General features: G+C 61.1%; 58 protein-coding genes (2 of these 58 only partly in view). 31 read left to right on the forward strand and 27 right to left on the reverse strand.

Annotated elements, in window-relative coordinates:
• Positions 1 to 309, reverse strand: the beginning of a protein-coding gene (locus THALAR_RS07960) for an alpha/beta fold hydrolase (protein ID WP_021101010.1). It extends 507 nt beyond the left edge of the window; 309 of the gene's 816 nt are visible here — the first part of the coding sequence; the start codon lies at positions 307 to 309; its stop codon lies off the left edge, out of view.
• Between the two features lie 208 nt (positions 310 to 517).
• Between THALAR_RS07960 and topA the strand changes: the two genes are divergently transcribed.
• The 4 genes from topA to THALAR_RS07975 are packed head-to-tail and all read left to right on the forward strand — an operon-like array spanning position 518 to position 4,520.
• Entirely contained in the window at positions 518 to 3,097 is a 2,580-nt protein-coding gene (gene topA, locus THALAR_RS07965; RefSeq protein ID WP_021101011.1) for a type I DNA topoisomerase, read from the forward strand.
• Positions 3,094 to 3,231: a hypothetical protein gene (locus THALAR_RS18400; protein ID WP_021101012.1), complete on the forward strand. Its 138-nt coding sequence runs from the start codon at positions 3,094 to 3,096 to the stop codon at positions 3,229 to 3,231. Before topA ends, THALAR_RS18400 begins: the two co-directional genes overlap by 4 nt.
• 27 nt (positions 3,232 to 3,258) lie before the next feature.
• A complete protein-coding gene (locus tag THALAR_RS07970; RefSeq protein ID WP_021101013.1) occupies positions 3,259 to 3,837 on the forward strand; it encodes a nitroreductase family protein in 579 nt (192 codons plus the stop codon).
• Positions 3,834 to 4,520: an EI24 domain-containing protein gene (locus THALAR_RS07975; protein ID WP_021101014.1), complete on the forward strand. Its 687-nt coding sequence runs from the start codon at positions 3,834 to 3,836 to the stop codon at positions 4,518 to 4,520. Before THALAR_RS07970 ends, THALAR_RS07975 begins: the two co-directional genes overlap by 4 nt.
• A gap of 5 nt (positions 4,521 to 4,525) precedes the next feature.
• Here the strand turns inward: THALAR_RS07975 and THALAR_RS07980 are convergent, their stop codons facing one another.
• On the reverse strand, positions 4,526 to 4,801 hold the full coding sequence (locus THALAR_RS07980; protein WP_021101015.1) for a DUF1467 family protein: 276 nt from the start codon (positions 4,799 to 4,801) through the stop codon (positions 4,526 to 4,528).
• Entirely contained in the window at positions 4,801 to 5,205 is a 405-nt protein-coding gene (mce, locus tag THALAR_RS07985; protein ID WP_021101016.1) for a methylmalonyl-CoA epimerase, read from the reverse strand. The genes THALAR_RS07980 and mce overlap by 1 nt, the downstream gene beginning before the upstream one ends.
• A 170-nt stretch (positions 5,206 to 5,375) precedes the next feature.
• On the opposite strand from mce, the gene THALAR_RS07990 reads away from it, so the two are divergent.
• Positions 5,376 to 6,098: a response regulator gene (locus THALAR_RS07990; RefSeq protein WP_021101017.1), complete on the forward strand. Its 723-nt coding sequence runs from the start codon at positions 5,376 to 5,378 to the stop codon at positions 6,096 to 6,098.
• On the opposite strand, the gene THALAR_RS07995 is transcribed toward THALAR_RS07990, so the two are convergent.
• The 3 genes from THALAR_RS07995 to THALAR_RS08005 are packed head-to-tail and all read right to left on the reverse strand — an operon-like array spanning position 6,095 to position 9,448.
• A complete protein-coding gene (locus THALAR_RS07995) occupies positions 6,095 to 6,802 on the reverse strand; it encodes a GNAT family N-acetyltransferase (protein WP_021101018.1) in 708 nt (235 codons plus the stop codon). The genes THALAR_RS07990 and THALAR_RS07995 overlap by 4 nt on opposite strands.
• A gap of 37 nt (positions 6,803 to 6,839) precedes the next feature.
• Positions 6,840 to 8,069 carry a DUF1501 domain-containing protein gene (locus THALAR_RS08000; protein WP_021101019.1) on the reverse strand — a complete coding sequence of 410 codons (1,230 nt, stop codon included), beginning with the start codon at positions 8,067 to 8,069 and terminating at the stop codon, positions 6,840 to 6,842.
• 2 nt (positions 8,070 to 8,071) lie between these two features.
• A complete protein-coding gene (locus tag THALAR_RS08005) occupies positions 8,072 to 9,448 on the reverse strand; it encodes a DUF1800 domain-containing protein (protein WP_021101020.1) in 1,377 nt (458 codons plus the stop codon).
• 164 nt (positions 9,449 to 9,612) lie between these two features.
• Here THALAR_RS08005 and THALAR_RS08010 point away from each other — a divergent pair, with 164 nt between their 5' ends.
• Together THALAR_RS08010 and THALAR_RS18100 are read left to right on the forward strand one after the other, a co-directional pair.
• Complete coding sequence (locus THALAR_RS08010) at positions 9,613 to 10,089, forward strand: hemerythrin domain-containing protein (protein WP_021101021.1); 477 nt, start codon at positions 9,613 to 9,615, stop codon at positions 10,087 to 10,089.
• 111 nt (positions 10,090 to 10,200) lie between these two features.
• Positions 10,201 to 10,833: an MT-A70 family methyltransferase gene (locus tag THALAR_RS18100; protein ID WP_083483429.1), complete on the forward strand. Its 633-nt coding sequence runs from the start codon at positions 10,201 to 10,203 to the stop codon at positions 10,831 to 10,833.
• Here the strand turns inward: THALAR_RS18100 and THALAR_RS08015 are convergent.
• Positions 10,806 to 11,561 (reverse strand): BglII/BstYI family type II restriction endonuclease, encoded by a 756-nt coding sequence (locus tag THALAR_RS08015; RefSeq protein WP_021101023.1) that lies wholly within the window; start codon positions 11,559 to 11,561, stop codon positions 10,806 to 10,808. The two genes, THALAR_RS18100 and THALAR_RS08015, sit on opposite strands and share 28 nt — an antisense overlap.
• Positions 11,561 to 13,342, reverse strand: a complete 1,782-nt coding sequence (gene aspS, locus THALAR_RS08020) for an aspartate--tRNA ligase (protein ID WP_021101024.1) — start codon at positions 13,340 to 13,342, stop codon at positions 11,561 to 11,563. Before aspS ends, THALAR_RS08015 begins: the two co-directional genes overlap by 1 nt.
• 189 nt (positions 13,343 to 13,531) lie before the next feature.
• Between aspS and THALAR_RS08025 the strand changes: the two genes are divergently transcribed.
• From THALAR_RS08025 to THALAR_RS08040, 4 genes are all read left to right on the forward strand, one after another.
• Positions 13,532 to 14,785: an SAM-dependent methyltransferase gene (locus THALAR_RS08025; RefSeq protein ID WP_021101025.1), complete on the forward strand. Its 1,254-nt coding sequence runs from the start codon at positions 13,532 to 13,534 to the stop codon at positions 14,783 to 14,785.
• A gap of 196 nt (positions 14,786 to 14,981) precedes the next feature.
• Positions 14,982 to 18,281 (forward strand): carbamoyl-phosphate synthase large subunit, encoded by a 3,300-nt coding sequence (carB, locus tag THALAR_RS08030; protein ID WP_040818100.1) that lies wholly within the window; start codon positions 14,982 to 14,984, stop codon positions 18,279 to 18,281.
• Positions 18,282 to 18,322: 41 nt separating this feature from the next.
• On the forward strand, positions 18,323 to 19,177 hold the full coding sequence (locus THALAR_RS08035) for a hypothetical protein (RefSeq protein ID WP_040818102.1): 855 nt from the start codon (positions 18,323 to 18,325) through the stop codon (positions 19,175 to 19,177).
• Between the two features lie 117 nt (positions 19,178 to 19,294).
• Entirely contained in the window at positions 19,295 to 19,582 is a 288-nt protein-coding gene (locus THALAR_RS08040) for a hypothetical protein (RefSeq protein WP_021101027.1), read from the forward strand.
• Between the two features lie 66 nt (positions 19,583 to 19,648).
• Here THALAR_RS08040 and THALAR_RS08045 read toward each other — a convergent pair whose 3' ends face one another.
• Positions 19,649 to 20,101 carry a hypothetical protein gene (locus THALAR_RS08045; protein WP_021101028.1) on the reverse strand — a complete coding sequence of 151 codons (453 nt, stop codon included), beginning with the start codon at positions 20,099 to 20,101 and terminating at the stop codon, positions 19,649 to 19,651.
• A 262-nt stretch (positions 20,102 to 20,363) separates the two neighbouring features.
• Here THALAR_RS08045 and THALAR_RS08050 point away from each other — a divergent pair, with 262 nt between their 5' ends.
• Complete coding sequence (locus THALAR_RS08050) at positions 20,364 to 20,945, forward strand: thymidine kinase (RefSeq protein WP_021101029.1); 582 nt, start codon at positions 20,364 to 20,366, stop codon at positions 20,943 to 20,945.
• On the opposite strand, the gene THALAR_RS08055 is transcribed toward THALAR_RS08050, so the two are convergent.
• The 8 genes from THALAR_RS08055 to THALAR_RS08090 all read right to left on the reverse strand — a co-directional run bounded on the left by THALAR_RS08055 (position 20,942) and on the right by THALAR_RS08090 (position 27,420).
• On the reverse strand, positions 20,942 to 21,886 hold the full coding sequence (locus tag THALAR_RS08055) for a 2-hydroxyacid dehydrogenase (RefSeq protein WP_021101030.1): 945 nt from the start codon (positions 21,884 to 21,886) through the stop codon (positions 20,942 to 20,944). The genes THALAR_RS08050 and THALAR_RS08055 overlap by 4 nt on opposite strands.
• Positions 21,886 to 22,224, reverse strand: coding sequence for a tRNA-binding protein (locus THALAR_RS08060; RefSeq protein WP_021101031.1), 339 nt, complete (start codon positions 22,222 to 22,224; stop codon positions 21,886 to 21,888). Before THALAR_RS08060 ends, THALAR_RS08055 begins: the two co-directional genes overlap by 1 nt.
• Positions 22,225 to 22,227: 3 nt before the next feature.
• Complete coding sequence (gene proC, locus THALAR_RS08065; protein WP_021101032.1) at positions 22,228 to 23,040, reverse strand: pyrroline-5-carboxylate reductase; 813 nt, start codon at positions 23,038 to 23,040, stop codon at positions 22,228 to 22,230.
• A 30-nt stretch (positions 23,041 to 23,070) separates the two neighbouring features.
• A complete protein-coding gene (locus THALAR_RS08070) occupies positions 23,071 to 23,574 on the reverse strand; it encodes a type III secretion system chaperone family protein (RefSeq protein ID WP_021101033.1) in 504 nt (167 codons plus the stop codon).
• A gap of 181 nt (positions 23,575 to 23,755) precedes the next feature.
• Entirely contained in the window at positions 23,756 to 24,793 is a 1,038-nt protein-coding gene (locus THALAR_RS08075; protein WP_021101034.1) for a HesA/MoeB/ThiF family protein, read from the reverse strand.
• Position 24,794: 1 nt separating this feature from the next.
• Positions 24,795 to 25,262 carry a dUTP diphosphatase gene (gene dut, locus THALAR_RS08080; protein ID WP_021101035.1) on the reverse strand — a complete coding sequence of 156 codons (468 nt, stop codon included), beginning with the start codon at positions 25,260 to 25,262 and terminating at the stop codon, positions 24,795 to 24,797.
• Positions 25,259 to 26,455 carry a bifunctional phosphopantothenoylcysteine decarboxylase/phosphopantothenate--cysteine ligase CoaBC gene (coaBC, locus tag THALAR_RS08085; RefSeq protein ID WP_021101036.1) on the reverse strand — a complete coding sequence of 399 codons (1,197 nt, stop codon included), beginning with the start codon at positions 26,453 to 26,455 and terminating at the stop codon, positions 25,259 to 25,261. The genes dut and coaBC overlap by 4 nt, the downstream gene beginning before the upstream one ends.
• A gap of 80 nt (positions 26,456 to 26,535) precedes the next feature.
• Positions 26,536 to 27,420 (reverse strand): RNA polymerase factor sigma-32, encoded by an 885-nt coding sequence (locus THALAR_RS08090; protein ID WP_021101037.1) that lies wholly within the window; start codon positions 27,418 to 27,420, stop codon positions 26,536 to 26,538.
• 106 nt (positions 27,421 to 27,526) lie between these two features.
• Between THALAR_RS08090 and cobU the strand changes: the two genes are divergently transcribed.
• The 4 genes from cobU to THALAR_RS08110 all read left to right on the forward strand — a co-directional run bounded on the left by cobU (position 27,527) and on the right by THALAR_RS08110 (position 30,958).
• Positions 27,527 to 28,072 carry a bifunctional adenosylcobinamide kinase/adenosylcobinamide-phosphate guanylyltransferase gene (cobU, locus tag THALAR_RS08095; RefSeq protein WP_021101038.1) on the forward strand — a complete coding sequence of 182 codons (546 nt, stop codon included), beginning with the start codon at positions 27,527 to 27,529 and terminating at the stop codon, positions 28,070 to 28,072.
• A 2-nt stretch (positions 28,073 to 28,074) separates the two neighbouring features.
• Positions 28,075 to 28,650 (forward strand): histidine phosphatase family protein, encoded by a 576-nt coding sequence (locus THALAR_RS08100; protein WP_040818200.1) that lies wholly within the window; start codon positions 28,075 to 28,077, stop codon positions 28,648 to 28,650.
• A 61-nt stretch (positions 28,651 to 28,711) separates the two neighbouring features.
• A complete protein-coding gene (locus tag THALAR_RS08105) occupies positions 28,712 to 29,392 on the forward strand; it encodes a glutathione S-transferase (RefSeq protein ID WP_021101040.1) in 681 nt (226 codons plus the stop codon).
• Positions 29,393 to 29,455: 63 nt separating this feature from the next.
• Complete coding sequence (locus THALAR_RS08110) at positions 29,456 to 30,958, forward strand: YifB family Mg chelatase-like AAA ATPase (RefSeq protein ID WP_021101041.1); 1,503 nt, start codon at positions 29,456 to 29,458, stop codon at positions 30,956 to 30,958.
• Here THALAR_RS08110 and gshB read toward each other — a convergent pair whose 3' ends face one another.
• The 3 genes from gshB to rsmI all read right to left on the reverse strand — a co-directional run bounded on the left by gshB (position 30,959) and on the right by rsmI (position 33,238).
• Positions 30,959 to 31,900: a glutathione synthase gene (gene gshB / locus THALAR_RS08115; protein WP_021101042.1), complete on the reverse strand. Its 942-nt coding sequence runs from the start codon at positions 31,898 to 31,900 to the stop codon at positions 30,959 to 30,961.
• Between the two features lie 103 nt (positions 31,901 to 32,003).
• Entirely contained in the window at positions 32,004 to 32,369 is a 366-nt protein-coding gene (locus THALAR_RS08120; protein ID WP_040818106.1) for a YraN family protein, read from the reverse strand.
• 2 nt (positions 32,370 to 32,371) lie between these two features.
• On the reverse strand, positions 32,372 to 33,238 hold the full coding sequence (gene rsmI / locus THALAR_RS08125; protein WP_021101044.1) for a 16S rRNA (cytidine(1402)-2'-O)-methyltransferase: 867 nt from the start codon (positions 33,236 to 33,238) through the stop codon (positions 32,372 to 32,374).
• A 112-nt stretch (positions 33,239 to 33,350) separates the two neighbouring features.
• On the opposite strand from rsmI, the gene THALAR_RS08130 reads away from it, so the two are divergent.
• From THALAR_RS08130 to murJ, 3 genes are read left to right on the forward strand one after another with little or no spacing between them, the layout of a single operon-like run.
• Entirely contained in the window at positions 33,351 to 34,532 is a 1,182-nt protein-coding gene (locus tag THALAR_RS08130; RefSeq protein ID WP_021101045.1) for a penicillin-binding protein activator, read from the forward strand.
• Positions 34,492 to 37,311, forward strand: coding sequence for a [protein-PII] uridylyltransferase (locus THALAR_RS08135; RefSeq protein WP_021101046.1), 2,820 nt, complete (start codon positions 34,492 to 34,494; stop codon positions 37,309 to 37,311). The genes THALAR_RS08130 and THALAR_RS08135 overlap by 41 nt, the downstream gene beginning before the upstream one ends.
• Positions 37,308 to 38,849 carry a murein biosynthesis integral membrane protein MurJ gene (murJ, locus tag THALAR_RS08140; RefSeq protein WP_021101047.1) on the forward strand — a complete coding sequence of 514 codons (1,542 nt, stop codon included), beginning with the start codon at positions 37,308 to 37,310 and terminating at the stop codon, positions 38,847 to 38,849. The genes THALAR_RS08135 and murJ overlap by 4 nt, the downstream gene beginning before the upstream one ends.
• Here murJ and THALAR_RS08145 read toward each other — a convergent pair.
• Entirely contained in the window at positions 38,846 to 39,535 is a 690-nt protein-coding gene (locus THALAR_RS08145; RefSeq protein ID WP_021101048.1) for a rhomboid family intramembrane serine protease, read from the reverse strand. The two genes, murJ and THALAR_RS08145, sit on opposite strands and share 4 nt — an antisense overlap.
• Positions 39,536 to 39,613: 78 nt before the next feature.
• Here THALAR_RS08145 and trpS point away from each other — a divergent pair, with 78 nt between their 5' ends.
• The 12 genes from trpS to THALAR_RS08205 all read left to right on the forward strand — a co-directional run bounded on the left by trpS (position 39,614) and on the right by THALAR_RS08205 (position 50,488).
• Positions 39,614 to 40,633: a tryptophan--tRNA ligase gene (gene trpS, locus THALAR_RS08150; RefSeq protein ID WP_021101049.1), complete on the forward strand. Its 1,020-nt coding sequence runs from the start codon at positions 39,614 to 39,616 to the stop codon at positions 40,631 to 40,633.
• Between the two features lie 72 nt (positions 40,634 to 40,705).
• Positions 40,706 to 41,566, forward strand: a complete 861-nt coding sequence (locus THALAR_RS08155) for a branched-chain amino acid aminotransferase (protein WP_021101050.1) — start codon at positions 40,706 to 40,708, stop codon at positions 41,564 to 41,566.
• A gap of 66 nt (positions 41,567 to 41,632) precedes the next feature.
• A complete protein-coding gene (locus tag THALAR_RS08160) occupies positions 41,633 to 42,088 on the forward strand; it encodes a universal stress protein (protein ID WP_021101051.1) in 456 nt (151 codons plus the stop codon).
• 91 nt (positions 42,089 to 42,179) lie between these two features.
• Complete coding sequence (locus tag THALAR_RS08165; RefSeq protein WP_021101052.1) at positions 42,180 to 42,743, forward strand: NifU family protein; 564 nt, start codon at positions 42,180 to 42,182, stop codon at positions 42,741 to 42,743.
• An 8-nt stretch (positions 42,744 to 42,751) separates the two neighbouring features.
• Positions 42,752 to 43,414, forward strand: coding sequence for a tRNA (adenosine(37)-N6)-threonylcarbamoyltransferase complex dimerization subunit type 1 TsaB (gene tsaB, locus THALAR_RS08170; RefSeq protein ID WP_021101053.1), 663 nt, complete (start codon positions 42,752 to 42,754; stop codon positions 43,412 to 43,414).
• Positions 43,411 to 43,824: a GNAT family N-acetyltransferase gene (locus tag THALAR_RS08175; RefSeq protein WP_021101054.1), complete on the forward strand. Its 414-nt coding sequence runs from the start codon at positions 43,411 to 43,413 to the stop codon at positions 43,822 to 43,824. The genes tsaB and THALAR_RS08175 overlap by 4 nt, the downstream gene beginning before the upstream one ends.
• A 177-nt stretch (positions 43,825 to 44,001) precedes the next feature.
• Complete coding sequence (locus THALAR_RS08180; protein ID WP_021101055.1) at positions 44,002 to 44,997, forward strand: BMP family lipoprotein; 996 nt, start codon at positions 44,002 to 44,004, stop codon at positions 44,995 to 44,997.
• Positions 44,998 to 45,058: 61 nt separating this feature from the next.
• Positions 45,059 to 46,645, forward strand: a complete 1,587-nt coding sequence (locus THALAR_RS08185; protein WP_040818109.1) for an ABC transporter ATP-binding protein — start codon at positions 45,059 to 45,061, stop codon at positions 46,643 to 46,645.
• Positions 46,645 to 47,739, forward strand: coding sequence for an ABC transporter permease (locus THALAR_RS08190; RefSeq protein WP_021101057.1), 1,095 nt, complete (start codon positions 46,645 to 46,647; stop codon positions 47,737 to 47,739). Before THALAR_RS08185 ends, THALAR_RS08190 begins: the two co-directional genes overlap by 1 nt.
• Positions 47,740 to 47,741: 2 nt before the next feature.
• Positions 47,742 to 48,707, forward strand: a complete 966-nt coding sequence (locus THALAR_RS08195) for an ABC transporter permease (RefSeq protein WP_021101058.1) — start codon at positions 47,742 to 47,744, stop codon at positions 48,705 to 48,707.
• A 111-nt stretch (positions 48,708 to 48,818) separates the two neighbouring features.
• Entirely contained in the window at positions 48,819 to 49,733 is a 915-nt protein-coding gene (locus tag THALAR_RS08200) for a sulfite exporter TauE/SafE family protein (protein WP_021101059.1), read from the forward strand.
• Positions 49,733 to 50,488, forward strand: coding sequence for a TIGR02186 family protein (locus THALAR_RS08205; protein ID WP_021101060.1), 756 nt, complete (start codon positions 49,733 to 49,735; stop codon positions 50,486 to 50,488). Before THALAR_RS08200 ends, THALAR_RS08205 begins: the two co-directional genes overlap by 1 nt.
• Here the strand turns inward: THALAR_RS08205 and THALAR_RS08210 are convergent.
• The 6 genes from THALAR_RS08210 to THALAR_RS08235 all read right to left on the reverse strand — a co-directional run.
• Complete coding sequence (locus THALAR_RS08210) at positions 50,485 to 52,023, reverse strand: ATP-dependent DNA helicase (protein WP_021101061.1); 1,539 nt, start codon at positions 52,021 to 52,023, stop codon at positions 50,485 to 50,487. The genes THALAR_RS08205 and THALAR_RS08210 overlap by 4 nt on opposite strands.
• A gap of 42 nt (positions 52,024 to 52,065) precedes the next feature.
• Positions 52,066 to 52,698, reverse strand: coding sequence for an acyl-homoserine-lactone synthase (locus tag THALAR_RS08215; protein ID WP_021101062.1), 633 nt, complete (start codon positions 52,696 to 52,698; stop codon positions 52,066 to 52,068).
• A gap of 94 nt (positions 52,699 to 52,792) precedes the next feature.
• The gene (locus THALAR_RS08220; protein ID WP_021101063.1) at positions 52,793 to 53,485 is read right to left on the reverse strand and encodes a helix-turn-helix transcriptional regulator; all 693 of its coding nucleotides are present in this window, start codon (positions 53,483 to 53,485) and stop codon (positions 52,793 to 52,795) included.
• Complete coding sequence (locus tag THALAR_RS08225; RefSeq protein WP_021101064.1) at positions 53,451 to 53,666, reverse strand: hypothetical protein; 216 nt, start codon at positions 53,664 to 53,666, stop codon at positions 53,451 to 53,453. The genes THALAR_RS08220 and THALAR_RS08225 overlap by 35 nt, the downstream gene beginning before the upstream one ends.
• 207 nt (positions 53,667 to 53,873) lie before the next feature.
• Positions 53,874 to 55,166: a crotonyl-CoA carboxylase/reductase gene (gene ccrA, locus THALAR_RS08230; RefSeq protein ID WP_040818112.1), complete on the reverse strand. Its 1,293-nt coding sequence runs from the start codon at positions 55,164 to 55,166 to the stop codon at positions 53,874 to 53,876.
• Between the two features lie 120 nt (positions 55,167 to 55,286).
• Positions 55,287 to 56,138, reverse strand: the 3' portion of a protein-coding gene (locus THALAR_RS08235) for a 1-acyl-sn-glycerol-3-phosphate acyltransferase (RefSeq protein WP_021101066.1). 531 nt of this gene lie beyond the right edge of the window; only the last 852 of its 1,383 coding nucleotides appear in the window; its start codon lies beyond the right edge, outside the window — the gene reads right to left on this strand; it ends in the stop codon at positions 55,287 to 55,289.

Raw genomic sequence — 56,138 nt, forward strand, 5'->3', positions numbered from 1 at the left:
TTCAGGCAGATCATTGTCCTTCAGCCACGCCCGAACCAAGATGCCGCCCATCGAATGCGTGACAAAATGGATCGGGGTGTTGGTGTCACATTCGGCAATTGCCGCCGGAATCGTGGCATTGGCCAGATCGCGGATGGTATCGCTCGTGGACGGGTAAGACGGGTTCACGGTCTGGAAGCCGTTAGCTTGCAAACTCTGCTCCATCACCGACAGCGAAAAATTGCTGCGGGCCAGACCGTGCAGCAACACCACGCAATCGGCAAATGCCATTGAGGGCAAAAACAGCAAAATCAGAGCAAGACGTTTCATGGCACTCACTTAAACCCTAACCCTTGATGTTTCACTACCAGTTGTCGTCAACCCTGCGTCATTTGCGCCCCAAGCTGCCTTTTTCCCCGCTTCTTTGGCGTGAAACCCGCCGATGCGGCCCCCAATCGGACATACCCCCTGTTGACAAGCCTTACCCTGCGACCACATGTAACCGCTCATTGAAGCAGTGGTCTAAGGAGAGGCAGATATGCCCGTAGTTGTCGTCGAGTCGCCCGCCAAGGCCAAGACAATCAACAAATATCTCGGCCCCGACTACACGGTGCTTGCCTCCTACGGCCACGTCCGCGACCTGCCGCCAAAAGACGGCTCGGTCGATCCGGACAACGACTTCGACATGCTTTGGGAGGTCGCCAGCGACTCCAAGAAACACGTCAAAGCCATCGCGGACGCCCTGAAAGAAGACAACAACCTGATCCTCGCGACCGACCCCGACCGCGAGGGCGAAGCCATCTCGTGGCATCTTGAGGAAGCCCTGCGCCTGCGCAAGGCGATCAAGAAGGACACGCCAGTCAGCCGCGTCGTGTTTAACGCCATCACCAAATCCGCCGTGACCGAGGCGATGAAAAACCCGCGCAAGGTAGACCAGCCTTTGGTGGACGCCTATCTGGCCCGCCGCGCGCTGGACTATCTGGTGGGGTTCAAACTGTCGCCCGTGCTGTGGCGCCGCCTGCCCGGTGCGAAATCCGCTGGCCGTGTGCAATCGGTCTGCCTGCGTTTGATCGTCGACCGCGAGATGGAGATCGAGAAATTCAAGGCGCAGGAATACTGGACCGTGAAGGCGATGCTCGCCAATTCGCGCGGTCAGGAATATGAGGCGCGTCTGACCACTTTGGCGGGCAAGAAGCTCGACAAGTTCGACATCGCCAATGACACCGCTGCCGAGCTTGCCGTGTCTGCGGTCAATTCGCGCGATCTGAAGGTCACCAGCGTCGAGGCGAAGCCCGGCTCCCGCAACCCGTCCGCTCCGTTCATGACCTCCACCTTGCAGCAGGAAGCCAGCCGCAAGTTCGGCATGGGCGCACGTCAAACGATGAGCGCCGCGCAACGCCTCTATGAGGCAGGCTACATCACTTATATGCGGACCGACGGGATCGACATGGCCCCCGAGGCGGTCCATGCCGCGCGTGACGCGATCAAGGACAAGTTCGGCGACAAATACGTCCCTGCCGAGCCGCGCATGTATAAAAACAAGGCCAAGAACGCCCAAGAGGCCCACGAATGTATCCGCCCGACTGACTTGGCGGCGGACACTGAAAGCCTCAAGATCATGGATGGCGACCAGCGCAAGCTCTATGACCTGATCTACAAGCGCACCATCGCGTCGCAAATGGCGGCAGCGAAGCTGGAGCGGACAACCGTTATCATCGGCTCCGCCGACGGTCAGGTAGAGTTGCGCGCATCCGGTCAGGTGATGATGTTCGACGGCTTCCTGAAGGTCTACGAGGAAGGCCGCGACGACGCCGTGATCGACGATGACGACAAGTCCCTGCCCCAGATCAATCAGGGCGAGGCAGCCCCTAAGAAGTCCGTTACGCCGGAACAGCACTTCACCCAGCCGCCCCCCCGCTACACCGAGGCGACCTTGGTCAAGCGCATGGAAGAGTTGGGCATCGGTCGACCCTCCACCTACGCATCCATCGTTACGACGATTCAGGACCGCGACTATGTCCGCAAGGAAAAGAACCGCCTGATCCCCGAAGACAAGGGACGGTTGGTGACGGTGTTCCTGTCCAACTTCTTCTCGCGCTATGTGGAATACGATTTCACCGCAGCACTTGAGGAGGAACTCGACGACGTCTCCGCAGGCGAACGGGATTACAAGAACGTGCTGTCGCGCTTCTGGCGCGACTTCTCGGTCGCGATTTCCGAGGCGCTGGACCTGTCGATCACCGAAGTGCTGGAAAAGCTCAACGAGGTGTTGGCACCGCATATCTTCCCCCCCACCGAAGATGGCACCGACCCGCGCCTTTGCCCCAATTGCGGCGAGGGTCGCCTGTCCATGCGCACCGCCCGCTCCGGCGGGGCGTTTATCGGCTGCTCCAACTATCCCGAATGCAAGTACACCCGCCCCTTCGGCCCGCCCGATCCGGAAGCGGAGGCCAGCGCTATCCCGCCCGAAGGCAAACTGCTGGGTGAGGACGAGGGCGACAAAATCTGGGTCCACAAAGGCCGTTTCGGCCCGTACGTGCAGCGGGGCGAAGTCACCGATGACAACAAGAAGCCGCCGCGCCAGTCGATCCCCAAGGAATGGCCCGCAGAGGACATCGACCTGCCGCAAGCCTTGCGCCTGCTGTCGCTGCCCCGCCTGATCGGCCCCCACCCCGAGGATGGCGTCAACGTCTGGGCCAACATCGGCCGCTATGGGCCCTACATCAAACACGCGGACACGACCTCGAACCGGGGCGGCACGAATGCCAATCTGGAAAGCCTTGAAGAGGTGTTCGACGTGGGCATGAACCGCGCCGTGCAGTTGCTGGCCGAAAAGGTCGCCTCTCGCGGCGGTCGCGGTGCGGCGGCGAAAACCTTGCGCGATCTGGGCGAGCATCCCGACGAGGGCGGCGCGATCTCCATCATGGAAGGCAAATACGGCCCCTACGTGAAATGGGAAAAGGTCAACGCCACCATCCCGAAAGACGTCTCGCCGGATGATCTGACCGTGGATCAGGCGGTTCAGTTGATCGTCGAGAAACAGTCCAAAGGTGGCAAGAAACGCAAGGCGCCAGCCAAGAAGAAAGCGCCCGCGAAGAAGAAGGCCGCCAAGAAGTGATCAAGGGGCTGCTGGTCTTGCTGGCGGTGTTCTGCCTGCTGATCGCGTTGCTGGTCTGGGCGAAGTCACGCCCGGCCCCGCAGGCCTCCGCCGCGCTGCCTGTCTTGAATTTCCCGCTGTCCTGCCCGACATAAGGTCCAACTCGGAAAGGGCCACGTTTCATGCCAAAACCAAATCAAGCCGCACTCGACTTTCTTCTGACCCGTCGGTCCCGCCCGCATAAAACGCTCACATACCCCGCCCCCGACCGCGACACGCTCGTGACCCTGCTGACCGCTGCCGCACGCACGCCGGATCATGGCAAGCTGGAGCCTTGGCGCTTCATCGTGCTGCAAGACAGCGCCCTGCCCCGCCTCGCGGCCTTGTCCCGCACCCGCGGCGCGGAGTTGGGATACGACGCGGACAGCATCGAGAAAATCGCCGCCATGTTCGAAAACGCGCCACTTTCCGTGGCTGTGGTCGCGTCACCTCAACCCTCCGAGAAAATTCCCGAAATCGAGCAGACGCTCAGCGCCGGTGCAGTCTGCCTTGCCCTGCTCAACGCGGCACTTGCCGCCGGATGGGGCGCGAACTGGCTCACCGGTTGGACTGCGTTCGACCGCACATTCCTGAGCGAAGGTTTGGGAATAGAGCCTCCGGAATATGTCGCGGGCTTCATTCACCTCGGAACCGAGACCTCCACGCCGCCAGACCGACCGCGCCCCGACCTCGACGCGAAAACAACGTGGCTCACCGCATGATCTTTACCGACTTTTTCAAAGCCCTCGGCCAAATTGGCGATGGCCGCTTTCTGAAGGTCTTGCTGGGCGGCGTTGGCCTGACCATCGCGCTGCTATTCGCCTTCACGGTCGCCTTTGCGTGGACCGTCGGCTTCGTCGTGCCCGACACGTTCACCTTGCCGTGGATCGGCGAGATCACATGGATCGACAACGTCCTGTCATGGGCGGTGGTGCCGGTCATGATTGTAGCGTCCGTGTTCCTAATGGTTCCCGTCGCCTCGGCCTTCACAGGGCTGTTCCTCGATCAGGTGGTCGACGCCGTGGAGGCAGAGCACTACCCTCAAGAGCCCGCCGTCTCGCCCCTGCCCCTTAGCGAATCCATCGCCGAGAGCGCCAAGTTTCTGGGCGTGATCGTGGCCGTCAACGCAGTCGCGCTGGTTCTGTACATGATCTTCCCGCCCTTCGCCCCGCTCATCTTCTGGGGCGTGAACGGCCTGCTGCTGGGTCGGGAATACGCGATGCTCGTGGCGCAACGCAGGCTGGGCGTGGTTGGGGCGCGCGAGTTCCTGAAACGCAATCGTGCGCAAATCTGGATGGCGGGGACGCTCATGGCAATCCCGCTGACCATCCCCTTCGTCAACCTGCTGATCCCGATCCTGGGCGTCGCCAGCTTCACGCATCTGTATCACCGGCTGGCCCGCTAGATTGCCTAGCTGTCTGGCCCGAACCGTTTGTAGAGGTTCATTGTGTCGGCGTTGATGTAGCCATAGATAATGCCAAGGCAAAGCGGCACCCAGATCACGAAGGCGATCAGGGTGGTGATTAGAAACTTGCGCTTCATCCGCGCGTTGGCCGGGGCTGAACTCGGTGTGCCGGGGGAAACCTCCCCCATTTCACCTTGGCTCGGCGTGCCGAAAGGTAGCACGCAAAACAGCACCAGAAACCACGTCACAGCAAACACCACGATGGCAGAGGTCAGGGCCATCAGGCTTGCTCCAGCTCAACCAGCGTGCCGGTGAAGTCTTTTGGATGCAGGAACAGCACAGGTTTGCCATGCGCGCCGATCTTCGGCTCGCCGGTGCCCAAAACGCGGGCACCGCTGTCTTTCAGCCGGTCGCGGGCTTCGATGATGTCATCCACCTCGTAGCAAATATGATGGATGCCACCCGACGGGTTCTTGTCCAGAAACCCCTGAATGGGGCTGTTTTCACCCAGCGGGTGCAAAAGCTCGATCTTGGTGTTCGGCAGCTCGATAAAGACCACTGTCACGCCGTGATCCGGCTCGTCCTGCGGCGCACCTACATTTGCGCCCAAAGTATCGCGATACTGCGCGCAGGCGGCGTCAAGATCAGGCACCGCAATCGCTACGTGGTTCAATCTGCCGATCATTGGTCTCTCCATTGGGTCAGGCGTCTGGTGACGCGGTTATGGCTGGGTGATTGGGCCACCGCAAGCGCCCAAACTGCGTAAAAACAGCGCTGTTCACCTTCTGTTAGGCATCGGTAGGCAAGCATGACCATGTACAACGACTCACCCCTCTAGCTGCCGGAGGCCCCCAAATGCCTGAAGACCTAGGATATCTGACACTTACGACTCATGCGACTGCGCTGCGCCCGCTGCTGGGGCTGACGGTGCTTGTGGTGGAAGACAGCCGATTTGCATCCGAGGCCATCCGGCTCTTGTGTATCAGGTCGGGGGCGCGCATTCGCCGGGCAGACAGCCTGACCGCCGCGCACAGGCACCTGCAAGTTTACCGCCCGTCCGTTGTGGTCGTGGACCTAGGGCTGCCCGACGGCTCCGGCGTGGACCTGATCGCGGAACTGGCGAGCGAGACAGGCCCCGCGCGGCCCGTCCTGATCGCCACCAGCGGCGCGGATGGCGATGGCCTTGCGCAAGCCGCGCTGGCTGCGGGGGCTGACGAATTTCTGGCAAAGCCGATCTGCTCGGTCTGCGCCTTCCAGCAGACCATTCTCAAGTTCCTGCCCGAAGACATGCGCCCCATGGGACCACGTCGCCTCAATGAGGAAACCGTGTCGCCGGACCGCATCGCCCTGACCGAGGATTTGTCACATATCGACGAGCTGTTGCGCAGCGGACTCGACGCTTTGCCGTATGTCGCGCCGTTTCTTCAAGGGCTGGCACGGCTTGCCGGTGATCCCGAACTTGAAACGGTCTCACGCAAGCTGACGAAGGCGCACATGTCTGGCGAGGGTCGACGCGACGCAATCCTAGCCACGCGGGCCGTCATTCAAACACGGCTGGATGTGCGCGAGCTGGTCTAAAGCGCCGGATCTCTGGACACACGAACGGGTGCGGTCAGATCGCCCAGCCGCGACAACTGCTTGCCCTCGGCGTCAAAATTCGACGGCGATAGCCACGTCCCGAACGCCTCTTTCAAGGCAGGCCATTCCGCGTCGATGCAGGCAAACCAGGCAGTGTCGCGGTTGCGCTCTTTTACGACCGCCGCCTGCCGGAATACGCCCTCAAAGCTGAAGCCATAGCGTTCGGCGGCACGGCGCGAGGCGATGTTCGCAGCATTGCACTTCCACTCAAAGCGCCGGTAACCGGCCTCGAACGCCCACTTCATCATCAGAAATATTGCCTCTGTCGCAGCGGCACTGCGCTGAAGCTCTGGCGAAAAGCAGATGTGTCCGAGCTCGATCGACCCCGCCTCCGGCGAGATTCTCAAGTAACTTGCGACCCCGCTGGCCCGCCCCGTCGACACAGCCCTGACGGCGTAGAAGAACGGGTCGTCGCCCTCTGCGACATCACGCACCCAAGCTTCGTAGTCTCCGGCGGATGCAAAAGGCCCGTAGGGCATGTAATCCCAGACGCCATCATCCGCCGAATTTGCGCGATGCAAGTCCACGGCATGGCGGTCAGGTGTCAATCGCTCAAGCCTGACATATTGCCCTTCCAGCACGGCGGCGTCTGGCCGCGAAGGTGGCTTCCAGTCCTGAACAATATCTTGGTTCGCGTCTTTCATGACGGCAGGCCCTTCCCGGCTAGCATCGCAAACGATTTCAGGCCAGAAGGCCCGGATCACCTGCCATCTGTAGCCCCGGAAACACTATTGTTTGAAGAGTGCCAGCGTCCAGCCCATACATCCCGTGCATGAGCCACGCGATGTAGGATCGAACATCCGATGTGGGCATCAGGTCGCGCCGCGCGTAGAGCGCCGCCTCGTCCAGCCCGGGCCAATCGCCATAGATGCGGCCGCCGCGGATGGCGCCGCCTGCCAGTATCATCGCCCCTCCGGTCCCGTGATCCGTGCCGCGCGTCCCGTTTTCCCGCGCCGTCCTGCCGAACTCCGTGACCGCCACCACCGCCGTCTTGTCCCAGCGGGCACCAAGCCTGTCCTTCAACGTCAGAAGCGCGTCCTGCAAGTTGCCCAGCGCTCTGGATATCCCGCGCGTCTGAGCGCTGTGGGTGTCCCAACCCCCAAGCGAGAACGCGGCAATACGGGCATCCTCATTCAACCGCCGCGCGGCGAAATCGGCCAGGACCGAAGCCTCCCCCGCCTGCTGCGCCACCTTCAGCGCCGCCCGCATATCCCGCCCCGACATGCCGAAGCTGTCGTCGCTCGCCAACCCCAGACTTTCCGCAATGGCAATCGCATCGTGGCTCGTTTCCTGAAACAGCGGATCGTCATGATAAATCTGTTCAAGCAGCAACCGCGCCTGCGGCGACATATCCAGCCGCGCCTCCGGCGACCAACTCGACACCGGTGCGCGGCCCGACACCAGTTTCATTTCGGACCGCCCGATTGCAAACGCGGTCTCGGACCCGGCACCAGGCAGCACTTGCAGCATCCGGTTCAGCCAGCCGTCGCGCATCTGCGTGCTGTCCACATCCATGCCCGTCCCCGCCTCCAGCAGGTCTTGCCCGTCGAAATGGCTGCGCTTGTCGCGGTAGGGCGTCGACACCGCATGCGCGACGGCCAAGTCTTGCTGCTGCCAAAGCGGCATCAACCCCGCCAAGGCCGGATGCAGCGCGAAAAACCCGTCAAGGTCGGTGCCGGAATTGTCCAACTCCATGCCCAAACCCGGCCGGTACTGCCGCAAAAGCGGATCGCCCACGGGCCGCACCGCATCAAGCCCATCCATCGCCCCGCGCAGGATGATGACCACCAGCCTGTTATCCCCCGGCGCTTGCGCGAAGGTCATCGGCGTCATCAAAGGGCTTGCCGCCGCCGAGCATCCGAGGGCCGACGCACGCAGCAAAAACCCGCGGCGGGATATAGGGTCGGCCATCGCTATCTCCTCTGAAACGCGGGCGAGGCAAGGATCAGCCCCACGCCCTCCCGCCGCGTCTCTGCGGCACTTGCGGCAAATCTGGTCTTCTCGTCAGCCACACTGCCCAGCGCCAATTCGACAAAGTCGCGCGGGTCCGGCAAGCTGCGGAAGACAGCCGACGGCGCCGCCATCGCCCACTGGATACGTGCCGCCAATCCTTGCGGCGTCACCCACGCCTCTGCCTCCTCGGGCCACCCATCCGGCCCGCCTGGCCTGAGCCATTGCTGTCCCATCCCGGCCATCGGCGCGAACACATAGGCACGGCGTTTCGAGCGGTTGAGCTTGTGCAGGGTCGCGGGCGGCACCTGCAAAACCCGCATCGCCGACGTGATGTAATCCACCGGCTGCTTGACCTTCTGCCCGAAGCTATCCCACGCAAACGGAAGGCGCAGCATCGCCTCATAGACCGCCGCCAACTCGCCCCCCGTCGCCGTATAGGCGTCCGCCATCGCCGCAACCATGCCATCGTCCGGCGCGTCCGAGGTGAAATGCACCGCCAGTTTGCGTGCGATATGCCGCACCGTGTCAGGATGCAGCGCCACGTCGTCCAGAAACGCCATAACGTCATCCACCGCAGGCGCACCGCCGCCGTAACTTTGCCCAAGCACCGTTTCAGCCCCCGGCTCCACGATTCTGGGCCGGAAGACAAAGCCGCTGCCAAGCTCGGTGCCCATCCCCGTCAGCAATTCCGCCAACTGGCGCACATCGCCTTGCGTGTAGGCACCGTCAACGCCCAGCGTGTGCAACTCCAGCAACTCGCGGGCAAGGTTTTCGTTCAACCCCCGCCTGCCCTTGGCCCCGCGGGAGTTCGGCCCGATAGAGGAGTTCTGGTCCAGATAATCCAGCATCAGTGGGCTGGTCACGACGGCTTTCAGCATGTCGGAAAACCGCCCCGTGATATGCGGCCGGATGCTCTCCTCAATGTAGGACGGCACCGCATTCTGCGTCAGGTTGTTCTTGCCCACGACCGTGAAGTGATCCGCCCAGAAGCGGGTCAGCCGCTCCCGAAAAGGTTGCGTGCTGGTGATGGAACGGGACAAAACCGGCGCCATCATCCCTTCCAGCCGCCTGTTCAGCGCACGCCGCGCTGTCTTGTAGGCCTTGCTCATCTCATCCGCGTTAGGGCCATTGCGGCCACGCCGGTAGGCCTTTTGCAACGCGCGAATATCGGCAAACTCGCCATGTAGCTCTGACAACGGAACGACTGGAAACGCCTGCGCCGCCAGATCCGGCCCCCGAAGCTGCCCCAACACATCCTCTACCGACGCAGGCGGGGCGATGTCCGGCGCAAGACCCTCTCCAAAGCGGATGGCGGCAATGTCGGGCGTGAACGCCATCAGGCGGCTCTTTCCTTAAATGAGTGACCTTAGATTAACGTATCTCTGGGGCAATTCCGTTGAAAAAAGATTGAGAACCCAGCCATGCGGCGCCTTGCCGCCGAAGCAGCCGGAACTTTCACCCGCGCACCTGCGTTTTGCAGCGAACAAACAGGAGCACCCTCATGTCCGACATTTATACCCTGATCAAGAAAGACCACGACCACCACCGCAAGCTGCTCGACCGGATCGAAGACACCACCGGCGCGTCGAAGGACCGCAAAGCCGCATGGGAAGACTTTTATCACGACGTCAAAAGCCACGCCGCCGCCGAGGAAGAGACATTCTATTCCAAGCTCATCTCCAAGACATGGGGGCAGGATGCCGCCCGCCACTCGGTCCACGAGCACCAGCAGCTTGACGACCTGATGGAAGAACTCAACGACATGGATATGTCGCAAGGCGCATGGCTCACCAAGTTCAAAACCCTACGCCACGACTACGAACACCATATCGAAGAGGAAGAAGACGAGGTCTTCACCCGCGCCCGCGAAGTCATCCCGGAGTCGGAGATCAAAGGCTACGGCGACCGGTTCACCTCCCGCAAAGCCGAAGAACGCAAACTGATCGACAAGAAGCGCGAGGACAGTCTGGAGGATTGACCTAGCTGCCGCTGCCGCGTTAAGGATGTTCTCATAAAGTTCCTGCACAAAGCGAAAAATTGTGCGAGTTACTCATTGCAGGAAAGTGCTGGAGGCATCAATATATTGGATATGAGCAGCAATCCATCACAAGACTTACGGGACTTCCTGTCCGGTGACAGTTTCGGCTGCGTCATGGCGGATCCGCCGTGGCGTTTCACCAACCGGACCGGGAAGGTAGCACCTGAGCACAAGCGCCTTGCGCGCTATCCTACTATGACGGTGGAGGACATTTGCGCATTGCCTGTGTCGGATCATTTAATGGATCGTGCACATTGCTACATGTGGGTTCCAAATGCCTTGCTGCCTGAGGGACTGCGCGTATTGAATGCTTGGGGGTTTGAATACAAATCAAACATTATTTGGCATAAGATACGCAAAGATGGCGGCTCAGACGGCCGTGGTGTTGGTTTCTATTTTCGCAATGTGACCGAGATACTTCTTTTTGGGGTACGTGGCAAAAATATCCGCACCCTCGCTCCCGGTCGCCGCCAAGTGAATATGATGCAAACGCGTAAAAGGGAGCATTCCCGAAAACCTGATGAGCAATACGAGCTTATCGAAAGTTGTTCTTGGGGACCGTATTTGGAACTGTTCGGTCGTGGCATCCGTGACGGATGGACAGTGTGGGGAAATCAGGCTGATGCTGATTACAAACCAGATTGGAACACTTACAGCTACAATTCCGGTGTCGCGGCGGAATAATCTTTAACAACGCTCACCGGCAAGCCTATTAACAATAGTGGACACGGGTTGCCGACACCCCTGTTAACACGCGTCACCAACTTATCCCAATGCGTTGTGGCTTGCCCATATTTATCCGATACGAACGACTCGGCAAAAGCTTGGGCGAATGGCATCTGTTTGCTTAATTTGTCGTCAAGCATCTTTCGTTGGCGGGCAGTGCGCTCCTTCATACCCCACTCCTCCAGCTCAGACGTGGAGATAACTCCAGATTGCTCAATCACCCATCGAACAATCTGTGTCATATGATTTTGTAATGATGCGCCGCGCGTAATCAAAATCCCCAGCGAAATAGCGCTTTGCGCATGCAAACGCTGGAAGTTCTCCAAGTCCCGATCAAAAAACGGATCCTTGTTGTTCCACTCGATTTCAAGAGCAAGGACTCCCTCACTGGCGCGATAGACGTGGTCGATTTCATGACTAATCGCCTCACGTTCGACACCATCAACGATGGTCTTGACCACGAACTCGTGTTTGGGCCAACCTTTCTGGTACAATGCGTCACGCAATCGCATTGTAGAAGCGGCCTGCCCCCCACCGCTTCCAACAATTTCTTTGGCCTCTATCGTAAATGCGGCCAAGACTTCAATGATTTGGCTTGCAACCTCTGGATAATCTCCTTGCAGGATCGCCTCGGCATGGTTTTTTGCCAGTACATCAAAACCCTTCGCCCTCAAGCCATCAAACACTAGCCAGCATCCTGCGGAATGACCCGCAAGCCCAGTTCCATCAGCTGATCCGACATCGGTTCGCTTGGAGCGTTCATCATCAAATCCTCGGCGCGTTGGTTCATCGGGAACAGGATCACCTCGCGGATGTTGGCCTCGTCGGCCAGCAGCATCACGATGCGGTCGATCCCCGCAGCACAGCCGCCGTGTGGCGGTGCGCCGTATTTGAACGCGTTGACCATCCCGCCGAAGCGCTTTCGCACTTCCTCTTCGCCGTAGCCCGCCAATTCGAACGCCTTGAACATGATCTCCGGCTTGTGGTTCCGGATCGCGCCCGAGATCAGCTCGTAGCCGTTGCAGGCAAGGTCGTATTGATAGCCCAGCACGTCCAGCGGATCGCCTTGCAGCGCCTCCATGCCACCCTGAGGCATCGAGAACGGGTTATGCGAGAAGTCGATCTTGCCGCTCTCCTCGTCCGCCTCGTACATCGGGAAGTCCACGATCCACGCGAAGGCAAAGCGGTCTTGGTCGGTCAGCCCTAGCTCGTTGCCGATCTCCACCCGCGCACGGCCAGCCACGCCCTCGAACGACGATGGCTTGCCGCCCAAGAAGAACGCCGCGTCACCGACCCCTAGGCCAAGCTGCTGGCGGATCGCTTCAGTGCGCTCGGGGCCGATGTTTTTCGCCAAAGGCCCAGCAGCTTCCATGCCGTCACCCTGATCACGCCAGAAGATATACCCCATCCCCGGCAACCCTTCCTTCTGCGCAAACGCATTCATCCGGTCGCAGAACTTGCGCGACCCGCCGCCGGGCGCAGGGATAGCGCGGATTTCGGTGCCGTCCTGCTCCAATATCTTGGCGAAAATCGCAAAGCCGGAGCCTTTGAAATGCTCGGACACCACCTGCATCTTGATCGGGTTGCGCAGGTCCGGCTTGTCGGTGCCATACCAAAGCGCCGCGTCGCGGTAGCTGATCTGCGGCCAGACCTCGTCCACCTTGCGGCCGCCGCCGAACTCCTCGAACACGCCCTGGATAACCGGCTGGATCGTGTCGAACACGTCCTGCTGCTCCACAAAGCTCATCTCAAGGTCAAGCTGGTAGAAGTCCGTGGGCGAGCGGTCGGCACGCGGGTCTTCGTCACGAAAACACGGGGCGATCTGGAAATACTTGTCAAAGCCCGACACCATCAACAACTGCTTGAACTGCTGCGGGGCTTGCGGCAGGGCGTAGAACTTGCCCGGATGCAGCCGCGACGGCACCAGAAAGTCGCGCGCACCCTCAGGCGAGGACGCGGTAATGATCGGCGTCTGGAATTCCTTGAAATCCAGATCCCACATCCGCTTGCGCATCGACGCCACCACGTCGGAGCGCAGGATCATGTTGCGCTGCAATTTCTCGCGGCGCAGGTCGAGAAAGCGGTATTTCAGCCGCGTCTCTTCGGGGTATTCCTGATCGCCGAACACCATCAACGGCAACTCGTCCGACGCGCCCAGAACTTCGATGTCACGGATAAACACCTCGATCTCGCCCGTGGGCAGCTTGGGGTTCACCAGTTCCGGCGCGCGGGCCATGACGTTGCCGTCGATGCGGATGCACCATTCCGACCGCACCTTCTCGACCTCCTTGAACACGGGGCTGTCGGGGTCGGCCAGCACTTGGGTGATCCCGTAATGGTCGCGCAGGTCGATGAACAGGATGCCGCCGTGGTCGCGGACCCGATGCACCCAGCCCGACAGGCGAACGTTGTCGCCGACATTGGCGGCGGTCAGGTCGGCACAGGTGTGGCTGCGGTAAGCGTGCATGATATGGGGCCCTCTTCGGCGTAAATCTGTATCGGCCCGATACACATGCCCGCGCCTGTAAAGTCAAGCAAACGGGATGCAAATTTCCTGCGTGAGTCTGATTATTGACAAGCGCACGGGAATCCGGCCCTTTGCGCGCTGATACGCCGACGGCACTCGGCAAACCCTACGTCACGGAAAGCAATATCTATGTGGGAACGACTTCTCGGCACACTGCTGAGGCAGCTCATCAAGGACGGTGACCTGACGGTCCACCTCAACTCCGGCGGCACCATCAAGGCAGGCAACGGCGCGGCCCCGCATGTCACGGTGCGCTTCCACGACGACGCCCTCCCCGGCAAGCTGATCCGCAACCCCGAACTCGCCATGGGCAAGGCCTATATGGACGAAACCCTGACCATCGACGGCGACGACGTGCGCGGGTTGCTGACGCTGGTGGTGCGCAATTTCCAGGGCGGAAATCTGCCATGGACCCAGACACTTGCCCGAAACCTGCGCATCGCCAAGCGCAAATGGGACCAGTGGATTCCCCACTCCAAAGCCAAACAAAACGCGGAGCACCACTACGATATCTCGACCGCGTTCTATTACCTGTTTCTCGACGAGGACAAACAATACACCTGCGCCTATTTTAAAGATCCCGCCTTCACGCTGGAGGAAGCGCAGGCCGCCAAAAAGGCGCATCTGGCGGGCAAATTGCTGATCAAACCGGGGATGAAAATCCTCGATATCGGCTCCGGCTGGGGCGGGTTGGCGATCACGCTGGCGAAGGATTACGGTGCGCAAGTTGTGGGCGTCACCCTGTCCGACGAGCAGCGCAAAGCGGCGACGAAACGCGCCGAAGAGGCCGGCGTTTCCCATCTGGTGGAGTTCCGGCTGCAAGATTACCGCGACGTCACCGAGAAATTCGACCGCATCGTGTCCGTCGGTATGCTGGAGCATGTCGGCCAGCCGCAATACCCGACCTATTTCCGCCAGATCGAGCAGAACCTGAAAGAAGACGGCGTCGCCCTGATCCACTTCATCGGGCGCACCGGCCCTCCGGGCAACCTGTCGCCATGGTTTCAGAAATACATCTTCCCCAGCGGCTACACCCCGTCGCTGTCCGAGGTCGTGAGCGTCGTCGAAAAGACCAAGCTGGAGGCGGCCGACATCGAAGTCTGGCGCACCCACTATGACCGCACGCTCTACGAATGGCTGATCCGCTTCGAAGACCGCTTGGACGAGGTCCGCGCCATGGGCTATGACGAGCGTTTCATCCGCATGTGGCGCTACTACCTGATCGCGTCGGAACTGAGCCTATCAGACATGCCGCATGTGCTCTACCATGTGCAGCTGCACAAGCATCAGACAACGGTGCCCATCACCCGCGACTACCTCTATGTCGACGGCGCACCGGAGCCGCATTCGTCGTTCCCCGAAGGCTTTGTGCCGAAGAAGTAGCACGCTACGAGCGCACCAGACTTTCCTCGAAAGTCTGGTGCCAATTTCTCTGGGAGAAATTGCCCCACGCCAACCCTGTGTTGCGCTGCCCCGCCGTCACAGGCAAAGAATCTCAAATCCCTTCCCCACATGCCCTTGCGCCCCCTCACGCGACTCCTTACACCCACGATAATTTGCGCAATCTGGGGACGTGGACATGCCGAAAAGAACCGATATCAAATCCATCATGATCATCGGCGCGGGCCCCATCGTCATCGGGCAGGCCTGCGAATTCGACTATTCCGGCGCCCAGGCCTGCAAGGCCCTACGCGAGGAAGGCTACCGCGTCATTCTGGTTAACTCGAACCCCGCCACCATCATGACCGACCCCGACATGGCCGACGCGACCTATATCGAGCCGATCACCCCAGAGGTCGTCGCCAAGATCATCGAGAAGGAACGCCCCGACGCATTGCTGCCCACCATGGGCGGGCAAACCGGCCTCAACACGTCTCTGGCGCTGGAAGAAATGGGCGTTCTGGCGAAATACAATGTCGAGATGATCGGCGCCAAGCGCGAGGCTATTGAGATGGCCGAGGACCGCAAGCTGTTCCGCGAAGCTATGGACCGCCTTGGCCTGGAAAACCCCAAAGCCACCATCGCCAACACCATGCAGGAATGTATGGACGCGATTGAATATGTGGGCCTCCCCGCCATTATCCGCCCCGCCTACACCCTTGGCGGCACCGGCGGCGGCGTGGCCTATAACCGCGCCGACTATGAACACTACTGCAAATCCGGCCTCGATGCGTCGCCCGTCAACCAGATCCTGATCGACGAGTCGCTTCTGGGCTGGAAGGAATACGAGATGGAGGTCGTGCGCGACCGCGCCGACAACGCCATCATCGTCTGCGCCATCGAAAACGTGGACCCGATGGGCGTCCATACCGGCGACAGCATCACCGTGGCCCCCGCCCTGACGCTGACCGACAAGGAATATCAGGCGATGCGCAACGCCTCCATTGCGGTGCTGCGGGAAATCGGCGTCGAGACCGGCGGCTCCAACGTGCAATGGGCCGTGAACCCCGCCGATGGCCGCATGGTGGTGATCGAGATGAACCCCCGCGTGTCGCGCTCCTCCGCGCTGGCCTCCAAGGCCACCGGCTTCCCGATCGCCAAGATCGCGGCCAAGTTGGCGGTAGGCTATACGTTGGACGAGTTGGACAACGACATCACCAAGGTCACCCCCGCCAGCTTCGAGCCGACCATCGACTATGTCGTCACCAAAATCCCGCGCTTCGCCTTCGAGAAGTTCCCCGGATCGGAGCCGCACCTGACCACCGCGATGAAATCCGTGGGCGAGGTCATGGCCATCGGCCGCACCATCCACGAGTCGCTGCAAAAGGCACTGGCGTCGATGGAAACCGGCCTGACCGGCTTTGACGAGGTCAAAATCGAAGGCATGCCCGCCCCCGATCAGGAAGAACGCCGCGACGGCGTCCTCTACGGTAAAACCGCGCTGGCCCAGCAGGCCATCGACAAGGCCATGACCCGCGAGCTGGCCCGCCAGACCCCCGACCGCATCCGCGTCATCGCCCACGCCATGCGCTACGGGTTCTCGGATGACGAGATCAACCAGATCACCGCCTACGATCCCTGGTTCCTCGCCCGTATCCGCGAGATCATCGAGGCCGAGGCCACCATCCGCAAGGACAGCCTGCCCATGCGAGAGGACGGGCTGCGCGCGCTCAAAATGCTGGGCTTCTCCGACGCCCGCTTAGCCAAGTTGACCGGCCGCGATGAGCGGGACGTCCGCAAAGCCCGCCAGAACCTCGGCGTCACCGCCGTGTTCAAGCGCATCGACACCTGCGCCGCCGAGTTCGAGGCGCAGACCCCCTACATGTATTCCACCTACGAATCCCCGATGATGGGCGAGGTCGAATGCGAGGCCCGCCCCTCCAATGCCAAAAAGGTGGTCATCCTCGGCGGCGGCCCCAACCGTATCGGTCAGGGGATCGAGTTCGACTATTGCTGCGTCCACGCCTGCTACGCGCTGACCGCGCAGGGCTACGAGACCATCATGATCAACTGCAACCCCGAGACGGTCTCCACCGATTACGACACCTCCGACCGCCTCTATTTCGAGCCGCTCACCTTCGAGCACGTCATGGAAATCCTCCGCGTGGAGCTCGAAAACGGCACCCTCCACGGCGTGATCGTGCAGTTCGGCGGCCAGACCCCGCTGAAAATCGCGCAGGCGCTGGCCGACGAGGGTATCCCGATCCTCGGCACCTCCCCCGACGCGATCGACCTCGCCGAAGACCGCGAGCGCTTCCAGCAGCTGGTGCAAAAACTCGGCCTCAAGCAGCCCCATAACGGCCTCGCCCATTCCGACGAGGAGGCCTTCGAGAAAGCCAAGGAAATCGGCTTCCCGCTGGTGATCCGCCCCTCCTACGTCCTTGGTGGCCGCGCCATGGAAATCGTGCGCGATCAGGCGCAACTCGAACGCTATATCTCCGAGGCCGTGGTGGTCTCCGGCGACAGCCCCGTGCTACTCGACAGCTACCTGTCCCGTGCGATCGAAATCGACGTCGACGCGCTGTGTGACGGCGAAACCGTCCACGTCGCAGGCATCATGCAGCATATCGAGGAGGCCGGCGTGCATTCCGGCGACAGCGCCTGCTCCCTGCCCCCCTACTCCCTGTCCGACGACATCATCCAGCAGCTCCGCGACCAGACCAAGGCGCTCGGGCTGGCGCTCAACGTGGTCGGCCTGATGAACGTGCAGTTCGCCATCAAGGACGACACGATCTACCTGATCGAGGTCAACCCCCGCGCCTCCCGCACGGTGCCGTTCGTGGCCAAGGCCATCGGCTCCCCCATCGCGTCCATCGCGGCGCAGGTCATGGCCGGTGCCAAGCTGGGCGACTTCGACCTGATCGACCCGATCATCGACACGTTCGCGGTGAAAGAGGCCGTCCTCCCCTTCGCCCGCTTCCCCGGCGTCGACACGATCCTCGGCCCCGAAATGCGCTCTACGGGCGAAGTCATGGGCTCCGACAAGACCTTCCACATGGCCTTCCTCAAGGCGCAAATGGGCGCAGGCACCGAGTTGCCGCTGAACGGCAAAGGCAAGGTCTTCATCTCCATCCGCGACGAGGACAAGACCCCCGCCATGCTGGAAGCCGCGCGCGAGCTGTCCGCCCTCGGCCACCCCCTCATCGCCACCCGCGGCACCGCCGCTTGGCTGGTGGGTCAAGGCTTGGCGTGCGAGACGGTCAACAAGGTCTACGAGGGCCGCCCGAACATCGTCGACCAGATGAAAGACGGCCTGATCTCGCTGGTGCTAAACACGACCGAAGGCTCGCAGGCGGTAGAAGACAGCCGCGAAATCCGCTCCATCGCGCTTTATGACAAGATCCCCTACTTCACCACCGCCGCCGCCGCCCACGCCTGTGCGCTGGCGATGAAGGCACGGGTTGAGGGGGAGATTGAGGTCAGGGCGTTGCAGAGTTAGCTGAAATTAGTTTCGGGAAAAGCAAGTTTGTAGGGGGACGCATGGAACAAAACTTGGGCTATTTCTCGAGGAATTATCTAAAAAGTAAGACAAATGCATCTGACGACACTCGGATGCGGCACCGGATTGCCAAATATCTTGAAGAATACGACGGCGACGAAAATCTCGATTTCGGAAACTACATCGAAAAAGAGCTAGGAATACCTGTTCTTACGAACAGCGGCTATGGCCCCTATGTTCCTTGGGTGGAAGTTCTGAGCAAATGCGATATCGGTGACTTTCTAGACATACTAACCGCTATACACAGATTTAAACCCGAGAGAACAATCAGCAAGCAGCGCGTTTCTGCACTTTACGTGTTTCGCACCTTCGTTGAACGCGTGTTCAGAGAGCAACATGTTGCCTACCGAATTGACGAGAATGGTGCTGTCCACCCCTTTATAGACGTCGCTTTTTCTACAAACCTTTCTGATGTATTAGATAATCTTGATGACCATGACTTGTCAGCGGCGGCGTCACATTTAGAGCAAGCCGAAATGGCGCTTCTTAGCACCAAATTAGACACTCGGCAGGCCGTTAGGTCTGCCTTTGACGCTTTGGAAAATCTTTCTAAAATCCATGCTGTAAAAGCTACTCAGTTAAACAAAGACGTGGCTATTAATCAGCTCAAACCAAAGCTTTGCTTTGTTTCTGAACCTCATGAATTTGATAGAATTCCAACAGAAAAATTGTTTGATGGTTTCTTGCAGTGGATAAACGCGGCGCATTTTTATCGCCATGAAGCCGGAAAACCAGAACCAACTGCACCTTCCAAGGAGTTTGCCACTAATTTTGTCGCTCAGGGAATAAATTATGCTAGATGGCTGGCTTCGATAAAGACAGAAACCGATCTGTAGCAAACCGTAGGGTGGGTGGTTCCGCACCTCCGGCGCGTGGTTCACCCACCACTCCCTGCGCACAATCCTAAATCCATGCTAAACTCCACCCCAACACCCAACCACAGGAGTCCCACGATGCGCCATATCACCCTCGCCGCCACGGCCCTCGCCCTCTCCGCCTGCGCGCCTGCGCCGATCTCTGGCACCACGCTGCCGTTCTTCGGCGACGGCTACCGCGTTATGGGGGACCAGTGCCGCCGCATCGGCGAGGACGATTTCACCAACCAGTTCCTTGACGATGCCGCCGACCTCGTGGGCTGTCCGGCGGATATGGAAAATCTGGGCGTGTTCGTCACCGAAACCGGCGCCATCGAGGTGGCCCGCAAGGATGGCTACGTGCTCTATTCGGTGCCCACGCGCTAAAGACGCGGCCCGACAACGTGCCATACACAAAGCCGACGCTTTGCCGACACGTTGCAGACGCCGTTTTCAGGCGGTTTCGTCTTCCAGATGCAGCTTCATTTCGACCAGAACTTTTTGCAGCTCCAGGGTCTCCGACAGCATCCGCTTGGCCTCGGTCACCGTGATCACCCCGTCCGCGATGGACTGGTTATACTCCGACATCAACAGCGCGAACCGCTGCGCCAGCGCCACCACGTTGGAGTTCACCGAGGTCGCATTGCCCTTGCGGCCCGCGGCGACTTCCAGCGTGTTGCCGTTGATTTCAGCCAAGGCTTGCGTCACATGTGGAAAGCTCGCGGCAGCCTCCAGCGAGGCCACAGCGTCCAACGGCATATAGCGATCCGCGTGTTCCTCCGACTCGGAATAGTACCGCCCCAGCGTCGCCTTGGACCGCCCGGTCAGCTTGCAAGCCGCTTCCACGCCCACATCCTTGACCAAAGCCTCGGTGTGTTTTTTCAGATACCTGTTCATCTTCGTCATGATCGTCCCATCCCTCGGCCAGATGACCTTATCGGGGAATAGCCCAAAGCGTTTCCCCTGCGCAATTGATTTCCCCCGCGTTATGAAGGGGGCGTCCCTAGGGTATGGGGGCGAAGGGGGACGTGTTGTGCTGAATGCGGCTCCTGAAGGTGGGGGGCGTCGATGCAGGCGCTGCCGGGTAATCAGCGCGTGCGGAGAACGCTTTCCCTAGCACGCCCCTCACCGACCTTGCTCCTGACAATCGGCTTTGCTACGGGACGCTATGGCAAAACTGTATTTCCACTATTCCACAATGAACGCCGGTAAGTCGACGCTGCTGTTGCAGGCGGCGCATAACTATCAGGAAATGGGGATGCAGACCTACCTGCTGACCGCCGATTTCGACCACCGCGCAGGCACTGGCAAGATCGGGTCGCGCATCGGTCTGGCGCGGGAGGCGGACATCTATGGCAAGCAGGACGACCTGTTCGCAATGATCTCGAACCGACTTGCGCAGGGCAAAGTGGCCTGCGTCATGGTGGACGAGGCGCAGTGGCTGTCAAAGGAGCAGGTCTGGCAGCTTGCCCGCGCGGTCGACGACCTGAAGGTGCCGGTGATGTGCTACGGCCTGAGGGTTGATTTCCGTGGGGAGTTGTTTCCCGGCTCCGCCACTTTGTTGGCCTTGGCTGACGAAATGCGGGAGGTCCGCACCATCTGCCACTGCGGCAAGAAGGCCACGATGGTCATCCGCAAGGGGGCTGATGGCCAAGCCTTGGTGGATGGGGACCAAGTGCAGGTGGGCGGCAACGAGACCTACGTATCCCTGTGCCGCAAGCATTTCCGAGAGGCGACAGGCGACTGCTAGACCGGGTTCGGCAAGTCCTTGCCCGCCTTGAAGGCCAGCAGATTGTCCAGCGCCATCATCCCCATGCCGGTGCGGACTTCCAGCGTGTTGGTGCCCAGATGCGGCAGCAAGGTGACGTTCTCCATCGCGATCAGGGCCTCCGGGACCTGCGGCTCATTTTCGTAAACGTCCAGCCCCGCGCCAGCGAGAGCACCGGATTGCAGCGCCGCGATCAAGGCTGCTTCGTCCACCACGTCGCCACGGGAAATGTTGACGAAAATCGCGTGGGGTTGCATGGCGTCGAACACGGACGCACCGATCAGATGCCGCGTCGAAGGCCCACCCGGAGTTGCTGCGACAACGACGTCAGCCACCTGCGCGACAGCCTCCATGCTGTCCAACTGCTCCGCGCCATCCACGTCCTTGCGCGACCTGTTGGCGTAGACAATCTTGCAGCCAAACCCGTTACGGCAACGGTTTGCAATCGCCTGCCCGATCCGGCCCATGCCGATGATACCGACGGTTTTGCCCGTCAGATGAAGCCCCAGCATTTGCGTGGGCTGCCAGCCGGTCCAGTTGCCGGAGCGCACCAGCCGCTCGCCCTCGCCCGCACGCCGCGCGGTCATCAACATCAGCGTCATGGCGATGTCGGCGGTGGCATCCGTTACCGCGCCCGGCGTGTTGGTGACCTTGATGCCTTGCGCCTTCGCGGCGCCCACGTCGATATGGTTGAAACCCACGCCAAAGTTGGCCAGCAGCTTTGTGCGCGGCGTCACGGCAGAGATTGCGGCGGCGGTAAACTGGTCTCCCAAGGTGGGCAGGATCAGATCGTAGGCCGCCAACGCCTCGGTCACCTCCACTTCGGTCATGGGATCCGAGGTTTTGCGCAAAGTAACGTCGAACTCTGCACGGGCCTTATCCATAACCGCATCCGGCAGCAGGCGGGAAATCAGCAGATTCATCAGTAAAGCCTTCCGCCAATCGGCACATCTTTGTCAGGAGTCAGGAGCACGACTTCGTTGTCCTCGTCCGGCACCCCGAGCACCAGAACCTCCGACATGAACTTGCCAATCTGGCGCGGCGGAAAGTTGACCACGGCCATCACCTTTTTGCCGGGCAAATCCTCTATAGTGTAGTGTTTGGTGATCTGAGCGGAGCTTTTCCGCTCGCCCAATTCCGGCCCGAAATCCACCCAGAGCTTGAACGCGGGTTTGCGCGCCTCGGGATAAGGCTCGGCCTTTGTGACGACGCCCACGCGGATGTCGACCTTCATGAAATCGTCGAATGAAATCTCGGCCATGACCTATTTCCCCAACTCGCGCCCGTGCTCCGTCGCGGCCTTCACGGCCTCGCCCAGCAACTTCGGGAAGCCCGTTTCCTCGTCCATCAGTACTTTGAGCGCCGCCGCGGTAGTGCCGCCGGGGCTGGTCACATTGATGCGCAACTGCTCGGGTGTCTCGGAGGCGTTCTCCGCCAAAGCACCCGCGCCTGCGACGGTGGCTTTCGCAAGTTGCATCGCCAATTCAGGAGCCAATCCTTGCGCCTCACCCGCTGCCGCCATCGTCTCGATCAAGTGGAACACATAGGCGGGGCCGGAGCCGGACACGCCGGTCACCGCGTCAATCTGCGCCTCGTTTTCCAAGCGCACTACTTGGCCCACGGCCTTCAACAGCCCCTCGGCCATATCCAGATGCGCGGCAGTCGCGTGAGTGTTGCCGATGATCGCGGTGATGCCCCGGCCGACTGCGGCAGGCGTGTTCGGCATGGAGCGCACTATGGGCGTCTGCCCCCCGAGCGCTTCCTCGAAACGCGCAATCGACGTGCCTGCGGCGATCGACAAAAACAGCGTGGTTCCGTTGCCCAGGGCCGCCATGCGCGGCAGCGCGTCGCCCATCATCTGTGGCTTTACCGCCAGCAGTGCGATGGCCGGATCGTCAGGTAAATCCTCGTTGATATGGACGCCTTGCGCCTTCAGCCAGTCGGACGGGTTCGGGTCCAGCACATAGACCGCACCTGCGTCGATGCCGCCTTTCAGCCAGCCTTCCAGAAGGGCCGAGCCCATCTTTCCGCAACCCAGCAAAACCAGCCCGCGCGTGTTGATCTCGGAAAAATCCATGAAGCCCCCGTCTGTCATCAGGGGCCAAGGTTAGGCGCGCCCGTAGGCTTCCGCAATGGCAACATTCATCGCGTCTTGCGGGGTCCGGTCGCCCCAGCACACCAGTTGGAAGGCAGGATAGAACCGCTCCGACGCTTTGATCGCCGCCGACAGCATCTTGTCGACCTGATCGGCCCCCGCGTCACGCCCGCCGGACAGGATCAACCCGTAGCGGTAGACCATCAGCCGTTGCGCGTGCCAGTAGGTGAACGCGCCGGTCCAGCAGGTGTCATTGGCAAGGTTAAGCATGTCATAGAGCGCAGGCAGTTTTTCTTCCGGCGGTTCCATCTCGAAGGTAGAGACCAGCCGCAGGGTTTCGTCGTGGTGTGACCATGCCAGCGTGATGGAATAGGTCCGCCACTGCCCTTCGATCGCCATGGCGATCTGGTCTTCGGCGATGCGGTCGAAGTCCCAGTCGTGATGCGCCGCAAGGGTTTCCACCAGATCAATCGGGTGAAGATCCTCGGTTTCAAGGTAGTGCTCTAGGCTTGCCATGCTCGATCCCCTATCCAGATTGGGCGTTGGGGGTTGCCTGCACCCCAACCAACTGGGTTCTACTCTACAGGTCGCTTGTCACCCACGACCCTTGCCTAGATGTTGTGATTAATCGGACTCTCTGTAAAGACTTTATTTAGCCTTACCCACAACCCATTGTGGGTCTTGTGGGTAGTTTGCATTATTTGGCAGGTTGTCCACAGACCGCGCAGTCAGGGTTTTTCTTGAGATTGATCAACCGCGTCTCGGCGTAAAGCGCATCATAGATCAACATATGGCCCCGCAAGGGTTGGCCTGCGCCGGTGACATGTTTGATCGCCTCCACCGCCATCATAGAGCCGACCACGCCCGGCAACGCGCCGACCACGCCTGCCTCGGAGCAGGAAGGTGCCAGTCCCGCAGCCGCCGCGTTTGGGAAGACACAGGCATAGCAAGGGCCGTCTTCAGCAGGATGGAACAGGCTCAACTGGCCTTCCCACTGCGTAATAGCACCGGAAATCAACGGCTTGCCCAAACGCACGGCGGTGCGGTTCACAAGGTAGCGGGTGTCGGCATTGTCACAACCGTCGAGGATCAAATCATAGTCGGCGAATAAATCGGCGGCCATGTCTTCGGTCAGGCGACGATTGTAAGGCCGGACCGTCACAAACGGGTTTTGCGCCTGCATCGCCTCTTGGGCCGAGAACACCTTGGGCATCCCCACCCGCGCGTCGGTGTGGATCACCTGACGCTGCAAGTTAGAGCTGTCGACCACATCGTCATCAATCACGCCGATGGTCCCGAACCCCGCCGCCGCCAGATATTGCAACACCGGAGCGCCGAGACCGCCCGCGCCCACGACCAGCACACGGGCTTTCTTCATTTTCTTCTGCCCCGGCCCGCCAATCTCTCGCAAAACGATATGGCGAGCGTAACGGTTCAACTCCGCTTCGGTGAATTTGTCGGGGTTCGCAGGCGGGGGCGCATCCTCCACCGGCCCTTGCCGCAGGCGGGTGAGCATCGCGCGATAGCCCGCGAAAATCGCCATGACGCCTGCGAAAACCGCCCAAGCCTGCAAAGTGCCTGTGGCGTCCTTGACGGGGTTGCCTACGGGGAGGGTTAACTGAGCAAACAGCACGAAGGCCGCGAGCGTGACCAACGCCACGGTCTGCAACCGCTTTGGAAGCCCGAAGCGTCCCGCCAGCAAGATCGCAGCGGCCAGCGCCAGAACCAACACCACGTCAGCCGCGCCCCGTTGATCCGAACCCGCCAGCACCGCGTGCGGTATCGGAAAGGACGTCCACCAGTTCAAAACGGCCCTGCACCACGGGAGCTACGACCATCTGCGCAATGCGGTCACCATGCATCACAGTAAACGGCTCGGTGCCAAGGTTGATGAGGATCACGCCAAGCGGGCCGCGATAGTCGTTGTCAATCGTGCCGGGCGTATTAGGCAGGCTGATGCCATGCTTCAGCGCAAGGCCGGAGCGCGGGCGGATCTGCACCTCGAACCCTTGGGGGATTTCGACCCGCAGACCGGTCGGCACCAGAGCGCGGCCCATCGGGGACAGGATCAAACCGCTCGCGCGGTCGGTTTCTGCCAAGTTGGCCCGCAAGTCCGCCCCTGCCGCGCCGTCTGTCTCATAGGCGGGCAACCCCAAGGCCGGATCAGCATCTTCGGTCCATGTAAATCGCAAAACGGGCGTCACGCCAGAGCCTCGGCAATCTTCGCGGCGATCTTTGCGGCTACCTGATCCTTGGTCAGACGCGGCCAACTCTCCGCTCCCTCATCCGAGATAATCGTCACCGCATTCTCGTTGCCGCCCATGATCCCCGTCGCGGGGCTGACGTCGTTGGCCACGATCCAGTCGCAGCCCTTGCGCTTGCGCTTGGCGGTCGCGTTGGCCTGCACGTCGTCGGTTTCTGCGGCGAAGCCTACGACCAGTTTGGGGCGGCCTTTTTTCATCTGGGAGACACTCGCTAGTATGTCGGGGTTCTCAGTGAACTCCAAAGCAGGGGCGTTGCCGGAGCCGTCCTTTTTCATCTTGGATCCGGACGCATTTGCCACCCGCCAATCCGCCACAGCCGCCGCGAACACTGCTGCATCCGCTGGCAAAGCCGCATCGACCGCATCTTTCATCTGCCGCGCGGTTTGCACTTTTACAACTTTCACACCCAAAGGCGGCGGCACGTCCGCTGGTCCTGTCACAAACGTCACATCTGCCCCAAGCGCGGCCAAACTCCGTGCAATCGCAGTGCCTTGCGCGCCGGAAGAGCGGTTGGCGATGTAGCGTACCGGATCAATCGGCTCGTGCGTCGGGCCGGAAGTCACCAGCACATGCTTGCCTTTCAGCGGCCCATCCGCCAGCGCGGCCTCGACCGCATCGACAATCGCTAGCGGTTCCGACATGCGGCCCGGCCCGTGCTCCCCGCAAGCCATATCACCCACATCGGGACCGACTGTCAGCACGTCATCGCCTTGCAAGATCGCCAGATTGCGCTGCGTGGCAGGATGTTCCCACATGCGCACATTCATAGCGGGGGCAAGCAGGACGCGTTTGTCCGTCGCCATCAACAGCGTGGAGGCCAGGTCATTCGCCAAGCCGCATGCCATCTTTCCCATCAGGTCCGCCGTCGCCGGCGCGACGACCACCAGATCGGCGGCGCGGGACAGCTCTATGTGACCCATCTCGGCCTCGTCGGTCAGATCGAACAGGTCGCGGTAGACCTTTTGACCGGCAAGGGCCGATGCGCTGAGTGGGGTGACAAACTCCTCCGCCGCACGGGTCAGAACCGGGGTCACGGTCGCACCGCGCTCTCGCAACCGGCGGATCAGGTCAAGCGACTTGAACGCCGCGATTCCGCCGCCAACAATCAGAAGTATTCGTTTGCCTGCAAGCATGTTGCACCCCGCTTTCCTGTGAACAAGTGTTAGGACAGCGGGGCGCGAGGGGCAATCGGTAGCTTAAATCTGCGCAAAGCTCAGTGTGCCAGAAAGTGCTGCACTTCGCTGCTCTGCGTCTCCAGCGACTTGCGCATCTTGGCAAAGGCTGCGGCCTCAAGCTGGCGAATGCGTTCCTTGGACAGGCCCAACTCGTTACCCAGACTTTCAAGCGTGCGCGGTTTGTCGAGCAACTTGCGCTCGCGGACGATGAACTGCTCCCGCTGGCTCAGGCCCTGCATGGCATCGACGAGCCAGCCGCGCAGGGTGTCGATGTCATGCGAATGCTCGACCATCTCCGCCGCTTGCGGGCCGTCATCTTCCAGCGCGTCAATCCATTCGCGGCCTTCGTCCTCGGTAGACTGCGTCGCATTCAGCGAGAAGTCGGAACCGGACAAACGCCCTTCCATCATCTCCACGTCATGCAAGGGAACGCCTACTTCCGTTGAAATCTTCTGCAGAAGCTGATGCTTGTCGAGCATCTCGCCCCGCGCTGCCGCTTCGCGTTCCAGTCGCGCCTGCACCCGGCGCATGTTGAAGAACAGCGATTTCTGCGAGGAGGTCGAGCCGGTCCGCACCATCGACCAGTTGCGCATCACGTGATCCTGAATGGATGCCTTGATCCACCAGACGGCATAGGTCGAAAAGCGCACGCCACGGTCAGGGTCGAACTTGTCGGCAGCCTTCATCAGTCCCAGTCCAGCTTCCTGAATGAGATCGTTCATCGGCGCGCCGTAGCGGCGGAATTTGGATGCCATGGAGATCGCAAGCCGCATATAGGCTGTGATCAAACGGTGCAGTGCTGCTTCATCCCGCTCGTCCCGCCATGCGTAGGCAAGGCGCAGCTCGGTCTCTGCGTCCAAAAGCTCTGCTTTCATCGCGGTGCGAGAAAGCGTGTTGTCGGATGGTCTTGCGTCAAGTGCCATAAGTCACACCCCCATGTGTCGGTTTAGGCTTGGCTCTGGTATTGCCTTTTGTGATTACTACGCGACACACACGCGAATGGATCAAAACCGGATGGAGGAAATTTGAATGACCACGCTTCCACGGCTGACCATGGTGCTGGGTGGTGCTGCGTCCGGCAAATCGGCATTTGCCGAAAAGACAGCGCTGCTCGCCAGTTCAAGCGAGAAGTGTTATATCGCCACCGCGCAAGCCTTCGACGACGAAATGCACACCAAGATCGCCCGCCACAAGAGCACCCGTGCCGCGGACGGATGGACGACGCTGGAGCAGCCATTGGAGGTTGCGGCGCTGTTGCCGACGATCCCGGCGGAACAGGTCGCCCTGCTCGATTGCGCAACCTTGTGGCTGACCAATCATTTGCTCGCGGGGTCCGATCTGGCCCGTGTCTCCACCGATCTGATCGCGGCACTGGCAAGATGTCCTGCCACTGTCGTCGTGGTCACGAACGAGGTGGGCCAAGGCATCGTGCCGGAACACGCCATGTCGCGCCAGTTCCGCGAGGCGCAAGGCGTGCTGAACCAGATGATCGCCCGCGAGGCGCAACTTGTGGTGCAGGTCATTGCTGGACTGCCGCAGGTGTTGAAGGGCAAACTGCCAGAGGGACTTTCGTGAGCATCACCCGCCTCTGGTGGGTGCGCCACGGCCCGACCCATGAGAAGGCGTTTACCGGCTGGCGCGACGTGCCTGCGGACTTGTCGGACACCGCGCGGATTTCGCGTCTTCACAACTATCTTCCCCACGACGCGGCACTGGTGTCCTCAGACCTGCTCCGCGCCCGCGCTACCGCCGACGCCATCAGCGCAGGGCGGACACGCCTGCCGCATGATCCTGACTTTAGGGAGCTGGATTTCGGCGTCTGGGACGGGCTGCACTTTTCCGAGGTGTCAGACCTGCACCCCGACCTGTCCCGCGCCTACTGGGAGACGCCCGGCGACGTGAAGCCCCCCGAAGGAGAAAGCTGGAACGAGCTTCATGCCCGTCTCCGCCCCAAGGTCGATGTGCTTCATCGTAGCGCCTACGAAGACGTTGTGATCGTCGCCCATATGGGCGTGATCCTGTCGCAGATAGAACGCGCCCTTGGCGTGACGCCCTACAAGGCAATGTCTCATCAGATAGAGCCGCTTTCCGTGACCCGCATCGACGTCGGCCCTAATGGGTGGCGTGCCGAAGTGATCAATCACCAGCCCTGATGGTACCGCCCCACAAATCTTCATTTCCGAAATCTCCACCCATCGCAGTAGGTTGTCCTTTATGACTTATGATCTTCTCATCGGCGACCGCTCCTATTCCAGTTGGTCGCTCCGGGGCTGGCTTCTGTTCGCGAAGTTCGGCGTCGACGTGACCGTGCATGATACGCGGTTCTATATCCCTCAGTTTCAGGAGGACCTGAAACCCTTTGCGCCCGCCCGCACGGTCCCCGTGATGCGCTTGCCAGACGGGGCGGTCGTGATGGACAGCCTTGCCATTGCCGAGACACTGGCGGAGCGGCACCCCGACAAAGGCTATTGGCCAGATGACCCCGCAGCACGCGCGCTGTCGCGGGGCATGGTGGCGGAAATGCATAGCGGCTTCGGGGCGTTGCGTTCTGCCTGCCCGATGAATTTGCGGCAAAGCTTCATGGGTTTCCCTGTCTCGGACGCAGTTGCCGCCGACATCGCCCGTATCGAACTGCTCTGGGCCGCCGCCCGCGAAATGGCCACCGACGGCCCGTGGCTGTTTGGACGATATTCTATCGCCGACGCGTTCTTTGCGCCGGTGGCTGCCCGCATGGCAGGCTACGGGTTGCCGGTCAGCGAGGCGTCTAAACCCTATATCGTCGACACCATTTCCGACCCGACCTTTCTGGAATGGCGCAGGCGCGGCCTGGAGGACGCGCCACAATCCACCTACGACCTGCTCTATCCAGCAGGCCAATGGCCCGGTCCCGACTGAGTAAACCTCGCGTTAACCAAACATGCCCCAAGGTGGCCCGTAGGGGTCAGGCAAGAGGGTCACGTGGTTACGCGCACATATACGGTCGCTTTCGAGGGCATAGAGGCCCGGCTGGTCGAGGTGCAGTGCGCCGTGACCGCCGGTTTGCCATCCTTCTCCATCGTCGGGCTTGCCGACAAGGCGGTGAGCGAGGCCCGCGACCGGGTGCGCGCCGCGCTCACCGCGATGTCCATTGCCATGCCGTCCAAGCGCGTCACCGTGAACCTGTCGCCAGCCGACATGCCCAAGGAAGGGTCGCATTTCGACCTGCCCATCGCGCTGGCCCTGCTCGCCGCACTCGACATCCTGCCCAGCGAGGACGTGCAGAATACGGTTGCTTTGGGGGAGCTGTCACTCGACGGCTCACTGGTTCCGGTCATCGGCACGCTGCCCGCCTCCCTGACGGCCGCCGAGCAGGAATGCAGCCTGCTTTGCCCCGAACAATGCGGGGCAGAGGCCGCTTGGGTCGATGCCGCCCGCGTCTTCGGCGCGGCGTCGTTGTTGGAGGTCGTCCAGCACTATACCGGCCAAAAGCCCCTGCCCGTCGCCACACCTGGCGAGGTCAGCCGCCCGCACCACGTCAAAGACCTGCGCGACGTCAAAGGACAGGAGCGGGCCAAACGCGCACTGGAAATCGCCGCGGCGGGTCGGCATCATTTGCTGCTGGTCGGCACGCCGGGGTCCGGCAAATCCATGCTGGCCGCCCGGCTGCCGGGCATCCTGCCGCCGCTGTCGCCAGAGGAAGCTTTGGAGACGTCCATGATCCACTCCCTCGCGGGACTGCTGGAGGACGGCGGCATATCCCGTGAACGCCCGTTTAGAACCCCGCATCATACCGCCTCCATGGCCGCAATTGTCGGTGGGGGACGCGGGGCAAAACCGGGGGAGATCTCGCTGGCGCATAACGGTGTGCTGTTCATGGACGAGTTTCCCGAATACCCCCGCGCGGTGCTGGAAACCCTGCGCCAGCCGATCGAGACAGGCGACGTCGTCGTCGCCCGCGCCAATGCCCATGTGCGCTATCCCTGCAAATTCATGCTGGTCGCCGCCGCGAACCCCTGCAAATGCGGCTACATGACTGACGCAGCACAAGCCTGCTCCCGCGCGCCCTTGTGTGGCGAGGATTACATGGGCCGCATTTCCGGCCCCTTGATGGACCGGTTCGATTTGAGGCTGGACGTTCCACCCGTGGCCTTCACCGATCTGGACCTACCCGCGTCCGGTGATACCTCCGAACAAGTGGCGGCGCGGGTCGAAGCCGCGCGCGACCTGCAACGCGCGCGCTTTGCCGGTTACGCAGGGGTCAGGGTGAATGCCGACGCCGAAGGCGAGTTGTTGAAGGATATCGCGACACCTGACTCCGAGGGGGCCAAGCTGCTCACCCGCGCCGCTGAACACTACCGCCTGTCCGCCCGCAGCTATCACCGCGTCTTGCGCGTCGCGCGCACGATTGCTGATCTGGAAGAAAGTCCCGACGTGCGAGCGCCGCACGTCGCCGAAGCCGTCAGTTATCGCGTTGCGTCCTGATCAGGCCCGTTTTGCCTCGATCACTTCCCAGATCTTCTTGGTGACGTTCACGTCGTCAAACCGCTCCAGCTCTTGCAGACCGGTGGGCGAGGTCACGTTGATCTCGGTCATCCAGCCGCCGATGACGTCGATGCCGACAAACACCTGCCCGTGGTTCTTCAAGTCCGCTCCGATGCGGTCACAGATCTCGCGGTCACGCTCGGTCAGACCTACTTTTTCGGGCCGCCCGCCAACATGCATGTTCGAGCGGGTCTCCCCCAAAGCAGGCACGCGGTTGATGGCGCCGACAGCTTCCCCGTCGATCAGGATGATGCGCTTGTCGCCTTTCGCTACGTCGGGCAGGAACTTCTGCATGATCAGCGGCTCGCGGTTGATGCCCGCGAACAACTCGTGAAGCGAATTGAGATTGCGGTCATCCGGTGTCAGCCGGAAAACCCCTGCGCCGCCATTGCCGTAGAGCGGTTTCAGAATGACGTCTCCGTGCCGGTCCTTGAAAGACTTGAGAGTCGACAGGTTTCGCGCAATCGCGGTGGGGGGCGTCAGGTCGGGATAGTCCAGAACCTTCAGCTTTTCCGGCCAGTTACGTACCCAAGTCGGATCGTTCACCACCAGCGTGTCAGGGTGGATGCGATCCAGAATGTGGGTTGTGGTGATGTAGCCCATGTCGAAAGGCGGGTCCTGCCGCAACCAGACCACGTCCCAATCCGCAAGGTTAATGCGCTGCCAGTCGCCCAGCGTATAGTGATTATCTTGGACGCGGCGCACGGTCAGAGGCCAGCCTGCTGCGTAGACCTCCCCCTCTTCGTAGGACAGGGAATCGGGGGTGTAGAAAAACAACTCGTGCCCGCGCGCTTGTGCTTCTTCGGCAATACGGAAGCTCGAATCCGCATTGATGTTGATGTTGTCGATCGGGTCCATTTGAATGGCGACCTTCAGGCCCATGCGCTTTCCTTTCGCGGTTCAGGGCCAAGCCCCCTTTCCCGTTAAATGCGGCACCGGGCGCGGGCTTTCAATCCATTATCTGCAAACAGCGGCTGCGCGGCAGTCATGGGGTCAGCGCGTTTTCGATGATCTCGACCCGCCCTGTGCCATCCACCAACGCGACGTCGAAGCGCATTTCAGTGTCCTGACCTTCTGGCTCCGTTGCGATAAATTCGCAGGCCGTGTCGAACAGCCGGGCCATCTGGCGCGGCAGCAAGCGTTCCGCTGCGCGGGCGTGGGAGCGGCTCTGCTTGACCTCGACAAATACCACCTGACGGGCGTCGCGCATCACCAGATCGATCTCTCCGCCTTTGCCGCGAAAGCGATGGGCCGCGAACTTGTAGCCGCGCCGCAGATAGTCCCGCGCCACGCTACGCTCTGCCTCTAGCCCTGCGTGGTATCCGGTTCTCCCACGCTCGACACGGGACATGACTACTTTCCTTCTTTCTCCAGCCGCAAGGCGGCCTGATACACCTGACGGCGCGGCTGGCCCGTCGTGGCAACCACTTGAGCGACCGCGTCTTTCAACGACCCCGCCGCCATCGCCTCTTTCAGCAGGATGTCGGTGTCGTCCTCGTCGAACCCGCTGCTCTCGCCGCGGGCAACCAGCACCACGACCTCGCCCTTCAAGGTCACGCCGTGCAATTCCTCCACTAGGTCCGCCAAGGTGCCGCGCCGGACTTCCTCGAACTTCTTGGTCAATTCCCGCGCGATTACGGCGTCGCGCGTCTGGCCATAAACTTCGACCAGATCATCTAACATTTTGTGAACGCGTTTCGGGCTTTCGTAAAAGACCAACGTGCCGGGCACCTCGGCCAGCGACCGCAGGAAGCTCTGGCGCTGCCCTTTCGCAGTCGGTGCGAAACCCGCAAAGAAAAACGCATCCGTCGCCAGACCGCTGACCGACAACGCCGCCAACACCGCCGAGGGGCCGGGGGCGGACGTCACCATGAACCCCGCCTCCGTCACCGCGCGGCCCAGCTGGTAGCCGGGGTCCGCGACCAGCGGCGTGCCAGCTTCCGAGGCGTAGGCGACCGACTTGCCTTCTGCCAATGCGGCCAGCAATCGAGGCCGGGCCACGGCCCCGTTGTGATCGTGATAGGCCACCATCGGACGCCCCTCCAAAGCGATTCCGTGAATGTCCATCAACCGGCGCAAAGTGCGGGTGTCCTCGGCCGCCAGAACGTCTGCCGAGGCCAGAATGTCCAGCGCCCGCAACGTGATGTCGCGCGCGGTGCCGATGGGCGTGGCCAGAAAATACAGGCCCGACGCCAGTTTTACGCGATTTGCAGCCGTCATGAGCCCTGCCCTTCGTCTTCACGTTTACTTGCCACCCCATACCTCGTATTCAGAAAGCCACAAGTGTGGCTGTGCCGGCGGCCATTTGGTGGGGACTTATGGAGTTATTTGCATGTTCAACCTTTTAGGAAGCGCCCGCAAGGGCGCACGAGCCGCTCTGGCGATTGTCGCGGCGGCTGCGTTATCGGCCTGTGACGTAGACCTGACACAAGTCGGGGGGGGTGGCGGAGGCGGTGCCAAGTCCGATGGCGGCGCCGTCAATGTCGCATTGCTGGTGCCTTACGGCTCTGCTTCCGCGGGCGACGACAGCCTTGCCCGCGCCATGGAGAATGCCGCGCGCCTGGCCATGGCCGATCTCGGCTCCGGCAAGATCAATCTGACCGTCTACAACACTGCCGGGCAGGCCGGCACCGCCGCGTCCGCCGCGAAGCAGGCCGTCGCAGCCGGTGCCGATGTGATCCTTGGCCCGCTCCGCTCCGACGCAGCGAATGCTGCCGCCGTTGCGGTGTCCGGATCGAACGTAAACATCATCTCGTTTTCCAACAATACATCCATTGCGGGCGGAAACCTTCTGGTTCTGGGCAACACCTATGACAACATCGCCTCCCGCCTGATGAGCTATGCCAGCGCCCAAGGCCGCAGCCGCGTGGTGGTGGTCTATCCACGCACCGCGGTGGGCCAGATTGCACGCTCGGCGGTCGTGAAAGCCTCTGCCGGGACAAATGTGCAGATCGTCGGCGACGGCTCGTTCGAGTTCAGCGAGCAGGGCATCATCTCCGCCGTGCCAGGCATCGCGCAGACGATCAAGGACTCCGGGGCCACGGCGGTTATGCTGACTTCCGACAGCACAGGCGCGTTGCCGTTGTTAGCGCAAATGCTGCCGGAAAACGGCGTGAGCCCCTCAGTGACCAAGTATATCGGACTGACCCGTTGGGATGTGCCGCCGCAGACACTTTCGCTGCCCGGCATTCAAGGCGGCTGGTTCGCCTTGCCTGACCCCGGTCCCGTGGCGCAGTTCAATGCCCGCTACCGCAGCGCGTATGGCGATTCCGCCCACCCGCTGGCGGGGCTGGCCTATGACGGCATCGCCGCCATCGGTGCGCTATCGGCCAAGAAGCTGGCGATGACCAAGGGCAACCTGACGCAATCCTCTGGCTTCAAGGGCGTGAACGGGGTATTCCGGTTCAGACCCGATGGCACGAACCAACGCGCCATGGCGGTCGCCCAAGTGACGAACAATCAGGTCCAGATCATTGATCCCGCTCCAAAATCCTTCGGCTTCGGCGGCTTCTGAGCCGCTGCTGCCCGACATCGAACCAAATGCGCCGGGCGATCTGATCTGTCCGGCGCATAAGATTCTGGACACCGAGGCTCTGCTGGCGACGCTCGACGCCAACGCGGCGTCGATCACCGACGCCAAGGAATTGCGGGCGGCGACGGTAGCCGCGCTGGCGGAGGTACAGGAAACCGGTCGTGCGATCATAGCCGATGCGTTCACGGAAAAGCCGTTGGCCGCGCGGCGGGTGTGCCGGTCCTACACCTATTTGACCGACGGCATGGTCAGGGCGGCCTTCCATGTCGCACGAAGCCACTTGCACCCCCTCTCCAATCCCACCGAGTCGGAACGGCTGGCGGTCATGGCGGTCGGGGGCTACGGGCGCGGGGAGATGGCGCCGTTCTCCGACGTAGACCTGTTGTTTCTGACGCCCTACAAAATCACCGCGTGGGCCGAGAGCGTCATCGAGTCGATGCTCTACATCCTGTGGGATCTGAAACTGAAGGTCGGCCATTCGGCACGCACCGTCAAAGACTGCCTGCGGCTCGGTCGTGAAGATTTCACCATCCGAACCGCCCTTCTGGAACACCGGCTGGTCGACGGCCACGCGCCTCTGGCCGAGGAACTCGACACCCAACTGTGGCAAAAGCTGTTCAAACGCACCGGCGCGGAATTCGTCGAAGCCAAGCTGGAGGAACGCGAGGAGCGCCTGAAAAAACATGGCGGCCAGCGGTATCTGGTCGAGCCGAACGTAAAGGAAGGCAAGGGCGGGCTGCGCGACCTGCAATCGCTTTATTGGATCGCCAAGTATGTGAAGCGGGTGAAAAAGGTCGACACGCTGGTACGCCTCAAGGTGTTCACGCAGGAGGAGCTGGACAACTTCCGCCTCGCCGACCGCTTTTTGTGGGCGACCCGCTGCCACATGCACCTGATCGCCAACCGCGCCTCCGAACAGCTGACATTCGACATTCAGGTCGAGGTGGCGCAGCGGATGGGCTACGAGGACAAGGGCGGGCGCCGTGCGGTGGAGCATTTCATGCAGGACTATTTCCGCCACGCCACCCGCGTGGGCGAGTTGACCCGCATCCTGCTGACCGATCTGGAAGCCCGCCACGTCAAGCAGGAGCCCGCCATCATCGGCTTCCTGCGCAACGCCCGCCGCAAAAAACTCAAGCCCGGCTTCAAACTGAAAAAGAACCGCATCGCGGTAGTCAACAAGCGCAACTTCCTGAAAGACCCGCGCAATCTGCTGCGCGTGTTCGAGGAGGCCTTGCGCACCGGCTATTTCATTCACCCCGACCTCATGCGCCTGATCGCGGCCAATCTGGACCTGATCCGCGGGCTGGAGGGCGACAAGGAGGCTGCCCGCATCTTCCTCGGCACGCTGCTCAAGCACGGAAATCCAGAACGCGCCTTGCGCCGGATGAACGAGCTGGGTGTGCTGGGGGCGTTCATCCCCGACTTCCAGACCATCGTGGCGATGATGCAGTTCAATATGTATCACAGCTACACGGTGGACGAGCATACGATCCAGACGATCTCCCACCTCGCGCAGATCGAGCGGGGCGAGTTGATCGAGGAACTTCCCGTGGCCTCTTCGATCCTGAAGCGAGGCGTGAACCGCAAGGTGCTCTACGTGGCCCTGCTGCTGCACGACATCGGCAAGGGTCGCGCAGAAGACCACTCGATCCTTGGCGCCAAAATGGCCCGCTACATCGCTCCGCGGTTGGGGCTGACTCGCGACGAATGCGAAACCGTCGAATGGCTGGTGCGCTATCACCTGTTGATGTCCGACATGGCTCAAAAGCGCGACATCGCGGACCCGCGCACCGTGCGCGACTTCGCCAAGGCGGTGAAGACGGTCAAGCGTCTGGACCTGCTCTGCGTGCTGACAGTCTGTGACATTCGCGGCGTCGGGCCGGACGTGTGGAACAACTGGAAGGCATCCTTGATCCGCGCCCTCTACCGCCAGACCAAACGCGGGCTGGAGGACGGGATGGAGGCGCTGAACCGTGAGGAACGCGGCTCGGGGGCCAAGAAGAACCTGCGCGCGGCGCTGCCCGATTGGGATAAAAAGGACCTGAACCGGGAACTCGCGCGGCATTATCCCCCCTATTGGCAGGGACTGCACGTCACCGCCCATGTCGACTTCGCAAATCTGCTGCGCGGCATCTCGACCGACGAGATCCGTGTCGAGTTGACGCTTGACGAAGACCGCGACGCCACCCGCGCCTGTTTCGCCATGGCCGACCACCCCGGCATTTTCGCCCGCATGTGCGGGGCACTGGCGCTGGTCGGCGCCAATGTCGTCGACGCGCGGACGTACACATCCAAGGACGGCTTCGCGACGGCGATCTTTTGGATTCAGGACGGCGACGGCCATCCCTATGACGTAAGCCGCCTGCCCCGCATGAAGTCGATGATCCACAAAACGCTCACGGGCGAGGTGCTACCCCGCGAGGCGCTGGCCCCACGCGACAAGATAAAGAAGCGCCACCGGCCCTTCGTGGTGCCAACTTCGGTGACCTTCGACAACGAAGGCTCAGAGATTTACACGATCATCGAAGTCGACACCCGCGATCGCCCCGGCCTGCTACATGACCTCAGCCGCACCTTGTCGGAATCGAACATCCAGATCGCATCAGCCGTGATCGCGACCTTCGGTGCGCAGGTGGTCGATACCTTTTACGTCAAGGACATGTTCGGGTTAAAACTCCATTCCCAGTCGAAACAGGCGGCAATCGAGCGCAAGCTGCGCGAGGCGATCACCCGCGGCTCGGAACGAGCGCGCGCATGAGCCAATCCAACCGCCTGATGCGCGGCTTCGCGACCGTCGGGGTGTGGACGCTGCTGTCGCGCATCCTTGGCTTCGTGCGCGACGTTCTGATCGCGGGTTTTCTGGGCGCGGGGCCGGTGGCCGAGGCGTTCCTGATTGCCTTCTCCCTGCCCAACATGTTCCGCCGCTTCTTCGCGGAAGGGGCGTTCAACATGGCTTTCGTGCCGATGTTCTCCAAGAAGCTGGAGGCGGGCGACGACCCCGAAACCTTCGCCCGTGACGCCTTCACGGGGCTGGGAACGCTGCTGATTTTCTTCACCGTGATCGCGCAGATCTTCATGCCCGCGCTGGTGTTGCTCATGGCGTCGGGATTTGTGGCGGACGAGCGGTTCGAACTGGCCACTCTCTTTGGCCGCATCGCCTTTCCCTACATCCTGTTCATATCGCTGGCCGCATTGCTATCCGGCGTCCTCAACGCCACAGGCCGCTTCGTGGCGGCGGCCGCAGCGCCGGTCTTGCTTAACGTGTTGTTCATCCTGTCTCTGACGGCCACGTGGGCGCTCGGTGCCGATATCGGTCTCGCCCTCGCCTGGACCGTGCCGCTCGCAGGCTTCGCGCAGCTGGCGCTGGTCTGGGTCGCCGCCTCCCGCGCCGGTTTCCGCCTGATCCCGCGCCGCCCCCGCCTGACACCCGAACTCAAACGCCTCGCCATCATCGCCGCCCCCGCCGCGCTGGCAGGCGGTGTGGTGCAGGTCAACCTGCTGGTGGGCCGCAACGTGGCCAGCTGGACCGAAGGTGCAATCGCGTGGGTGAACTACGCCGACCGCCTGTATCAACTGCCCTTGGGCGTCGTCGCCATCGCCATCGGCGTGGTGCTGTTGCCCGAATTGTCCCGCCGCTTGCAGGCAGACGACGTGGCAGGCGGGCAAGACGCGCTTAGCCGAGCGGGCGAGGTCGCGTTGGCCCTGACCGTGCCCTGTGCCGTCGCGCTTATGGTGATCCCCTCGCCTATGATCTCGGTTCTCTTCGAGCGAGGCCGCTTCACCGCCGAAGACACCGCCGCCACCGCGTTGGCCGTCGCGATCTACGGCATGGGGTTGCCCGCTTTCGTCCTGCAAAAGATCTTCCAACCCCTCTACTTCGCCCGCGAAGATACCAAGCGCCCCTTCTACTTCGCTGTGGTGTCCATGGTCATCAACGTCGTGGTCGCGGTGGGCCTATGGGCATGGCTCGACTACCTCGCCGCCGCGCTGGCAACCTCGCTGGCGGGATGGGGCATGGCGTGGCTGCTCTGGCACTACTCCCGCGGGTTCGGGCAAGCCGCCACCTTCGACGCCCGCTTCCGCACCCGCGCGCCGCGCATCATTGCGGCCTCCGTTTTGATGGGAGCGTTTCTCTACGCCGGAAACCTCGTGCTGCGCCCCCTCTTCGAGATGGGCGCATGGCGCTACCTGGCACTGGCAATTTTGCTGGTGTCGGGCGGCGTCTTCTACGCCTTCGCCGGTCGCCTTTTGGGCGCGTTCACCCCGTCCGATCTGAAGCGCAGTCTGAGACGCTAACGCTTGCGCAGTTTCGCCAGCACACGTCCCCAGCCGCCGGGACTGACCACAAAGGACAGCAGAAATCCGGCCACAAAACCCGCCACATCCGCGACCCAGTCATACCCGCCGCCGAACAACAGGCCGAAAACCAGTTGGAACAGCATAAGGAACCCGATCAGCGAAAACGCGCGCATTGAGTTCGCGCCAACGGCCGCGAGGTTGACCCATAACAGAAACGTAAACGCCCCGATCAGCCCGTAGGCCCCCGGATACGCCCCGAACAGCGGTTGCTGGGTGTCGGTGAGCAAAGCGTATACCAGCGCGGCCACAATCGAACTGACCATGAATACCGCAATGAATGACACGGCCGAGAACACCTCGCCCACCGCCTTGCCGATCGCCAGCACGATCACCACGGCAAAAGCCGCATGGGTAAAGCTGCCATGCACGAACGGATAGGTCACGAAGCGCTGCATATGCTCCAGCGGGAAATAGCTCTTCTCCAGCATCTGAGCCCAAATCGGGCCGAAGAACGCGTAATCCTCCAGCGCGCCCAGCCGCCAGCCCACGGCCCCTGCGCCGCCGACCAATCCGCTTTCACCGGCCTGGAAAATGATCTCGACCCCGGCAAGGATCGCCGCCAGGGCAATGACCACCGGCGGCAAGACGTTAAACGGGGAAGCGTCTGCGTTTTCGTTATACATGGGACCTGCTCTGGTTGACCTCTTGTTGGCCCATGGGTAAGCGACAGAGACCCATAAATCCAGACGGAGAAACAGACCATGGCAGACACCGCCTTCCAACCGCGAGTGTTCTCGGGCATCCAGCCATCCGGCGGCCTGACCCTTGGCAACTACCTTGGAGCATTGAAGCGCTTTGCCGACATGCAGGACGAGGGCAGTTTCGAGACAATCTACTGCATGGTGGATCTGCACGCGATCACCGTCTGGCAAGACCCCGAAACCCTGAAACGCAACACGCGGGAGCTATGCGCGGGCTTCATCGCCTCGGGTGTGGACCCCGAAAAGTCGATCCTGTTCAACCAAAGTCAGGTGCCCGAACACGCGCAACTGGCGTGGATTTTCAACACCGTCGCCCGCATGGGCTGGTTGAACCGCATGACGCAATTCAAGGACAAGGCAGGAAAGAACCGTGAAAACGCCTCCGTAGGCCTGTTTGCCTACCCGTCGCTGATGGCGGCTGACATCCTGATCTACCACGCGACGCATGTGCCGGTGGGCGACGACCAGAAACAGCATCTGGAACTGACCCGCGACATCGCCGCCAAGTTCAACCACGACTACGGTGTGGACTTCTTCCCGATTACCGAGCCTGTGATCGAAGGGGCCGCCACCCGCGTGATGTCCTTGCGTGACGGGTCCAAGAAGATGTCGAAGTCGGACCCGTCCGACATGAGCCGCATCAACATGACCGACGACGCCGACACTATCGCCGCCAAGCTACGTAAGGCCCGCACCGACCCTGACGCGCTGCCGTCCGAAGTCAAAGGGTTGGACGACCGCCCTGAAGCCCGCAACCTGATCAACATCTACGCGGCTTTCGCCGACATGACGCCCGAGCAGGTTTTGAAGGACGTCGGCGGCAAGCAGTTTTCCGAGTTCAAACCGATGCTGGCGGAACTGGCGGTATCCAAGCTGTCGCCCATCTCCTCAGAGATGTCGCGGTTGATGCAGGATCAGGACGAGATCGACAAAATCCTGCGCCGCGGTGCCGAGCGCGCCCGCGAGATCACGGAGCCGATCCTTGCCAAGACCTACGACATCGTCGGGATGGTGCGGTAGCGGCCTTGCAAAAAGGTCTGGACGCCTGACCTAACGCGTCCTAGCCTGCCCTAGCTTTTCGGGAGGAACATCATGGCGACCGGCATCAACATCCGCACATATTTCAACGGCACGTGGCACGCGGGCGACGTGCCCGTCATGCGGGCGGCGGATCATGGCATGTGGCTTGGCACCTCGGTATTCGACGGGGCGCGGTATTTCGAGGGTGTATCGCCTGACCTCTTTGCACATTGCGAGCGCGTCAACCGCTCCGCCAAGGCGCTAATGATCACGCCGACCCATACCGCAGAGCAGATGGTCGAGATTGTTCAAGAGGGCCTCGCCGCCTACCCCAAAACCGCCGCCGTCTACATTCGCCCGATGTATTGGGCCATCACAGGCGACGAGTTGGGCATCGTTCCCAAACCCGACGAGACAGGTTTTGCGATTTGCCTCGAAGAAATCCCCATGGCCCCGCAGGGTGCCGCGACCACCCTGACCACGACGCAATTCTGCCGCCCGACCCTGTCGTCGAGCGTGGTCAACGCCAAGGCGGGCTGTCTCTATCCGAACAACGCCCGCATGCTATCCGAGGCCCGCGCCAAGGGTTTCGGCAATGCGCTGGTGGCCGACGCCTTGGGCAATGTGGCCGAGACCGCCACGGCCAACGTCTTCATGGTGCGCGACGGCGAGATCTTCACCCCCGTGCCAAACGGCACCTTCCTCGCCGGCATCACCCGCGCGCGGCACATATCGAACCTCGCCAAGGACGGCACCAAGGTGCATGAAACCGTCCTGAGCTTTCAGGACTTCCGCGAAGCCGACGAGGTCTTCCTGTCCGGCAACATGATGAAAGTCACGCCGGTCAAGGAATTCGACGGCACGCATTATCAGTCCGGCCCTGTCACCAAGAAAGTCCGCGAGATGTATTGGGACTGGGCACTGTCCGAATGACGCTAAAGCATGTGTTGCGCGACGCCTGCGCTTGCAGCATGATCTGCACCGTGGAGGGCCTTGGCCATGCGTAAGTTTCTTGTCGTGCTTGATGACAGCCGCGAATGTCTGAACGCGATGCGGTTCGCCGCGATGCGCGCGGCCCGCACAGGTGGCGGCGTGGAAATTCTGGCGGTCATCCCCCCCGACGAGTTCAATCACTGGGTCGGAGTCGGAGAAATCATGCGCCAGGAGGCCCGCGACCGTATCGAGGCGCATTTCGAGGTATTTGCCAAATGGATGCGCGACAAGCAGGGGATCGATCCCGAACTGGTCATTCGCGAAGGCGAGCCTGTGCCGGAAATTCTGGCACAGGTGAAGGAAGACCCCGACGTGGGTGTTCTGGTGCTGGGTGCCGGAACCGGCAACAAGGGCCCCGGCCCGCTGGTGACCGAGTTGACCCGTCGCTCCGGCACGTTGCCGATCCCGGTCACAATTGTGCCGGGCGAGATGACGAAAGAGCAGCTGGAGGCGGTGAGCTAGACGCCGCCCAGCCACTTTAGAATAATTCCAAACTATTGACTTCGCAGCGCCGGAGTCTCATATCTAGTTCATCATCAAAGAGGCTGCCCCCATGTTCATCCAGACCGAATCCACACCCAACCCGGCGACGCTGAAATTCCTGCCCGGCCAGACCGTGCTGGAAACCGGCACGGCGGACTTCCCGTCTGCGGACACCGCAGGCAAATCACCGCTCGCCAGCCGCATCTTTGCGGTGGACGGCGTGACCGGCGTGTTTCTTGGCAACGATTTCGTCACCGTGACCAAAGCGGACGCGACGGAATGGGACCATGTCAAACCCGCCATCCTTGGCGCGGTGATGGAGCATTTCCAGTCCGGCCAGCCTGCCCTAGAGGGCGACACAGATGCCTCTGGCGGCCATGCGGAGCATACCGGCGAAGACGGTGCCATCGTGGACCAGATCAAGGAGTTGCTCGACACTCGTGTGCGTCCTGCTGTGGCGCAGGACGGTGGTGACATCACGTTCCACGGGTTCGAGCGTGGCGTGGTCTACCTGCATATGCAAGGCGCCTGTGCCGGTTGCCCCTCGTCTACACTGACGCTGAAAATGGGCATCGAGAACCTGCTGCGCCACTACATCCCCGAAGTGGTTGAGGTTCGCCCCGTCGCGGCCTAAAGCAGGCCATGGCTGACCAACTGACACTGGCATTCGACACATCGGCCGCGCATTGCGCGGCCGCTTTGCTGTTGGGAGACACCATTTTGGCTTCCCGCGTCGAGGAGATGCAGAAAGGTCAGGCCGAACGGCTCATGCCACTGCTGGAGGAGGTGCTGGCGGAGGCTGGCAGGACGTGGCGCGACCTTGATCGCATCGGCGTCGGCATCGGGCCAGGCAACTTCACCGGCATTCGCATTTCCGTCAGTGCGGCGCGCGGGTTGGCGCTGTCCCTGGGCATTCCGGCCATTGGCGTAAGTGCATTGGAGGCGATGGCGTTCACGCCAGCGCAGCAAGGCCAGACGCTCGCTGTGTTGGATGCCCGTCAGGGCAATCTCTACGCGCAGACCTTTGCCAAGGATGGGCAAGCACTAGACGCCCCCGCCCTGTGCGCGAGCGATGATATTCCGGCCGATGCCCCGCGGGGAACCTTGCAGGTCGTCGGCCATGAGGCTCCGACCTTGGCCGCGCGGCTTGGTGCGCAGGCAGTCATCACAAGCGGAGGCGATATCGTCGAAGCGATCGCCCGCATCGCTGCCAACCGCGAGGCCGACGGTATCCGCCCCGCGCCACTTTACCTGCGACCCGCTGATGCGGCACCACCCAAAGACCCTGCCCCGGTCATTCTATGACCCCCGACGAACTGGCCGCCCTGCATGAGAAATGCTTCGACATCCCCCGCCCGTGGTCCTCGTCCGAGTTCACCGAGCTTCAACGCAACGCCTTCGTCCTGACAGCGCCGCATGGCTTCCTGATGGGTCGCGTGACGGCAGATGAGGCAGAGCTGCTGACCCTCGCCGTCGACCCTGCCGCCCTGCGGCAAGGCACGGGCCGCAGTTTGGTTGAGGCCTTCAAAACCCGCGCTGCACAAGACGGCGCGGTGACGGCTTTTCTTGAAGTGGCCGCCGACAATGCCGCTGCGATCAGCCTTTATAACGCCACTGGCTTCAGTGGCGCGGGTATCCGGCGAGGCTACTACCGACGCCCCGATGGCACGGGGATCGACGCTTTGGTGATGCGCTGCGAGCTTGTCCCCCGCTAACCTTGCGTAAGCGCCTGAAATCACGCCATTTGCCGGAAAATCTGTTAAGAATCGGTTGACCCCTCGGCTAGGGTCGGGCGTTAATATGCGATGATCTGCGGGCGAGCCTCGCCCGATCACTGCTATAGGCAACCGGGGGGACGGCCCCGGGCTAACAAAAACATCTGGGAGACCACCATGACCATCATGCAAAAATTCCTCGGCGCGTCCGCCGCTATCGCCTTGAGCGCTGGTGCGGCTTTGGCCGATCCGGCGATCATTTTCGATCTGGGCGGCAAGTTCGACAAATCCTTCAACGAAGCGGCCTACAATGGCGCGACCCGTTGGGCCGAAGAAACCGGCAACTCCTTCGCAGAGGTCGAATTGCAATCCGACGCACAACGCGAGCAGGCCTTGCGCCGCTTTGCGGAAGCAGGTTCAAACCCGATCGTGATGGCCGGCTTTGCCTTCGGCAACGCTCTGGGTGAGGTCGCTGGCGACTATCCCGACACGTCGTTCGTAATCATCGACATGGTCGTTGACGCGCCTAACGTGCGCTCGGTGGTGTTCAACGAGCATGAAGGCTCCTACCTTGTTGGCTACATGGCGGCGCAAACGTCCAAGACCAACACCGTCGGCTTCATCGGCGGCATGGACATCCCGCTGATCCGTAAATTTGCCTGCGGCTATGCCCAAGGCGCGAAAGCGGCAAACCCCGACACCACGGTGATTTCCAACATGACCGGCACAACGGGTGCTGCATGGAACGATCCGGTGAAAGGTGGCGAGTTGACCCGCGCGCAGATCAGCCAAGGCGCTGACGTGGTTTATGCAGCAGCGGGTGGCACCGGTATCGGCGTCCTGCAAACTGCCGCTGACGAGGGCATCCTTTCCATCGGCGTCGACAGCAACCAGAATTACCTGCACCCCGGCAAGGTCCTGACCTCCATGCAAAAGCGTGTGGACAACGCCGTTTACAACGCGATGATGGACGGCCCCGGTCTGGAAACCGGTCTTCTGGTCATGGGGCTGGGCAACGATGGCGTGGGCTATACCCTTGACGAGCACAACGAGGCGCTGATCTCCGACGAGATGAAAGCAACCGTTGACGCAGTGGCTGAAAAAATCGTCGCGGGCGAAATCGAAGTCCACGACTACATGTCCGACGAAACCTGCCCTTCGCTGACATTCTAAACTGACAGGCAGGGCCGCCCTATTCGGGGGCGGCCCTTTGCCGTTTTTGGGGGGACAGGGCATGAGCGAACCGGCAATTGAGCTAAAGGGCATCTCGAAGGCTTTCGGGCCTGTGCAAGCCAACAAGGACATCTCCATCCGCGTGATGCCCGGCACGATCCACGGGATCATCGGGGAGAACGGCGCGGGGAAGTCCACGCTGATGTCAATCCTCTACGGCTTTTACAAAGCCGACAAAGGCGAGATTTACATCGCAGGCACGAAGACCTCCATTCCGGACAGCCAAGCTGCGATTGCGGCGGGTATCGGCATGGTGTTCCAACACTTCAAACTGGTCCAGAACTTCACCGTTCTGGAAAACGTCATTCTGGGCGCCGAGGATGGCGCGTTGCTTGGCCCGTCGCTGACCAAAGCCCGCAAGGAACTGACTGCGCTGGCCGCCGAATACGAGCTGAACGTCGACCCCGATGCGGTCATCCAGGATATAGGCGTGGGGATGCAGCAGCGGGTGGAAATCCTCAAAGCGCTGTACCGGCAGGCCGATATTCTGATCCTTGACGAGCCTACAGGCGTGCTGACCCCCGCCGAGGCCGATCAGCTGTTCCGCATTCTGCACCGGCTGAAGGATGAGGGCAAAACCATCATCCTGATCACCCACAAGCTGCGCGAGATCATGGAGGCGACGGACACCGTGTCCGTCATGCGGCGCGGCGAGATGACCGCGACGGTCAAGACATCCGAGACCTCGCCGGAACATCTGGCGGAGCTTATGGTGGGCCGCAAGGTGCTGCTGCGCGTGGACAAAAAGCCGGCCCAGCCGGGCGAAAAGGTGCTGGAGGTCGAGAACCTCAAAGTGGTCGACAGCAAGGGCGTTGTGCGGGTGAAAGGTATCTCCTTCGAGGTGCGCGCGGGCGAAATCCTCGGCATCGCTGGCGTCGCAGGCAACGGCCAGTCGGAGCTGTTGGAAGTGCTGGGCGGGATGCGCACCGGCACCGGCACCATTCGCGTCAACGGTCAGGAGATTGACCTGAGCGGCAAGCATTCCGACGCGCGGTCGCGCCGCGAACGCGGCATTGCCCATGTGCCGGAGGACCGGCAGCGCGAAGGTCTGATCATGGACTTCAAGGCGTGGGAAAACATCGCCTTCGGCTATCACGACGACGTGAAATACCAGTCGGGCCTGTTGATGAACAACACCGCCATCCGCAAAGACGCGGAGGGCAAGATCGAACGCTTCGACGTGCGGCCTGCGAATTGCGATCTGGAGGCCAAGAGCTTTTCCGGCGGCAATCAGCAAAAGATCGTGCTGGCCCGCGAGATCGAGCGCGATCCCGACTTGCTTTTGGTCGGCCAGCCAACGCGCGGCGTCGACATCGGGGCCATTGAGTTCATCCACCAACAAATCGTCGCCCTGCGCGACAAGGGCAAGGCGATCCTGCTGGTCTCGGTCGAGTTGGAGGAAATCCTGTCCCTGTCGGACCGCGTGGCGGTGATCTTCGACGGGCAGTTGATGGGCGAACGCCTGCCCGCAGAGACGGACGAGAAAGAGCTGGGCTTGATGATGGCGGGCATGACAAGCGAGCCGGACGGCCCTGTCCATAAGGCGGTCGAGGCCCAGCTTGCCCACGTACACGGAAAGGCCCCCTGATGGAGCAATTACCAAAATGGGCCGACCTTGTCGTCGTGCCGCTTGTGGGGCTGATCATGGCCTTCGTGTTGTCCATGCTGATGGTTCTGGTCACCGGCCATGACCCGATTCAAGCGCTGAAACTGATGGTGTCCGGTGCGCTCGGGTCAACCTATGGCTGGGGCTACACGCTCTATTACGCCACCAACTTCATCTTCACGGGGTTGGCCGTGGCTGTGGCCTTTCATGCGTCGCTGTTCAACATCGGTGGCGAGGGTCAAGCCGCCATCGGTGGGCTTGGCGTGGCGCTCGTGTGCCTGTTCATCCCGTGGCCACATTGGACGATTGCGCTGCTGGCAGCATCCGCCTCGGCGGCGGTTTTCGGGGCGCTATGGGCGCTGATCCCAGCCTATCTACAAGCCAAACGCGGCAGCCATATCGTGATCACGACGATCATGTTCAACTTCATTGCAGCGTCCTTGCTAAACTATGTGCTGGTCAACCAACTACGCCCCAGAGGCTCCATGGACCCTGCCACCGCCAAATTTCCGGAGGCTACGCATTTGCCCTCCCTCGGTGACATGCTGGGCGCGGTGGGTATTCCGTTCGCCAAGGGGACGCCTGCCAATGTCTCGTTGTTCGTGGCGCTGGCGGCCTGCGTGTTCGTCTACTATCTGATCTGGCGCACGCGGCTGGGCTACCAGTTGCGCGCATTCGGGAAGTCGCAACCTGCGGCGGTCTATGCTGGGATCAATCCCGTGAAAATCACCATCATCACCATGATGATTTCCGGCGCTCTGGCCGGACTTATGGCGATCAACAACGTCATGGGCGAGGCAGAGCGGCTGATCCTCGGCTCGGTCGAAGGCGCGGGGTTTATCGGCATCGCTGTGGCCCTTATGGGCCGCTCGCATCCCATCGGTATCCTGTTCGCGGCGCTATTGTTCGGGGCACTTTATCAAGGCGGGGCGGAGCTGGGGCTTTGGACCTCGATCCCGCGTGAGCTGGTGATCGTCATTCAGGCGCTGGTCATCCTGTTCACAGGGGCGCTGGACAACATGGTGCGCCTGATGGTGGCGAAGGTCCTGATACGACCCAAGCGGGCGGAGGCGTAGCGATGGAGTATCTGACGGTTCTGCAAATCCTCGATAGCGGCCTGCGCCTTGCCACGCCGCTATTGTTCGCCTGCCTCGCGGGGCTGTTTTCGGAGCGGGCGGGGATTTTCGACATCGGGCTCGAGGGCAAGATGCTGATCTCTGCTTTCTTCTCGGCCGCGACCGCTTTTTCGACCGGCTCTGTCTGGTTAGGACTGCTGGCAGGCATCGCGTCGTCCCTGGTGCTATCAGGCATCCACGGACTGGCCTCGATCACCTTCCGCGGCAACCAGTTGATATCGGGTGTGGCGATCAACTTTCTGGCGTCGGGCCTGACAGTGCTGATCGGGCTGAGCTGGTTCAAGCTGGGCGGGCAGACCCCTGCGCTGCAAGGCAACGCACGCTTTCAAAGCATCGACCTGCCGCTGGCTGACAGCCTGTCAGGCGTCCCTATCCTAGGCCCGCTTTATTCAGAGGTTCTGTCGGGCCACACCTTCCTAGTCTATATCGCGCTGCTTTGCGTGCCTTTGACGTGGTACATCCTGTTCCGAACCCGCTTCGGTTTGCGCCTGCGCGCCGTTGGCGAAAACCCCGCCGCCGTAGACACCGCCGGCGTTTCGGTGGTCGGTCTGCGCTACGCGGCTGTTGCGATCTGCGGCGTGCTCTGCGGCTTGGCAGGGGCCTATCTGGCGACGGGCTTGGGTGCGAGCTTTGTAAAGGAAATGACCGCGGGGCGCGGGTTCATCGCGCTGGCTGCGTTGATCTTCGCCAAATGGCGTCCGTGGTATGCGCTTTACGCGACCATGCTGTTCGGCCTGCTAGAGGCCATTTCCAATCGCTACCCAAGCCTCGACCTCGGCATCGTCACGCTGCCCTCGCAATTCATGCAGGCCCTGCCCTACATTCTGACGGTGGTGATCCTTGCGGGCTTCGTGGGTAAGGCCACGCCACCACGCGCGGGCGGGGAGCCCTATGTAAAAGAGCGATAAGCTGGGTAGGGAGTCCCATTTTCGCGCTTGGCGGGGTAAGTTGAACAGTATTGTGAACTGGACCTACCTTTTTGGTTTGCTCAGTCCAGTTGACGGGGGCTAAGGAGCATTATGCAAATCTACCTTCCCATAGCCGAAGTTTCGGTCAACGCCTTCCTGCTTTTAGGACTAGGCGGGATCGTGGGCATTCTATCCGGCATGTTCGGCGTGGGCGGTGGCTTCCTGATGACGCCGCTGCTGTTCTTCATCGGCATCCCCCCTGCTGTCGCCGTGGCGACCGAAGCGAACCAGATCGTGGCCTCGTCGTTCTCAGGGGTTCTGGCGCATTTCAGAAGGCGAACGGTTGACCTGAAAATGGGGCTGGTGCTGCTCATTGGCGGCCTGATCGGGGCTGCAATCGGCGTACAGGTGTTTGCCATGCTGCGGGAGATTGGCCAGGTCGATCTGCTGGTAAAACTATGCTATGTCGTATTTCTCGGCATCATCGGCGGCTTGATGTTTCTGGAAAGCCTGCGGGCCATTCGCCGGTCCAAGAACCCGGCTGCACGGCCAGAGCGCAAGAAGCACGGGCTGGTGCACGCGCTGCCGTTCAAGATGAAATTCCGCACGTCGGGTCTCTATATCTCTGTTATTCCGCCGATTGTGGTGGGGTTGTTGGTCGGCATTTTGGCCGCGATCATGGGCGTCGGAGGCGGCTTCGTCATGGTGCCCGCGATGATTTATATCCTTGGAATGCCGACTAAGGTCGTAGTGGGGACCTCACTGTTTCAGATCATTTTTGTCACCGCATTCACCACCCTGCTGCACGCGACCACGAACTACACGGTCGATATGGCGCTGGCGGTCTTGTTGCTGATCGGCGGCGTGGTGGGGGCGCAGATTGGCACGCGGATCGGAGTCAAACTGAAAGCGGAGCAATTGCGCATTTTGCTGTCGCTGTTGGTTCTCGCGGTCTGTGCCAAGCTGGCGCTGGACCTGCTGATCCAGCCGACAGAGTTGTTTTCGCTCGGCGTCGGGGGGCACTGATGATCCGCGCGCTGGCCCTGATCTTCTGCCTTTTTGCCTTGCCACTTGCCGCTGAAGAGGTCGTGGCAGGCTTGTCGCGCGACGAAGTGGCGATCACGGCGAATTTCGACGGCTCCGACATCCTGATTTACGGCGCTGTGAAACGCGACGCGCCAGCCGCCGAAGCACCTATGGAGGTGATTATCACCGTCTCAGGCCCAAGCCAGCCGGTGAGCGTGCGAAAGAAAGACAAGCGCGTCGGCATCTGGGTGAACACGGAGTTGGTGGAAGTCGACAAAGCCCCGAGCTTCTACGCAGTGGCCTCAAGCGGCGATTTGCGTCAGGTTCTTACCCGCACCGAGGACCTTCGCCATCGCATTTCTATCCCCCGCGCGATCCGTTCCGTCGGTGCACCCTCGAACGTGGCGAATGCTGGCGAATTCACTGAGGCATTGATCCGCATCAGGACTGCGAAAAACCTGTATCAGCGGCTCGACAATGCCGTGAAATTATATGACCAGACCTTGTTTTCGACGACAATCGACCTCCCCGCCAACCTGGTGGAAGGGCCGTACAACACGCGGATTTTCCTCGTTCGTGACGGCATGGTTGTCGACGACTATTCTACTGTCATCAACGTGAACAAGGTGGGGCTGGAGCGGTGGATATATGATCTGGCCCATGAGCAGCCGCTGATCTACGGATTGCTGTCCCTGTTCATCGCAATCGCGGCGGGCTGGGTCGCGTCTGCGGTGTTCCGCTACGTGCGGTTCTAGTCCTCGGCCTCTGGTGCCTTGAGTTCGAGTCGCGCTGGTCCCTTTGGCAGATCATCCGTGCGAAGCTCGCCCGTAGGGCGTGCCAGCATGCTGCGGGTGACCCATCTCAGGCGGTGTTCTGCTCGTGTAATCGCGACATAGGCCAGACGTTTCCATAGCGGCTGGCCCGCCTCTTCCCGCCCTGCCCGCGCGGCGGCGTAAAGGTCGGGCGCGAACACCTGCACCGTGTCCCATTGAGATCCTTGTGCCTTGTGGATCGTCACCGCCGCGCCGTGCAGGAACGCAGCACCCATGCGGGCGGCAAAGGGGATAAACGGCTCCTCCTCGCCCGGCGCTTCGATCTTGATAATCGACGCGGCAGAGACCTGCGGGTCTTCGGCACCGATGACGTGAAGGCGCGAAAAGCCGGGCTTGTTGCCCGGCCCCATATAGACCACCTGAGCGCCCTTGATCAGGCCGCGGGCTTCCAAATCAATCCGTTTCTTCCGGTGCTTGAGCGGCAGTTCGATCCCGTCGCAGATTAGCGGCTCCCCCGGCAGCAACGTGTCAACCGTCGCCCCGTATGCCCCGCGAAAGGCCTGTATCAGCCGTATGCGTGTGGCGTTGCGCCAGACCAGAACAGGGGAGCGGGCCATAAGGTCTGCCTCCACGCGTTCGGCGAAAACGACGCGGTCGTCCTTGGCGGCGGCGTCGCGGACCAGCCGCTCGAACGCATTGAAGTTCACACTTGGGTCTGCAAGCGCGTGGGCAAGGTCCAGAATGGGGTTGTCCTGCGTCTGACGGTGCACGCGCGACAGCTCCAGCTTGCGGCCGTCCTTGAGCGTATCGAACACCATCTCGCCGGACTGGCCAACGGGGGCTAGCTGGGCGGGATCGCCAAAAAGAATTAGCGTCGGGAAAATCTCGCGCAGGTCTTCGTACTGCTTTTCGTCCAGCATCGACGATTCATCAATGAAGCCGATGTCCAGTGGGTCTTCGCGCCGTTTCCAGCCTTGGATGAAGTCGGAGCCTTTAAGCCCAGCCGCCGCCAGCGCGCCGGGGATAGATTTGTTCGCCTCATAAAACAGGCGGGCGCGTTCGAGGTTCACCTCGGTCAGACCTTCGATCTCGGGCTTGTCGCCCTGCCCCGCCAGCCAGTCTGCAATGCGCTCGTATTCCGGATCATACATCGGAGTGTAGAGAATGCGGTGGATGGTCGTCGCGGGCACGCCGCGATTGCGCAAAACGCTGGCCGCCTTGTTCGTGGGGGCCAGTACCGCGATGGTTCGGCGATCCTTGCGAGGCTTGCCGTCATAATCGCCGGAGATCAGGTCGACACCCGCCTCCTGCACCGCTTCGACCATCTTGGCCAGTAGCAACGTCTTGCCGGAGCCCGCCTTGCCGACGATCGCCATAACTTGCGTTTTTGCGTCGTTCAGTGGTGTTGTGTGGCCTTCGACAAGGTCCACACCCGCCTTCGCCATGATCTCGGTGATGGCGTCATACGCCTCTGCCTGATCCTCGGAAAATGTGATGGTGGTAGGGGCACGTGACATGACGCGGACCCTACCCCGCAGCTTGTGGATTTGCCAGAGATATCAGGCCGCTATCGGCAGCGCATCGGGGCCAAAAGCGCGGGTGAACCAGTGGTTTGACAGTTCGGTCGAGATGTTCGCTTTATCGGCTAGCCGGGCCAGGATTTCGGGGGTGAATTCCCACAGTCCTGCGCTGATTGCCTCACGGCCTCTCCCGTCTGTTCCTAGCACCTTTGGCAGCCAGCCGAGCTTGCGGTAGATGCGGATCATGCGGGCATCAAACACGCCGATTGCATGGGTTAACCCAAGCCCGACACCAAGCTGCGCACCTGCCATCATCAGCAGCGCGGCTATCTGGCCGCCATTTTGCGCGGTTGGCGACACGCAGAACCGTGTGGTTTCCCAGACGCGCGGGGCTGACAGTTGTCCGTCGGTGAGGTGGACGAAAAAGTCGTTTACCATCGTGGCACCTGTCGTCGGCAGGAACCGCATGGAGCCGCCATGGCGCCCTTCCGGCGTTTCCCAGATGACATAGAGCGGGTTCAGGGCGTCATACTGATCACGCTCAAATCCGTTCGCGTCCACCGAGACGTCCCATTTCAATCGCTCGTGAAACTGCACGGCACGATCCCTGAGCATCGTCTCTTGCAGTTTTGGGTGGGCGTTAAGTTGGTCGGCGTAGACGTATCTGATCATGTGGAACTCCATCCGCTAGGGGATTTTGGAGTTCACATGGTCGGGTTAAGAACGTGTCAGCGACGCGGGCGCAACATTCCGAAAATTGCAACGACTAGACGACAATCAGCCCGTGAGTGAGGGCCATTGCGACGGCATGGGTGGTATTCGTGGCACCCAGCTTAAAGCGCGCACTTTCGATATAGACACGCAAGGTGCTTTCGGAAATCTTGAGTGTTTCCGCTATGTTGGCACGGTTGGCGCCGGATGCCAGCAGGCATAGCGTGTCTTTTTCGCGCGGGGACAGGGCGCGGGTTGGACCGCGCTCGGGATTGCCTTCAATTTGAAGTGCTTTTTCATTAAGATAATGGGAGATGAGCAGCAGATCCGCTGCGCGTTCGCCGGTGAAATTCGCCCAAGTATCGTCCGTGCATTTGTGATTCACCGACACCACGGCAAATTGACCGCTGGGACCACGGATTGGAACGCTGAAGCCTTGATTGCCAAGGCCGGATTCTACGGCCTCGCCCAAAAATGATCTCGCTCCCTTGGCGGACCAATCGAGAGCTTTCCAATCGGTAGGTTGGAATTTCCGGTAACACCCCTGCACGACCGGGTCGATGCGGGCGTAGCCTTGCTCTAGATAGCGCTGCACCCATTCCTGATCGTATGTCAGCGCGGCGTATTGACCGCCTGTGCTGTTAACGGAGTGATAGACGAGGTGTTCTAGATCGTAGACGTCCCTGAGGTCTTCTACGAAGGTTTGAACTTCCTCAAGCGTTGTCGCCCGTGAAAGCACCTCTTGCATGTCTACCAGTTTGTTCACCGTCACCTGCCATGTGACGCATCGAGTTGGAAGACGACGCGAGCTCGGTTGATGCAACCATGATCGTGTCGTCCAAGTGCTCTGCCAGATAACTAAAGTTATTTCTGGCGGAGAACTTCTTGAGGTCCATCAATACGTCGATAATCCAGTCATTCTTCATCATCACTATCCTCCCGAAAGGGTTAATCATCCGTTAACAAGAGGCTAACAGCGGAAACTTGCCGATAAAATTCACTAAATATCCCTCCTCAGAAATAGCGAGGGCAAAGCCTGTAAGTGTTTGAATTGCCGTCGGGCGTTTTCTTACGCACAAAAAAAGCCCGCAAATCGGTCCGATTCGCGGGCTTTTGCAGTCTTAATTTCGGGCAGGTCAAGCGTTACGGCTTGCCTCCAGCGTATCCTCGAACGTGGTCAGTCCGGTGCGCGGTGCGGTCACCAAAACAGCCATGTTGCCGGGCTTGTGCTCGTTGCGCAGCATCTTTGTGTGTGCCTGAGGGATCTCATCCCATGGGAACACCTCGGACATGCACGGGTCCAGACGGCGCTCGCACATCAGCTTGTTCGCGGCAGATGCCTGCTTGAGATGCGCGAAATGCGAGCCTTGCACGCGCTTCTGGTGCATCCACAGATAACGGGCGTCCATCGTCAGGTTGTAGCCCGTGGTGCCTGCGCAGATGACGACCATACCGCCCTTTTTGCAGACGAACACACTGGTGGCCATCGTCGCCTCGCCCGGATGCTCGAACACCATGTCGACATTGTTGCCCTTGCCGGTGATGTCCCAGATCGCCTTGCCGAATTTGCGCACCTCGCCAAACCATTCCTTGTATTCAGGCGTGTTCACCTTGGGCATCTGACCCCAGCAGTTGAAATCCTTGCGGTTCAAAACACCCTTCGCGCCGAGGCCCATCACGAACTCGCGCTTGTCCTCGTCCGAGATCACGCCAATCGCATTGGCCCCTGCGGTGTTCGCCAGTTGGATGGCATAGGAGCCGAGGCCGCCGGACGCGCCCCAGATCAGAACGTTCTGGCCGGGCTTCAACTCGTGCGGGTGGTGGCCGAACAGCATCCGGTAGGCGGTCGCCAGCGTCAGCGTGTAGCAAGCGCTTTCTTCCCAGCTCAGATGCTGCGGGCGTGGCATAAGCTGCTGCGCCTGAACGGTTGTGAATTGCGCGAAAGAGCCGTCAGGCGTCTCGTAGCCCCAGATGCGCTGAGAGGTGGAGAACATCGGATCGCCGCCGTTGCATTCCTCGTCATCGCCATCGTCCTGGTTGCAGTGGATCACGACCTCGTCGCCAACCTTCCAGCGGGTAACCTTGTCGCCCACGGCCCAGACGATGCCCGAAGCATCCGAACCTGCGATGTGATACTCTGCCTTGTGAACGTCGAAGGGGCTGAGCGGGATACCCAGACCGGCCCAGACGCCGTTGTAGTTTACGCCTGCGGCCATCACGAGAACCAGAACCTCATGGCTGTCTGGCTTCTTCACATCCACGACTTCCGACAGGAACGCCTGCTCCGGCTCGCCGTGCCGCTCGCGACGGATGGCCCACGCGTACATCTGTGACGGGACATGACCCATCGGAGGAATTTCACCAACCTCGTAGAGGTCCTTCTTCTCGGCGCTGTAGTCCATCTTATCGTCCTGCATATCTAGAGCCATTGTCGGCGCTCCCTATCTTAGTCGGTGCCGCGACGCAGAATCAAATGCTGCGCCGCCAATAAGGCAGGGATACAAACACAAAAGTAATAATACAACCCGTTAGTCTAATATTTTGTAATTTTATGTCGCGTCAAAATGCTGAAGGGATGACGCGTAATAGGTGATCGCTTCCGGTGCCTTGTCGGTGACCGTAATCTGACCCGCATCAACGCGGATCAGCGCGCGCACCTCCAACATCCGTAACGCCTCTTTGACCGCGCGCTCCACGCTGACGCCGCCAGCCTCGGTGGGCATACACAGCTCCAGTCCGCTGGCGCGGAAGCGGGCGACCTCTTGCGCAAACTGCGTCTCAAGCTCTGCGCGCGCCAACTTGCCGCCCGCCGTCTCCAGCAACTGGCACACCAGAGGCACCGGCAAGATCGGGACGACACGCCCGACCCGCGCCATCAGTTCCTCGCCCAGTGCTTCCGTCGATTGTGCAGCGCCTTCCGCCAGAAACTGCTTCAGCGACAAAGGTTCGCCGAACGCAACAGCCGCGAAGCCCAACCGGTGAAACTTGCCCGTCAAACGCTGCCACAGGTGGCGCCCCACATAGCGGAACACAGGCACGATACGGAAACGAAAGCGGGCGGACTTGTCTTCGGCAGCGGCGACCAGCACGCGGTCTTCCAGCACACGGTCGTAGTTGAGGCCAACCGGCACGAATACAACATCGCGCGTCGCGTTTGGGTCAAAGCCATCGACGATGTAGCTGATCAGCCCCAGCTTGGGTTTGCCCAGTGCGCCGGTCCGCGACAAGCCGCCTTCAGGGAAAACCGCCTGCGTCACGCCTTCGCGCGTGGACAGTTGAACATAGCGGGCCAGAATACGGCGATATAGGGGGCTCAGCGATTTGCGCCGGATAAAGTAGCCGCCCATCATCTTGATCAGCGGGCGCAGCGGCCAGACCCGCGCCCACTCCCCAACGGCATA

It is taken from the genome of Litoreibacter arenae DSM 19593, assembly GCF_000442275.2.
GTDB classification, from domain to species: Bacteria; Pseudomonadota; Alphaproteobacteria; order Rhodobacterales; family Rhodobacteraceae; genus Litoreibacter; species Litoreibacter arenae.

Coding starts and splice junctions, on each gene's coding strand:
- topA (WP_021101011.1), top strand. CDS start 518: ATGCCCGTAGTTGTCGTCGAGTCGCCCGCCAAGGCCAAGACAATCAAC.
- THALAR_RS07970 (WP_021101013.1), top strand. CDS start 3,259: ATGCCAAAACCAAATCAAGCCGCACTCGACTTTCTTCTGACCCGTCGG.
- THALAR_RS07975 (WP_021101014.1), top strand. CDS start 3,834: ATGATCTTTACCGACTTTTTCAAAGCCCTCGGCCAAATTGGCGATGGC.
- THALAR_RS07980 (WP_021101015.1), bottom strand. CDS start 4,801: ATGGCCCTGACCTCTGCCATCGTGGTGTTTGCTGTGACGTGGTTTCTG.
- mce (WP_021101016.1), bottom strand. CDS start 5,205: ATGATCGGCAGATTGAACCACGTAGCGATTGCGGTGCCTGATCTTGAC.
- THALAR_RS07990 (WP_021101017.1), top strand. CDS start 5,376: ATGCCTGAAGACCTAGGATATCTGACACTTACGACTCATGCGACTGCG.
- THALAR_RS07995 (WP_021101018.1), bottom strand. CDS start 6,802: ATGAAAGACGCGAACCAAGATATTGTTCAGGACTGGAAGCCACCTTCG.
- THALAR_RS08000 (WP_021101019.1), bottom strand. CDS start 8,069: ATGGCCGACCCTATATCCCGCCGCGGGTTTTTGCTGCGTGCGTCGGCC.
- THALAR_RS08005 (WP_021101020.1), bottom strand. CDS start 9,448: ATGGCGTTCACGCCCGACATTGCCGCCATCCGCTTTGGAGAGGGTCTT.
- THALAR_RS08010 (WP_021101021.1), top strand. CDS start 9,613: ATGTCCGACATTTATACCCTGATCAAGAAAGACCACGACCACCACCGC.
- THALAR_RS18100 (WP_083483429.1), top strand. CDS start 10,201: ATGAGCAGCAATCCATCACAAGACTTACGGGACTTCCTGTCCGGTGAC.
- aspS (WP_021101024.1), bottom strand. CDS start 13,342: ATGCACGCTTACCGCAGCCACACCTGTGCCGACCTGACCGCCGCCAAT.
- THALAR_RS08025 (WP_021101025.1), top strand. CDS start 13,532: ATGTGGGAACGACTTCTCGGCACACTGCTGAGGCAGCTCATCAAGGAC.
- carB (WP_040818100.1), top strand. CDS start 14,982: ATGCCGAAAAGAACCGATATCAAATCCATCATGATCATCGGCGCGGGC.
- THALAR_RS08035 (WP_040818102.1), top strand. CDS start 18,323: ATGGAACAAAACTTGGGCTATTTCTCGAGGAATTATCTAAAAAGTAAG.
- THALAR_RS08040 (WP_021101027.1), top strand. CDS start 19,295: ATGCGCCATATCACCCTCGCCGCCACGGCCCTCGCCCTCTCCGCCTGC.
- THALAR_RS08045 (WP_021101028.1), bottom strand. CDS start 20,101: ATGACGAAGATGAACAGGTATCTGAAAAAACACACCGAGGCTTTGGTC.
- THALAR_RS08050 (WP_021101029.1), top strand. CDS start 20,364: ATGGCAAAACTGTATTTCCACTATTCCACAATGAACGCCGGTAAGTCG.
- THALAR_RS08055 (WP_021101030.1), bottom strand. CDS start 21,886: ATGAATCTGCTGATTTCCCGCCTGCTGCCGGATGCGGTTATGGATAAG.
- THALAR_RS08060 (WP_021101031.1), bottom strand. CDS start 22,224: ATGGCCGAGATTTCATTCGACGATTTCATGAAGGTCGACATCCGCGTG.
- proC (WP_021101032.1), bottom strand. CDS start 23,040: ATGGATTTTTCCGAGATCAACACGCGCGGGCTGGTTTTGCTGGGTTGC.
- THALAR_RS08070 (WP_021101033.1), bottom strand. CDS start 23,574: ATGGCAAGCCTAGAGCACTACCTTGAAACCGAGGATCTTCACCCGATT.
- coaBC (WP_021101036.1), bottom strand. CDS start 26,455: ATGCTTGCAGGCAAACGAATACTTCTGATTGTTGGCGGCGGAATCGCG.
- THALAR_RS08090 (WP_021101037.1), bottom strand. CDS start 27,420: ATGGCACTTGACGCAAGACCATCCGACAACACGCTTTCTCGCACCGCG.
- cobU (WP_021101038.1), top strand. CDS start 27,527: ATGACCACGCTTCCACGGCTGACCATGGTGCTGGGTGGTGCTGCGTCC.
- THALAR_RS08105 (WP_021101040.1), top strand. CDS start 28,712: ATGACTTATGATCTTCTCATCGGCGACCGCTCCTATTCCAGTTGGTCG.
- gshB (WP_021101042.1), bottom strand. CDS start 31,900: ATGGGCCTGAAGGTCGCCATTCAAATGGACCCGATCGACAACATCAAC.
- THALAR_RS08120 (WP_040818106.1), bottom strand. CDS start 32,369: ATGTCCCGTGTCGAGCGTGGGAGAACCGGATACCACGCAGGGCTAGAG.
- rsmI (WP_021101044.1), bottom strand. CDS start 33,238: ATGACGGCTGCAAATCGCGTAAAACTGGCGTCGGGCCTGTATTTTCTG.
- THALAR_RS08130 (WP_021101045.1), top strand. CDS start 33,351: ATGTTCAACCTTTTAGGAAGCGCCCGCAAGGGCGCACGAGCCGCTCTG.
- murJ (WP_021101047.1), top strand. CDS start 37,308: ATGAGCCAATCCAACCGCCTGATGCGCGGCTTCGCGACCGTCGGGGTG.
- THALAR_RS08145 (WP_021101048.1), bottom strand. CDS start 39,535: ATGTATAACGAAAACGCAGACGCTTCCCCGTTTAACGTCTTGCCGCCG.
- trpS (WP_021101049.1), top strand. CDS start 39,614: ATGGCAGACACCGCCTTCCAACCGCGAGTGTTCTCGGGCATCCAGCCA.
- THALAR_RS08155 (WP_021101050.1), top strand. CDS start 40,706: ATGGCGACCGGCATCAACATCCGCACATATTTCAACGGCACGTGGCAC.
- THALAR_RS08160 (WP_021101051.1), top strand. CDS start 41,633: ATGCGTAAGTTTCTTGTCGTGCTTGATGACAGCCGCGAATGTCTGAAC.
- THALAR_RS08165 (WP_021101052.1), top strand. CDS start 42,180: ATGTTCATCCAGACCGAATCCACACCCAACCCGGCGACGCTGAAATTC.
- tsaB (WP_021101053.1), top strand. CDS start 42,752: ATGGCTGACCAACTGACACTGGCATTCGACACATCGGCCGCGCATTGC.
- THALAR_RS08175 (WP_021101054.1), top strand. CDS start 43,411: ATGACCCCCGACGAACTGGCCGCCCTGCATGAGAAATGCTTCGACATC.
- THALAR_RS08180 (WP_021101055.1), top strand. CDS start 44,002: ATGACCATCATGCAAAAATTCCTCGGCGCGTCCGCCGCTATCGCCTTG.
- THALAR_RS08185 (WP_040818109.1), top strand. CDS start 45,059: ATGAGCGAACCGGCAATTGAGCTAAAGGGCATCTCGAAGGCTTTCGGG.
- THALAR_RS08190 (WP_021101057.1), top strand. CDS start 46,645: ATGGAGCAATTACCAAAATGGGCCGACCTTGTCGTCGTGCCGCTTGTG.
- THALAR_RS08195 (WP_021101058.1), top strand. CDS start 47,742: ATGGAGTATCTGACGGTTCTGCAAATCCTCGATAGCGGCCTGCGCCTT.
- THALAR_RS08200 (WP_021101059.1), top strand. CDS start 48,819: ATGCAAATCTACCTTCCCATAGCCGAAGTTTCGGTCAACGCCTTCCTG.
- THALAR_RS08205 (WP_021101060.1), top strand. CDS start 49,733: ATGATCCGCGCGCTGGCCCTGATCTTCTGCCTTTTTGCCTTGCCACTT.
- THALAR_RS08210 (WP_021101061.1), bottom strand. CDS start 52,023: ATGTCACGTGCCCCTACCACCATCACATTTTCCGAGGATCAGGCAGAG.
- THALAR_RS08215 (WP_021101062.1), bottom strand. CDS start 52,698: ATGATCAGATACGTCTACGCCGACCAACTTAACGCCCACCCAAAACTG.
- THALAR_RS08220 (WP_021101063.1), bottom strand. CDS start 53,485: ATGCAAGAGGTGCTTTCACGGGCGACAACGCTTGAGGAAGTTCAAACC.
- THALAR_RS08225 (WP_021101064.1), bottom strand. CDS start 53,666: ATGATGAAGAATGACTGGATTATCGACGTATTGATGGACCTCAAGAAG.
- ccrA (WP_040818112.1), bottom strand. CDS start 55,166: ATGGCTCTAGATATGCAGGACGATAAGATGGACTACAGCGCCGAGAAG.